Here is a 57,671-nt window from a genome sequence, read left to right on the forward strand (position 1 = left end):
CCTTATTTTGATTTTTTCTGCAAGATAATCATAAAGGAGATATCGGATGCTTTTCAATTTTTTTGCCAGTACATTGGTAATGCAATTAATGGTATTTTTAATTATTCACAAAAGTAGTGGTTGAACCTAAATTAATCCACGCTGTAGCAATAGAAATTATAGAAAAATACAAAATTGTATTAAACTTAGATGAAGTATGCTTGGAAAGGCTCAATAAACTTCGCTCAAAAGTTGGAAATTGTATAATATAAATATATAAATAAATATTGATGGAACGCCGTATGAGTTGGAAACTCTCATGTACGGTGTGGAGGAGGGGAAAAGGCAAAGATTACTTCAAAGCCTTACCTATTCTATTATCATATAATTAATATAGAATAGTAAATTTATGATTATCTGTTTGAGATACAAAAAGGAGTGAATATTATGCCGAAAGAAGAAAAAGAGTTTTTTAATCCTAATACTTTAAGCTGGCATCGGCCAGAAGGTTATCCAGAGGGAGTATTGGAATTAATAATTGCTGAGGATAAAAAAACAAATGAATTTACTAGACTTTTAAAATTTGCCCCAGGAACAGAGACAACCAATATTCTAACTCATGAGTGTTGGGAAGAAGTTTATATTATTGAAGGTGGTTTAATTTGCCATGACCAAGTATTTACTAAAGGAATGGTTGCAGTTAGACCACCAGGAATGAAACATGGACCGTTTAAGGCTCCTGTAGGTGCGTTGACTTACGAAGTTCACTATCATCGTTCTAGAGATTAATTGATTTGTTGTTATCCTTAATTTGTTTACAAGTAAAAGTAAACATAGGAAAGAGATAATATCCACCTTAGCTATCTTCATATTCATGAAAATTAGTAAATTCTATCTACTGTCCACTCTCCCCTATTCCCTGTCTTGATATAAATTAACTTTATCTTTAATAAATTCATTAAATGCCAAAATAACTGTTTTGCCATCGTAATATGCTCCATATTATTATTTCTTTATTTATTAAAGGGTTTTTATTTTTTTTAGAGAATATATCTTTTAGAGAAAAATGGAATAGGAATTATTTAAAATCAAAGTCGACTTATTGTGACTTATAATCAACATATTTATTTAAAGCATTAAAAATCAAGAATTTATTTTAATATAAATATAGTGTTCATACAACAGCTTGTATATAGATTTATAAAACAAATCTATATACTACAATGCTTTATTTCTAAATTTTGTGGTTTTGTCACATATTTATGGATATAATATAATTATACATAGTATTATATAAAGGACATACCAAACAGGTGAAAGAAAATATTGGAGGATAATAATATGTTAATAGAATTTAGTGCTCAGAATTTCCTCTCTATAAAGGATAGAGTAACTCTCAGTATGGTGGCTTCAAAAGATAACTCTCATGAAGACAATATTATAAAAAATGCAAATAAAGATTTAAATGTTTTGAAAACAGCAGTACTATATGGAGCTAATGCATCTGGAAAAACAAATGTGTTAAAGGCTATAAGTTTTTTAACTGATTTTTTAGGAAAATCACATGAAATGCAGCAAGGTAAAAAAATTGAAGTTGAACCATTTAAACTTGATAGACCGTGCCTTGACAGTCCAAGTAAGTTTGATATTATATTTAAGACAGAAGGTATAAAGTATGCCTATGGTTTTTCAGCTACATCTGAAAAAGTTATTGATGAGTATCTTTACTATTATCCAAATGGAAGACAGACAATAATTTTTGAAAGAGAAAATACTAATAATTATAAGTTTACTAATGATATAGAAAAACAAACTGCAATAAAAGATAAATTTAATTCACCAAATAAACTTTTTATTGCAGTTGCAAGCTTATGGGAATATGATAAAACTCAAATACCATTTAAGTGGCTTAATGACAATTTAATTGTTCTTATTCATCACAGTGATCTACAAGAATTAACAATGGATTTAATGAAATCAAATGAATCTATTAATAAGAGGGTTAAATCCTTATTAAAAACCGTAGTTAGTGATATTGAAGATATAAAATTTACAGAAATTGAAGTGGATGTAAAGGATGATCCAATATTAAAATATTTAAATAAAGATGCAAAATCCAAACTTTTGGGTAGTTCAAATAAACTTTCTAACATTAGTACGCTTCATAAAATGAATAACTCAGAAGAACTAGTAGAATTTGATTTGGATGAGGAATCAGATGGAACTAAGAAACTTTTTGGACTCCTTGGTGCGTGGTTTGAAGTATTAGATACCGGAGCAACGCTTGTTGTAGATGAACTTGATATAAGATTACACTCTAAACTAACAAGATTTTTAGTAGAGCTATTTCACGATAAAGAAATAAACAAAAAAAATGCTCAACTTATTTTTTCAACTCATGATACTAACCTTTTAGATCAGGAAATTTTCAGAAGAGATCAAATATGGTTTACTGAAAAGAAAGAAGACAATAGTACAGATTTATATTCACTAGATGATTTTCCAGTTAGAAAAGATGCTGCAATTGAAAAAGGATACTTACAAGGAAAATATGGAGCTATTCCATATCTGAAAGGTGGCTTACAATGGCAGTAAAAAGAAAAATTGTAGAATTATCAAGGGACAAGAGGAAAAAGCGTAAAATTAGACCTACAATTCTAATAATATGTGAAGGTAAAGATACTGAAGTAAATTATTTTAAAGAATTTAATCTCAAGTATGTTAATGTAGATGTAAAAGTTGCAGATAGTAAATCTGTGGGGAAAAATAAAAGTAGAAAAACTGATCCATCCCATCTTGTTGATAAGGCCATAGAATTTATAGAAAACAAGTATGATATTAGCGAAGATGATGGTGATAGAGTATGGTGTTTAATTGATGTAGATATAGATTATAATACTGCAGATCCAACAAGCAAAAGAGCAGAAGAATTAGAAAAAGCCTATATAAAAGTTAAAAGGTATGCAAAAGGAAAAAAAGTATTTATACATTTAGGACTATCAAATCCATGTTTTGAACTTTGGTATCTGCTTCATTATACTTATACTATTGCCAATTTAAAAAGTTATGATGCTTTGAAGATAAAACTTGAGAAAGAAACTCCACTTAAAGATTACGAAAAAAATAAAAGTGTGTACAATATTATTGTAGATCATACAAATCAAGCAATTGAAAATTCTTTTAGGTTGAACAAGCACCATAAAGATTTAGGAAAAACTTTAATTGATTATTCTAAAGCTCCACCTGAATTAAATATAAAAAATATAGTTGAAAGTAATCCAAATACAAGAATAGGTGAACTTGTTAAATATATTGAAGATATTAATAAGGAATAGAACCTATAGATTAGTGATTTTATTAGAGAACCAGTACTTACCATAGGGGTACTGGTTTCTAACTATTTATATATAACATTATTCAACTTATCCGCTGCCTCTTTATTCATATCCTTAAGTGCATGAGAATACAAATCCATGGTTATGGAGAATATAGACAGATTTGTGTAAAATAGATTTGATTTAGTTTTATATAACTGGAAATTTTGATTTTCAGTTATATTTTTTTATATTTGAGTAATACTAATACTGATTAATATTACATTCTTATTGTTTGTATAATATACTTAATTATGCAATAAAATAAGAAAAAATATAAAAATTTTAACTAAATCTTAGATTATCTCTTCACCTAGTTTATCATTAAACACAATCGTCAATTGTGCTAATGTCATCCCCCAATTTTGAGATGGAGAAGTCCATTTTTCCATGACTTTCTCAGTAGCTAGGTAAAGAGATTTTCTAAGTGCTTCATCATTTGAAAACACTGTTCTTGTCTTCGTAAACTTTCTAAGCTGTCTGTTGAAACCATCTGAAACTCCTCCTAATTTATTTAAGAATATTGTCCCAAATCTTCCATTCCATTATACAAAAATAATGGGTATAGATTTGGTTTTTATACAAATCTATACCCATTCCCTATACAGTTTCTAATTTAAAACTAGAAACCGTACAACATAAACTTTTTATTTTTTAATTGGTTATATAATTATATTTCTACTGCTATATCAAATGCATTCTTGTTTGCCTTACGTACTGTTCCTACTCTATCAGCATCTCCGACAATATATGTGTCTACTGGTAAAATGGGCATGATTTCTTCTGCTAATTTATTCTGTGATTTCAAACCTAAGGCAATAACAATTGAATCCGCTTCGATAATTTTTCTATTGCCTTCTTGGTCTTCTATAACAACACCATTATCTAAGAATTCAATTATTTTACTGCTTCCAACTAATTTAACTTTACTTTCTTCTACTTCATCAAATAATGCTTTTCTTGTAATTCCAAACATACTTTCACAGAATTTTTCTGCTGGAATCATATCAATTACTGTAACTTCCTTTCCTTCTCTAGCAAGTCCTACAGCGCCTTCAATTCCAGAAAGGCCTCCACCACATATAATAACATTTTTTCCAATATTCACATTACCATTTTCCACATCTCTTAGCATTTTGACATTTTCTTTATCGATTCCCTTAATATTAGGACGAATATATGTCGAACCTGTTGCAATAATGACTGCATCTGGCTTCTCTTGCTCTACTAATTCCTTAGTCACTTCAGTGTTAAGCTTAATTTTTGCTCCAGATTTCATAGTCGTATCTACATTCCATTTAGTATAATCTCTCATTAAATTTTTAAAGGACACTGCACCTGCATCTAATAGTAAACCACCCAATTGATTTGATTTCTCATATAAAGTAACATCATGTCCTCTCTTAATTAATGTTTGAGTTGCCTGCATACCTGCTGGTCCTCCACCAATTATCATTACTTTTTTCCTAATTTTTGTTGGTTGAATGTCCTTGTACTTAAACTCACGACCTACAACTGGATTTACTGCACAACGTACTGGAAAACCATTGAATATTTTGCCACAGCCATCCATACATCGTAAGCAAGGACGAATATCTTCGTTTTCACCACGTACGGATTTTTTAATCAAATCTGGATCTGCCATAAGTGAACGACACATACCAACAACGTCGGCCTTACCTGATGCAATAATTTCTTCTGCCTCTTCTAAAGTAAAGATATTTCCAACTACAGATACTGGAATATCAATTGCTTTTTTAACAGCTTCTGCATATTTTACATTTTGCATACGTTCTTGCAGATATAAAGGTACAGAATATTTAACACCTGGTTCAACAAACACATTTCCACAAGAAATATGTGCCATATTGATATATTTTTGTGCCTCTTTTAAATAAGCAATTGTTTCTTCAATATGAATACCATCATGTCCTGTCATCTCATCTCCACTAACACGCATTTCTAATGGAAAATCAGGTCCCACTACTTCTCTAATACCTTTTATAATCTCTAATGGAAAACGCATACGATTTTCCATGCTGCCACCATATTCATCTGTACGCAAATTACTAGAACGTGATAAAAATTGTCCTAATAAATTGTTATGACCACTATGAATAAAAATAGCATCAAAACCAGCACGTTTAACCCTGCTTGCACAATCTTTAAATTGATTAATAACATGATCCATATCAGCACGATCCATAACTTTTAAATCTTGCATACGACCTGGCGTTGGTATATATGAAGGTGCAAATCCTGGTTTTACATTCATAGAAGGAACGCCACCTCGTCCAGCATGAGCTAACTCAATAGAAAGTTTCGCTCCATATCTGTGTGCCTCTTCCACCAACAATGAAAGTCCTGTCATATATTTATCATGATGTACATTTAATTCACCATAAAAACATACAGCTCTCTCCCAGTCTACTTGTGTATCTCCAATTATTACCTGCGATACACCTGAACGTGCTTGCATTCCAATAAATTCAACAGCCTCTTCTGTTACTTCCCCTTCAGCATTAGATAAGCAACTAACCATTGGTGTAAATTCTAATCGATTCTTTAATGTTGTATTTCCAAATTTTAATGTTTGAAATACATGTGGATATTTAGTGATGTTCATATCAATTGCCTCCTGTTAATTTTATAACAATTCTAACTCTAAAATATCACCATGCATATCAAAATTATATTGTATATCAACAAAAAATATCTGTGCTTATAGTAAATTGACTAATTATATTTCAATGTAATATAATTGTAATCGTATAGAGTCGTTATTTCACAAGGGGATGAGATAATTGAAAATTCAATATTTTAAATATTTCTTAGAAATCTGTAATTGTAAATCTATCTCCAAATCAGCAAAAAATCTCTATATCTCTCAACAAGCCTTAAGCTCAGCTATAAAAAATTTAGAAAACGATTTAGGTGCTTCTCTATTTATTCGTAATCAATCCGGGGTAGTTCTAACACCTTATGGAGAAAGCTTTAAAAAACATGCCACTCAAATTATATTACAGATGGAATCAATCGCTAAAGATTTTAAACAAATTCGAAAAGAAGAAAAACATGTCTTAAATATAGCAATATCTTTTGGTGTTATTAGTGCACTTCCAGACAAATATATTGAAAACTTTAAATTACTACATCCAAATATTATTTTAAATATCACTGAATACCAAGACATTCCCTGCGAAGAAGCTATACTTAATGGACATGAAGATATTGGCTTCAGCATTGCACCAATTGATGAAACATCTTTTGATTCTCAAACTATTTTAAAGAATAAGATGTGTATTCTTGTAAGTACAGATAATCCATTATCACAAAATGATGAACTAGATTTTCATCAATTAAAAAATGAACAGTTCTTACTATTAAATAGTAATTTTAAATTAAGGCATAATTTCATTAAAAAATGTAGAGAAGCTGGTTTTGAGCCAAAAATCTACTTAGAAACTATGGAATTAATTCTAATACATAATTTTAGTAGATTGAACAAAGGTATTGGTGTGGGTGTTCACTTTATAGGCATGGATGTAGCAGATGTAAAAGCCATTCCATTTAGCACTCCGGATTGTACATGGGAAGTATGTCTAATAACCAAAAAGAACCGTCCACTTACACCTGCTATGAAATGCTTTTTGAACTATGTGAATAACCAAAAATATCATATTATATAACATCTTTTAATAAAAGGCTCGTTTTATAAAAGAAATTACAGATGAAATTTGGAAATAAATAAACATAAAAACTAATATAAAGATTTACGCTGAAATTAATAAAGATAAGAATATGAGTGAATACTCTAGGATTAATGATATGTTTGAATAATTATCATAGAGCTTTTAACAAGGCTCTTTTTACTACATCTAAATTTAATTCTAGTTGTTGCAAATATTGTTGCAAACTAACAAAAATGGCTGTATTAAATAGTCTTTAAACTAAGTAATACAGCCATTCGTTGATATTCATGGTGCCGGAGGCGGGAGTCGAACCCGCATGTTGTCACCAACGACGGATTTTGAATCCGTTGCGTCTGCCAATTCCACCACTTCGGCATATCTGTATCCGCTGTTAATTTCTATACTTTAGCGGTTAACATATAATATGATAACAGGTGCTAACACATTTGTCAAGTTAGAATTTTTAAAAAAAATAATAATTATTGTAAACAAAGTTCCTTACAAATTGAGTAAGCCATTTCACGTACTTTATAATTTTCATTATTGCAGGCATCTATAATAAGTGGTCTATAAGTTTCCTTATAGTTATTACGCATATAGCACAATACATCTACTTTCCATTTCCAAAGTTCTTCTGATGATAAATAGAAAAATTTTGGTTGGACTTTCTTACGATAAAAGTCTTCTTCCATATTTAAAATATTCTCTGGAGTTAATGCAGAAGATAATTCTGCAAGGCCAGGAAATTCTTCTTCTTCCTTCCACTTTCCTTTGTTCATAGGACATACGTCCTGACAAATATCACAACCATAAATGCAATTTCCAAATGTTCTACTTAATGGTTCCTGTGGCAAATTACGCCCACCAAAGGTTGTCAGAAAAGAAATACATGCAGTTGGTGACATAGTATAGGGATCAGAAAGAGATTTTGTAGGACAGGATGCCATGCAGCGATTGCAGTTCTTTGGACACTGTAAAACATCATTTGTTTCCTTTAACTCCATTTCTCTGTCAGTTACCCAAGCTTCAAGATGAACCCATGAACCAGACTCTGTGTATAAGAAGTTATTTCTGCGAACAATACCAATTCCAGCTTGCAAAGCTGTCCAGCGCATTCCAACCACTCCAAATTTTTGATTTGTCTCTACCTTTAAACCAAGTTCCTGCATATATTTTTCCAATGCTCGATTATTCTGATATTCTTTTGTATTTTTATCAACACGTATATCAAATAAATATGACTTACCTATGTGTCCCTTTACTACCTCTGGAATCTTGTATTTTCCATATTGTACCGCAAGTACTACTACAGACTTCGCCCATGGATATGTTGCCAATGTATTTACTAAACGCTGCTGATTTTGATAAAACATCTTTGATTTTGGAACTTTTTCAATACGTTCTTCAAACTTTTTAGCATATCCATCCATCAAACCAATCGGAATAATACCACATTTTTCGTAGCCCAGTTCGTAAGCCTTTTTTTGAATCATTTGTTCAATTGTATTCATATTGACTACCACCTTTTATAAATTTGACTTAATAAATTTATTTTTTAACTTCATATTGTTAAATTATTTAAGCATTTTTATACTACTATAGTTTAATTATTATGATATTTGTTTAGCAATTTCAATCACTTCATCAATTAGCAAAGAGGATAACAAAGCCACATCTTCTGGATGTAGCTCTTTCACCACTGAAGGATCATACAACATATTAGAATTAGCCTCCAATTCATCATCTGCTAGCCATAAAACTAGAATTATTGGAATGTTCGGGAATACATCAATTCTTAAACCTATATCTCCATATGATACCTTTTTTGCACTAAGAATATGTCCAGCTTTTAAGAAAAGATCCCCCTTATGCCCGAAGAATTGTGATAATTTATTTGTAGTAAAACCACCTGAAACATTATATAAACCAGCTCCATCTAATTCTCTGTATGGTACCCATTTATTTTGGTGAGTGGCTTTAGTACATCTGTGGAAATAACTAATTATCAATATTTTTTTCATTACATTATCTCTAAATAAATTTCTTTGTGTATCATTTTTTAATACAATTCTTCCCTGTGGATAAGAAATTATATATTCTCTGTTCAAATAAGTTAAAGTAAATTCCTTTTTTTCAAAATTATATTTAGCACCGCTTTTATTAGCCATTTCTTCTGGATCATGTTTAGCAAATTCTATACAAAGATTTTCATAGCATAGATCATAATTGTTTTTATTATAATTTTGCATAATAACCTCCCGTTTTCATAATAACCTAGCTTTCATATAAAGAAAATTTTAGTAATGTTGAAAAAATAAATAATGGGCAACATTTACTATTATTAAAGTAACTGTAAAGAAAAAGCTACTTTCACTTGGTTAATTGCAGTTATGCAGTTTGGTTTAAAAATTAACTTTTTTATCCCATTTAAAAACTTTAAACTTAAGTATATACCAGTTAACGTGTATATACACGTTAACTGGTAAAAAATTCAAGGCACTAAAGCCTCAATTTTAGAAAGTAATGTCGTAAAAGTGGATATATTACCTTTGCCAAGATACTCTTCTAAAAAACTTTGTGCCTTTTCCCAAAGTTCTTCTGAATGTTTATAAGTTTCAATTCCTTTATCTGTTAATCTAAGTTGTCTACTTCTAGCTCTTTCTGTTGATATATCTTCTACAAAGCCACTTTTTTCTAAAGGTTTAAGATTTCTCACAAGGGTAGTTCTATCTAATCTTATGACTACAGCTAAGTCACTTACACTTACTGGTCCTAATTGGTTTATATGTCTAAGTAATGCGAACTGACTTGTCTTCAAGTTACTTGGTGCAAGAAATTCATCGTAAACTTTAGTCATTGCTTGTGAAGCCCTTCTAATATTAAGACAATTACAAGGTGATGGTTTCTTCTCATAAATGTTTCTCTCCATAGTTGCCACCTTTTTTTATTTTAGTGTATTTACACTATTAAATATACTTCTTAAATGATGTTTTGTCAATTAGACAGGTGTTTATATAGCTGCTGTTATCATTGGTATTATTGTGTTTTATAGCACTTATTGTAGGTATGATTAAGCCACGAATAGTAATTAGGTGGGGAAATGTAGAAAAAAGAAATAGAAAAAATGTACTTAAGTACTAGTGTTTTTTATTTTATTGGGTATAACTTCTAGAAACACAGGGACAGTGCAAAAAACACTTCGAGCACTTTAAGTACATCAACAACAGCTTCGAAAGTATTAGAAAATGGCAATGTTACTATTAGAGATATATCTCAAGAACTTTACACTTATAATTCTACCATTGGTGGTAAAATTACTCTTCCATTAGTATTGGTAGACAATATAACAATAAATCAATAACTAATTACATTCGGCTTCATTGCTATCTTATGTGCCTAGTGAAAAAGTATCCTAAAATAATTTATGGAGCAGGAGATTAATTACCTTGCTGCTCCGTTTCCTTCTTATTTATATATAGTTGTCTAGTAATTTTGCTTTATCTGAACTGCTTTACAAATCTTATGCTGAACATTGAACATATAGTATCGTTGTTCTAAAAGAAAACCGTACCAAAGAGGTTTATGTAAAGTAAATACCCCTAGAAAGATCATGCTAATTTACCGGCCAGGAAGGCTCTCTGCCGCTTAATACTTCATCTATACCAATGGCTGGATGAACAGACATTCTTATACCTGCTTCCTCTGTATGTGCTGCAGTATGAGGCGTTACAATTACATTTTCAAGCTTAAAAAGAGCATTATCTTTTGATGGTTCTTCTCCTTTAAATACATCAATGGCAGCTCCAGCAATTTTATTTTTCAAAAGTGCTTCAAGCAAGGCATCTTCATCAACCACTTCTCCCCGTGCCGTATTTATAAGAAAAGCTCTAGATTTCATAAGAGACAGCTCCCTTTTTCCTATCATACCCTTTGTTTTCTCCGTAAGTGGAACATGCAAGCTTATAAAATCAGAATTTTTAAGTACATAATCTAAATCCTCAGTAACTTCTATATTATCTATTTGATTTGAAGTTATATTTCGCTTGAATCCTATAACTTTCATGCCAAATCCTTTTGAAGCCTTTGAAGCAACAAGTTTTCCTATACTTCCAACTCCTATAATTCCAAGTACTTTTCCTTCAAGATCCATTCCAAAACTTTTTCTTATTTCAAAATTTCCATCTCTAAGTTCCCTATCATAAATAAATAACTTTTTAGCAAGTGCCAATATAAGTCCCATAGTATACTCAGCCACACTGTTTTTATTGGATTCAGGAGAATTCGTGACTCTTATTCCAAGACTTGATGCAGCTTTAACATCTATATTATCCACTCCAACACCAAATTTAGATATGACTTTCAACTTTGTTCCGGATTTCATAATTTTTTCAGTAATGTTTGCCATCCTAACTAATATTGCATCACAGTCTTTTACTTCCTCTGCTAAAACATCCTCGGAAACATCAGAAGCCATTTTTAACTCATACCCTCGACTTCTAAGGTAATCCTTACCTTCTTCGTATATATTTTCTGTAATCAAAACTCTATAACTCATACTAAATCACCCTTTCATATATAATCCCCTTAATTTTCTACTATAGTAAAACCTTAATGCAGTTATCAAAACTCCAAATAAGCACATAATACCAGCGCTTATATATACTGATCTCATGCCATAAATGAAAACATCATCTCTGCCTTTTATGTAATCCACCACTCTGTACCCGATTTTATGACTCATTCTGTTGTAAAGTAATAAAGTGGAAAGAGATGTGCCTAGAACAAATCCTAAGTTTCTAATAAGAGCATTTACACTTCCTGCTATTCCAAGCTTATCTCTGCTAACAGTAGACATAACCAGCGAATTATTAGGAGATTGAAACATTCCATTTCCTAGAGTCATAATTACTATATAAGCTATAATCAAAAGTACAGAAGACCTTTCATTTAAACTAGATATGAAAAACAACCCCAAACTTGTAAAACTAAGTCCAAATAAGGTAAGTATTTCGGATCCAATTTTATCTGACATATATCCACTAAAAGGAGCCACTACAGACAAAACAATAGGAGATACCATCATGAGCATTCCAGATGCTGCCGGTGAAAATTTCAATGTATCCTGAAAGTAAAAGGGAAGTATTATATTTGATGCACTAATTGCAATAAATGAAATAAAAGCACATATTATACTTATTGAAAATAAACTGTTTTTAAAAATGCTCAATTGTAAAACCGGCATGCTTATTTTATGTTCTACTATGATAAACAATACAAAAGTTATAAATGAAATTACAAAAGCTGAAATTATAAATATATTGTCATAGCCCTTTACCTGACCTTGTCCCAATGCCCCAAACAGTGAGACTGTAGCTACTATAAATAGTAAAGCTCCTTTTATATCTAGTTTTTCATCAGAGGTGGTATGTAATTTAGGAAATATCTTTAATGTAAGTATAAATACAATTATTCCTATAGGTATGTTTATTAAAAATATATATTCCCAGCTTACAGCCGAAACAATAATCCCACCAATTGGGGGACCTGCCATAGAACCCAATGCCACAAATGTTCCTAAAACTCCAAGTGCCCTCCCCCTCTCATTAGCTGGGAAAACTTGAGTTATAATTCCCTGATTAGTAGCCATCGTAGCTGATGCTCCTACTGCTTGTACAACTCTTGCTGTTACAAGTAATGGCAGTGAGCTTGTAAGTCCACATAGGAGTGAACCCATTGTAAAAAGAACAACTCCAAATTTAAAAACTTTTGTCTTTCCTATCATGTCCCCAAGTCTTCCAAATATTAAAATAGTTGCTGCAACAGTTATTAAAAAACTGGTGACAACCCATGTAATACCTGACATTCCTACATTTAATTTAGATGCCATATCTGGCAGTGCTACATTTACAATGCTCCCATCAAGTGTTGACATAAATGTAGCAGAAACAACTGTAACCAAGATCAGCCACTTTTTTTTATTCATTTCATTTTCAATTTTCTTCAATCTTCACTCATCCTCTCGCAAATGCTTTTCCATTTTTTAAATTTTTCAAGTTTTTTATCAAGATAAGACTATCTACATCTATATATGTTATTAGTTAGTTTGATCAAAGTTACTGCCTTATTATTCATATCACTTGCGCTCTCTCCATTAATAAATAAAATAGCATTTCATAGCTGATTGGTCAACTATATTGTACATCATAAATATTTTTTATTTGAATGAAATTTGATATAATTATTATATGATATATTAATCCCTACATATTATGAAATCTCTTTATGTAGTTACTTAAAATGAAGGAGAATATAAATGATAGACAACTATTCTATTCCTAAATACGTACAATTACAAAACATAATTAAACAAGATATTATTTCAGGCAAATATAAAAATGGTGATATGATACCTTCTGAATCTAACCTTATGAAAAAGTATTGTGTAACTAGAACAACAATAAGGAAAGCTATTTCAAACCTATCTAATGCAGGCTTAGTAAAGCAAGTTCAAGGTAAAGGAACATTTGTAAATCTTTGTGATATAAAGCATAATATGTGGAATTTCGGAGGATTTACAGATTATGCAATTAATAAATATGAAATTCCTGTATCAAAAGTACTTGAAAAAAATATTATTGTAAAAGATAACGAAAAATTTTTTAAACTGGTAAGAGCAAGAGGAATAAAAAAGGAACTTGGCATATCATGGCTTACAATAGATTCTTCCTTAATACCTTTATCAATTTTTAGAAATATAGATAAACATGACTTTTCGAAAGAGTCATTATATCATGTTATGAAAAAGGAATATAAAGTATTTCCAAAGACAGCTTCCCTCGAATTAAATTCCGTAATAGGAGATAAGAAAACTAAGGAAATACTAAAATATACGCAGGATATACCTCTTATAAAAGTTACAGGATTTGTTTATACTGAGGATAACTTAAAGATTGAAAAATTAGAAATTGTATACAGTCCTAATATGAAAATGAAAATTGTTACAAATATAAACGAATAAATCAGTATTGACTTTTATAAGTTGGTATAATAATTTTAGCATTGACATATACGTACAAGTTGATTATAATTAACTTGTACGTATAACCGTATGTGCATATATATTATTATTATTGTTGTTGGTTATCAATGTTTATGATAACGTTCTCAAGACTATAGGAGTGATAATTATGAAAAACAAAATTCTTGGTACCTTATATGGTATGGCAATAGGTGATTCAATGGGTATGCCCTCTGAACTCTGGAGCAGACGAAAAATAAAGAGTTTCTTTGACAAAATAGACTATTTTCTAGATAGCCCATCTGAAAATGAAACTGCAATAGGATTAAGTAAAGGCGAATTTACAGACGATACAGCCCAAGCACTAGTAATATTAGATTCATTAATGGAAAATAACTTCATCCCGGATAAAAAAATAATTGCTTCAAATTTAATAAATTGGGCAATAAAGACCAATGCCTTTGACAAAAATATTCTTGGGCCAAGCTCTAAAGCTGCTTTAAATGCAATTCAAAATGGAGAAGATGCTGAAATTTATACTTCTAAAGCACTTACTAATGGAGCTGCCATGAGAATTGCACCTGTGGGGTGTTTATTTAAAAGTGATAATAAAGAAGCTCTTGTAGATTATGTATATAAAATAAGTGAAGTCACCCATAAAACTGATGTTGCTATAAGTGGTGCTTCCATGATAGCAGCTGCTGTAAGTTCAGCTATGGAAGATAATGATTGGAATACAATTATAGAAGATTCATTAGATGTTTTTGAAATTGCTAAGCATTATGGGTATGAAACATTTTCTGCTTCTCTATCGGAAAGACTAAAACTTGCCCTTGATATAGCGATGAAATATAAAGATGATGAAGAAAAATTTGGGCAAAAAATATATGATATTATAGGCTGCGGGACATTGACAAGTGAAGCAGTTCCTTCAGCACTGGCAATAGCTTATTTTACAAAAAATCCTGAAAAATGTAGTTTAATGTGTGCAAATTTAGGTGGTGATACAGATACTATAGGTGCTATGGCTACTGCTATTTGTGGAGCTAAAGTTGGAGTTGAAGCTATAAGTACAAAGTGGATCAACTTAATAAACACTAGTAACAAAGTTGATTTTAACTACTATTCAGAAAAAATATTTGAACAAAGGTTAAAATAATAAAAATTTTAAAGGAGTGTTAAAAAATGAATGAATCAAAAGAAACTTCAGTTTTTTTACCCCATGAAGAAAGGAACGGTAAACCCTTAGATTTATTTTTTCTATGGTGTGCAGCAAACATAGGTATACTAGGTCTTGTCTATGGTGCTATAATCATAGGGTTTAAGTTAAGTTTTTTTCAATCAATTCTAGTAACTATACTAGGTTCTCTGTCGTTTATTTTAGTTGGTATTATGAGTCTAGCCGGAAAAGAAACTGGAGCAATAACTTTTATCCTATCAAGAGCACCTTTTGGATTTAAGGGAAATTATATTCCATCAATAATTGCATTAGTTGGCCATATGGGTTGGTTATCAATAAATGTATGCACAGGAACTTTAACTACAGTATCTTTATTTGTAACTCTTGGATTTAAATCAACCAATATATTAACTGCTATTAGCCTTGGTATTTTCATAATATTAGTACTTATTTCTGTACTTTTCAGCCATGAAACTCTGATTAAAATACAAACAATTTTCACTTATTTATTTGGTTCGTTAACTCTTATTATACTTGCAATACTTATTCCAAAAACAAATTGGAATTTATTGTTCAATATGAAAAGTGGAAGCTGGATAGGCAACTTTCTACCAGCTGTAGCTTTTGTTATGGCAGGAACGGGAATAAGTTGGTCAAGTGCATCAGCTGATTATAGCTGCCATCAAAATCCTAAAAATTCATCAAGATCAGTAGCTGCTTCTGTAACCTTAGGTGGTGCAGTTCCATTAATAATTATAATGGGTGTAGGTTTATTATTATCTACTGCAGTTCCTGATTTAGCTAATTCATCAAATCCAACACAAGTAATAAGAGGTGCTTTACCTAGATGGATTGCAATTATATATTATTTAACTGCCATAGGTGGATTAACACCTCAATGTTTCTTGGGTTTGAAATCTTCAAAACTTCTTTTGAATGCTATAAATATCCATGCTAAAAATACTTCAGTAGTAATATTTCAGGCTCTTATAATAATTATACTCCCATCATATATTTTATTCATAGCACAAGACTTTCAAGGAACATTAGAAAGTTTTCTAGGAATACTTGGTAAACTTCTAGCTGCATGGTCATCTGTATTTTTCATAGATTATCTATTTATAAGAAAAAAACATGGTTATTCTAGGAAATTGCTTGAAGATAAGAATTTCAATCCTATAAATTATAGAGGAGTTATAAGCTGGCTTATTGGTTTTGTTGTAGGATTATTATTCTCAAATACATTCATATTTAATGGGCCATTTGCTGTAGGTATTTTTAAAGGTAATAGCTTAAATGTACTTTTAACATTTGTAGTAAGCGGATCTGTTTATTATTTCATTGGAGTACTAAGTGGCAAATCAACAGTATATACTGAAAGTACTGGTGGTGAATTAAATGAATAAAAGTGAAGATCTAATTAAAAAATTGAATTCAAATAAAAAAATCATGATATTGGGTTCAGCTATACTTGATATGCTTATAAAAATAGATGCTTTACCCAAAAGCGGTGAAGACATAACAGGCATTCAAAAAGAAACTAATGTAGGCGGCTGTGCATACAACATATCAAAAATATTAAATCATCTTAACATTAATCATGACTTATTTGTACCTATAGGTACTGGAATACATGCTGATATAATAAAGAAACAGCTTCTAAAAGATAATCGCAAGTTGTTTGCAGAAGATGAATGTATGGATAATGGCTGGTGCTTATCTTTTGTTGAAAACGATGGTGAAAGAACTTTTGTCACAATTCAAGGAATTGAAACAAACTGGAAACATGAATGGTTTAATAAAGTCACTATAAAAGATTATGATTATATTTATATTTCAGGATATCAATTTCAAGAAAGCGGCAGCAGTGGGGATGTTATTTTAAAAGCACTTGAAAATAAAAAGGAAAGCTGTTCCATAATATTTGATCCTGGTCCTAGAGTTAAGTATATTAATAAAAAAGTTTTAAAAAAATTGCTTAATATGAATACTATTTTAGAGTTAAATAAAACGGAACTCATTTTATTATCCGGTGAAGAAGATATTTATAAAGCAGCTAAGAAATTATATGATATAACAAATAACCCTGTTATTGCAACTTTAGGTGGAGATGGCACTTTATATTGTGCATCCCAGGGCACTAATATAGTACCTTCTAAAAAAGTAGATGTAGTTGATACAATTGGTGCTGGAGACTCACATACTGCTGCCTTTATGTCTGGTATTGCATCTGGTTTTACAATAGAAGAAGCTTGCATATTTGGAAATCAAGTTGCCTCTAAGGTAGTCCAAAATAGCGGCTGCACAATTACTTTATAAAATTAAATACTGCTAAAAAGCTCTTTATGCTTGCGTTAATTGAATTAATGAGAATAGTTTGTTTTACCAAATCTATTCTCATTTTACATTTCTTAAATAGTCTTTTTACATTTCCTTGTGATACTTAGAAAAACATACCATATAGACTGCAAAAATAACCAAATATGCTGCAATCGCAAGAAAAATTATAAATAAACTAGATCTAAAAAAAACATATGCAATTACAAGAATGCCAAATACTATTTCCATAACATCAAAAGCTTTTGCCTTAGCTCTATTTTCAATGGCAATGTTCCGTTCATCTTTATCTTTTTCTTTCACAAGGAATTTATGATATATACCATTAGTAACTGAAGCTACCACCATTGCCATAAGAATTAAAGGTATGGTTTTAGACGTATACCCACCTACAAAAAACATACCAATTGCTGAACTAATTAACATTACAACTACTGCCACAATAAATACATAATTAAAAGTTTTCATTTTCTGAACTCTCCTCATAAATAAATATTTCTTCAATACTCACATTAAAAAATTTAGAAATCTTAAAAGCTAGCAATATAGATGGATTATAGCGTCCATTTTCAAGTGATCCAATTGTTTGTCTCGATACCTCCAGTTTTTGTGCTAGCTCCTCTTGTGTGATGCCATGTTGTTTTCTAATTTCTTCAAGCCTGTTTTTCAAATTAATGCCTCCAATCACAATGGAAAGTGACTTTGTAATATTAGAATATTACTGTTTTTTTATAATGTCAAGCTTACTTTCCATCACTTTTATAAAAAAAGGGTTTTAAAAAATCAAACCCTTTCGTAGATACTATCTCAGCAAAAATAGCCATAAGATAATTTTAAAAGCCACCCCAAACAAATTAAATTCTGGACAATCCTAGTCAATGTCCCCTGTGCTTCATTAATTTTTTCTGCTGCCTTAATTTGAATCTCTTCTCTTTTTCTTCTTCCTTTTTTTCTCTTGAAACCTTTTTTATTTTTAATTTAAAATCCTCATATTGCTGCTTCATGGCAATTTGTGCCTTTGTACCTATACCATTGTCTTTGGTTTCTTTTTTGATTTTTCTCTGAAGTCTTTTAGGATTTATCTTTTTATCAATGTTTTTATCAGCATCATTGACATTTAGTGGTTTATTAAACTTTAAATTATCAAAATTCTTTAGTACAAAGTCGTATATCTCATAATCTTTTGGTTCAGCACCAAATACAACCCTTGAAAGATATACTGCATCAGAATCCCACCTTTTAAACACACCAACCCAAAATGGCTCTTCAAAAAATACTGTTAGCTTAATATTAGCTGTCATTTTCTATTCCTCCTGTTTAACAAATAAAAAATCTAGAGAATGGACAACCCCAGGAGGGCAGGTTACTGCTAACTTATAAAGTACAAGCCAGGTTTTGGACTACCAACCAAAACTGTGTTTTTATCTCTATTAATAGAATAGCAAAAATCATCTAAAATTCAATGTTTTTTACGAAATTTAAACTTTACCAGGTTTAAAAATTCTATAGTGTACAGAAATTAATACTATGTATATGTAAAACAATATTTGTATTATAAATACATAGGTGATCTTTATACCACCTGCAAAACCTATTATATAGGTTAAAAATGTAGCTCCCAAGTTATTGAAAATCATAGTAACAGCAGATGCAGAAGGTATATTTTTTCCAGTAACATGCTGTACAATATATCCTTGAAGTGCAGGATACATAAGTGATATTGATATTCCTATAATTGCAAATCCTGTTAAAGCTTGAATCTTACTTTTTCCAAATAGTAAAATAATAATTCCAAAAATTGATATCAAAGGTGATATAGAAAGAAATCTAAGTTGTCCCACTCTTTCTAAGAATTTATCTCCTAAACTCCTTCCTATAGTAAACAAGATCCAAAAACTTAAAAGTATATTTGGTACTTCAATTTTATTAATTCCATAATATTTTTCAAGAAAAGTTCCTGTCCAATTTGTAGTTGAGATCTCCGCTCCAACATAGAAGAATATCGCAATACAAAGTAATAAAATCATAGGATTTTTTAATATAGAAAAAGAAGTCTTACATTTAGAATTACTTTTATAAAATGTCCTTCTATCCATTTTTAATATAAGAATAATATAAAAAGATATAAGTATTATGTGAATAATATATGTGTAATTAAATTTTATACCCATCTTTAATATGAATCTGTCTATTGGCAAAATTAAAATTCCACCTAATCCAAAGCATGCATTTGCAAAACTAAATTTTTGATACTTTTGCGGAAGAAGTGAAAGCATCGTACTCAAGTACAAGCATGACATACCCGTTGCCAATCCTGCCGTAAAGTATCCCACTAGAATAACGTAAAATGATTTAGAAAATAAAATTGTGAGACTTGCTAAAATTTCAAATACAATTCCCAGGTACAGTCCATTTTTAATTCCCAGCCGCGGCATAAGTTTTGCTCCTACAATATTTGTTATAAGTGCGGCACAGTATACTACTGATGGTATAAATGCAATGACATATGATGATACATTATATGTACTTTTTATAGTTGTTATAAAAGGTGATAATGTATTAGAAAACAGCGACAATAAAAAATATCCTATAAAAATAGTTACCATAGCTTTAAAATTTTTTTCCATTAAATTTCTCCTACAAAAAGTTTTTAAATTGGTTTTATTTTCCCATCATGTTTTTCAAAACATAAATCCAATTCTTATACAAAGTTCATTATAATATATAAAATTAACTTTTAAAACGAGATTTTTTTATAATTCTATTTGATACTGCCTTTTCATATACATCACTTTCTGGATTATAACATTTTTCTTATAATATAATAAGGGCATGAAAGTTTCCTACTTACTTTCATGCCCTAAAAATAATTATAATATAATCTATATTTTAAATTTCCAAAACACCTACCACATCTTCAACTTGTTCTAAAATATTGCCTTCATGTATTTGATCATTTATATACTCGATATAAGGATATAAATGCTGATCATCTTCTATCTTAGGAACAACTCTTCTAATCAAATCATACACCGATTTTGTTGCCGTAGACATCTTTAATGGTTTTAGAAACTCAACAGCTTGAAGTGCATTTAACAACTCAATGGATAATATGTTCTCCAATAATCCTACACACTTATATAACTTTCTTGAAGCATTGTAGCCCATGCTCACATAATCCTCTTGATTTGCACATGTTGGAGTGTTATCAATAGTTGCTGGTGTTGACAATATACGCATCTCCCCTAAAAGTCCTGCAGCCGTATATTGTGGAATCATAAAACCGTTATTAAGTCCAGTCTTCTCAATTAAAAATGCTGGCAGTTCACTGATATGATGATTTACAAGCCTGTCTATTCTTCTTTCCGACATTTTTGCAATACCTGTCATAGCAATGCATGAGGAATCTGCTTCAATTCCAACATATGATCCATCTGCATTACAACCCATAAGTGCAATACCATCATCTTTAATTGGATATATAACAGGATTATCACAGCAGGAATTCATTTCAATAATTATTGTTTTTTCGGCATCTTTTAGAGTTTTTTTAGCTGCTCCATGCAGCTGAGGTATACATCTCAAAGAAAGTGCATCTTGAAGTCTATAATCTTTATATTTTATAGCAATTTCACTATCTTTAAGTATCCTTAGAATATTTCTAGCTGTCATGTTCTGTTCCTCATGTGGTCTTACAGACTGTAGTCTAGGATCAAATGCCCTTGTAGTTCCCCTTAAAGCCTCAAGACTTATTGCTCCGATAATATCTGCAGTTTTTGCAGCCTTTATTCCGTCGTATATGGCCAATGCAGCTAGGGCAGTAACCGAAGTAGTTCCCGAAACCAAAGCAAGTCCTTCCTTACAACCTAATTCAACTGGTTTTATTCCTTCCAATTGTAATGCCTTATAACCATCTATTAATTTACCATTATAAAAAGCCTTACCTTCACCTATAAGAACTAAGCTGATATGTGCTTCTACTGAAAGATATCCTACTGACCCATGACAGGGCGCAAATGGGACTATATTACTATTTAGAATACTAGCTATAGTTTCAATAGTATCCAGTTTTACTCCTGAATAACCTTGTCCCATATTCAAAATCATCATTAATAGAATTGCCCTAACGCCCTCCGGTTCTAATGTTTCCCCTATTGAGCAAGCGTGGGATCTTAAGATATTTTTCTGAAGAATAATTGCATCTTCAGGCTCAATAATCTTATCACAGTTATCACCAAATCCTGTAGTTAAACCATATATGACTCTTTTCTCCTTTAAAAATTTCTCTACCAGTCCCCTTGATTTAGTGACTCTTTCTCTAAAAGCATCTGATAATATAACTCTTGCCTTATATCTTGATATTGCTATAAACTCTTCAAGAGTAATATCTTTACATCCTATAACTACCTGCTTTAACTTTTTTGCATATTGAATGCAGTCTTTCTCATCTTCATATTCCAATAGTATCACCTCTTCATCTTAGTTACATGCTCCTATGTGATCCACATCCATCAGCTGCAATAGGCATATATCGAACCTTATTGCCTTCTGCCACATCACCATAAAGAGCAATCCAATATGGTCTAAAAACACTTTCTATTTTTAAAACTTTAAATTCCGGTATCCCTCCAACATGCCTGTGCACAACTTTTAATGCAAGCTTTCTTGCTTTTAATATAAGATAATCATCGTCTTTATCAGATAGTTGAATAGAATTACTATCAACTTCCTTTAATTCAATTATGTCAGGCATACTGTCTACCCATGAAACAGATCCTGTTGATCCATTGGCAAGCAAAGTAATGGTTTGTTTTTTTTCATGGGCTTTTTTTGATACCATTCTTTCAAGAACTGTTGGCTTATGGATAATTTCAAGGGTCATAAGTTTAAATTCAACAAAATGTTTCCTAACCTCAGAAAGCTTTTTATTCAAAAATATAATTTTCCATAAAACTCCTCCCATAGCTTGAGCCCTTTTCTCTGCTTCTTGTTTTTCCACTTTAATAGGGAATGCTTTTATATCCATAATATCTACTCCTAATAAAAATTTATTTTTCCTTATTGCCTTTAGACTTTCTAGAAAATTTAAATATTATTCCAAGGTAATTTATAAAAATTAGAGTTACAGCAATCATAATCCCATAGGGAATTAACCTTCCCACTATAAAGTCATTATGAGCTGAAATTGCATAATAAATTACCCCTACTACTATAAAATAAAGCAATACAAGAAACCCATCAATTCCAAACCAGGAAATTTCAAGTTTATCATTTTTCTTTGACATTATACTACCTCCTTAGCTACTTTTTCAGGAATAAATTTACCAAACTTATTGCCTAAAATCCATGCTATTAAAGACAATGGCAGTGCAACAACAAGTGCTTCCACATTGAAGGCCTTAATAGGAAATAATTTAAAATATGCAAATGCAAAGCCCCCTACAAGTATTCCAAGATAACCTCCTAATGCCGTTTTCTTACCCTTCCAAACAAGTCCACCAACTATTGGAACAAATCCTGCTGCCATCCAAATACTACTGACAAATATAAATGCATCTTGTGCTGTAGTAAATTTAAATGCAATTGACAATGCCGCTACAGATTCTATTATTATACCTATCCTTGTAAGTAAAACCAGTTTCTTCTGTGTAACATTTCCTTTAATCCTGCCGTATATATCATTTGCAAGAGTGGCTCCACCTGAAAGGTAATATCCATCTAATGCAGAAATTATTGAACCTGCAAGGCCAATTATGAATAATGCCCTTACTCCTTGAGGTAAACTTCCTAATACAAGTTTTATATAGCCTTCTCCAGGTACCATATTTGGATACCTTACCTTAACAATGAGTCCTGTAAGAGTTAATACAATATCAAAACAAACCCACAAAACAAAGCATGATAGAAGTGCGCGCCTTCCTGATTTTGGTGAATCTGATGCAGAAAATCTTTGGTAAAATGTTGGATCTGCATAAACTCCAAATGAAAGCACACAGAGCATTAAAGCTTTCATAGGCGTAAGCCCACCTAATGGATCCATTAATGCTGGGGTTTTAGATAATGCATGCTGAAGTCCAGCCCATCCACCAATACTATCCCATTGTCCAGGCAGCACCATTGTAAGTCCAAAACACATACACCAAAACATCAACATATCAGTAACTGCAACTCCCATAAGTCCCCCTAAAACTGCAATTACAATAACCATTGCAATACATATTATGCCTGCTGTAAAATTATTAATTCCCCAGGCAACCTTCCCTATAAACCCAAATGACGTTAACTGACCTATTTGAGTGCAGTACGTAAGCATTAATATGGCACCAAGGACTGCAACTCCCTTACCATACGCACTCTCCAGTAAATCAGGAACTGTAATGTCTGTTCTAACGTGTATTTTAGGTCCTACCCAAAGCGCCAATGGCATACGTCCTAAATGGGAGGTAACACACCAAATAACCCAAACAGATAATCCATACATTGCCGAATATTCAACTGTTCCAATTGTTCCAACTCCACCATACCAAGTTGCAACCAATGCTCCAACAGTCAGAGACCATGGAAGACTTCTATTGCCTAAATAAAAACTCTCCATATCTTTTACTGCCCTTGAAAAATACCAACCAATAAAAATTAGTAGAATTGAGCATAGAATGATAACTACATTGTCAAAACCCGATAATAACATAATCCAACACCTGCCTTATTTTATATTTTGTATCTAATTAATAAATAATTTATAGCAAAAGTCATGCCAGCTTCAGCATTGCGTGAATATATTAAAAATGCTGAAAATATCAAGTTTTATTCTAGCTTATTGCATTTTCATATCCTAGAACTTTAAAAAAGATGCATAATGATTTTGCAAAAGTGCAAAATCATTATGCATCTTATAATCCATATTTTTTCATTCTATATTGCAGACTTTGTCTCTTCATTCCCAAGCATTTTGCTGTATTTGTCACATTATTCTTATTTTTTCTAAGAGCAGTTTTTATTACTTCTCTCTCATATTCATTAAGTATCTGTTCCAGTGTTTTATGCTGCAAACCTTTTTTGCAGTCCCTGCTAGCTTTCTTTTTCATATATTGAGGTAAATCACTTATATATATAGTATCTTCAGTTATGGTATTAAATATATATTCAATACAATGCTGCAGCTCCCTTACGTTTCCCGGCCAATCATATTCTTCAAATACTTTGATAACTTCATCCGACATTACATTTATATTTTTTGAATAATTACGACATAACTTTTTCATAAATAATTGTGCCAGTAGTTCAATATCTTTTTTTCTCTCCCGAAGCGGAGGAATGTTAATGGTTATTGTACTTATTCTATAATATAAATCACTTCTCATCTTTCTCTTTTTAATCAATGAAAATGGTTCTTCATTAGTAGATGAAATGATTCTTACATTACTTTCAATATCTTTGCTCCCTCCTACCCTTCTGAAACTTTTCTCCTGTAAAACCCTAAGAAGCTTGGACTGCATTTGAAGACTCATTGAATTAATTTCATCTAAAAATAATGTACCGCCCTCAGCCTGTTCAAATAGTCCCTTCTTATCATAACTTCCAGTAAAGGCTCCCTTTTCCGTACCAAACAATATACCCTCTACCAAATTTTCAGGAATAGCAGCACAATTTACCGCAATGAATTCCTTATATTTTCTTTTACTTGCAGAATGAATACTCTGTGCGAATAATTCCTTGCCAGTACCAGTCTCCCCATATATAAGTACAGAACAATCTCTTTCAGCAACATTACATGCTAAATTAATTGCGCCAAGAAAATTTTCATCTTTTCCAATTATATCATCAAAATTATAATATTTTAATGCATAGTACTTTTTTGGAGACTTTAAATATCGATTACTTTTTTTATTATCTATAAAATTCTTAAAAATTGCAGCTTTCTGTTTGTACTTTTGAAAAACTGACACATCTTGTACCAACCCAACAGCTCCAATTAAATTGCTTCCTAAAAATAAAGGATATCCTGAATTCATTGTTGAAATTATTTCACCTTTATTATTCTTAAAATTATCACATCTATCTACTATAGCTTCTCCCTTTTTCATTGTATTTAAAATTGTACTGTAATCTTCATCTAAACTATAAATATCCAATAAATGCTTTCCAATTATATTTCTTCTATCCATCTTTTCAATTTTCTCATTAAATCTATTACAAAATACAAGACGTGCATTTTTATCATATATTTGCATTCCTTCTGATAAGCAGTCAAAAGCCGCCCTATATAGGTCTTCATCACTTTCTGCCTGAGCTATGTATAAAATGTATCCTTTGCCTGTAAAATTCTCGGTTTTAAAATATCTAAGAAATAACTCCCCCCATTTTATATAACCACTATCTATTTTCAAATCTACATCTAAAAAACTAGTGATTTCATTTCCTATATATTTTTTTAAAATATATATCCTCTTATCTGTTCTCGTTAAATCTCCAAATTTAACATATCTTAGAATATTATCATCATCAATAAATAACATAATATCAATGGAAATCATACCTTTACCCCCTTAAAGTTGATTTCATATTTAGTAATTCTCAAAACCAATAATTATTGCATTTTTAGTTAAATACATATTGTCTTCAATTTTTATATGATTATATCATTTTTACTAATATAAAACCACTTTTGAACATATTACAGATACCTTCTTACTTTAAATTGCATAAAATATTATAGTACTTTATACAAAAGCACTTTTAACAATATTTCCAGCATTAAAAGCAATAAAAAGTGTAAAATTCTAAACTATAATAGATATAAAGTTACAATTAAGAAATCTGATTTAATAAATTATAATTCATAGGAGACCTTAAAAATGAATAAATTAATAGTTGCTAAATTTGGAGGAAGCTCACTAGCTAATGATAAACAGTTTAAAAAAGTAAAGGAAATCGTTTTGCAAGATAAAAGGAGACGATATATCATAGTTTCTGCTCCAGGAAAAACTTTTGAAAAAGATTATAAAGTCACAGATCTTCTATATAAATGCTATTGTTGTGTTGACAATAAAAATCTATTTGAAAATTATTTCAATATAATCGAAGGGAAATACGTTTCTATATGTAATAATTTGAAATTGGATTTAGATATAAAAAAATTCTTATATGGCATAAAAAATGATTTTTTTAACGGTGCCTCTAAGGACTATATTTTAAGCCGTGGAGAATATTTAAATGGTTTAATTTTCTCAAAATTTATGAATTTTACGTTTATAGATCCTTCAGATATAATCTCATTTAAGCAAAATGGTCAGTTAGACAAAGAAACTACTAAAATGTTAATTTTGAACAAACTTTCCCATGTAGAAAAAGCTGTAATACCCGGTTTTTATGGTTCCAATAAGGATGGATCGATTAAAACTTTTCCACGAGGAGGATCAGACATAACTGGCTCCATAATATCAAGTGTTATGAATGCTTCTATATATGAAAACTGGACTGATGTATCCGGTGTGTTAATGGCAAATCCAAGTATTGTAAAAGACCCTAAAAATATAAGAAATATGACATATAAAGAAATAAAAAATCTTTCTCATATGGGAGCAGATGTTCTCAATGAAGATTCTATTATTCCAGCTGAGGAAAATAAAATTCCAATAAATATAAGAAACACTAATAATCCAGATGATATTGGTACTTTTATATCTGATAATTTACCCGATGAAGATTATAAAAATACTATTGCTGGAATATCCGGCAAAGAAAATTTTTCAATAGTAACATTAGAAAAGCTTAATTTAATAAATGGTGGTTTGAATAACCTATTTTCCATTATAACCGCTGATAATATTTCTGTAGAACATTTATCTTTTAATTCAGATTCTGCATCATTAATTGTACCAGATTCCCAATTACGTAAATGTGAAAGTTCTTTTATTAGTAAAATAGAAACTCAGCTTAATCCAGTTTCCATAACTATAAATCATAATATATCTTTAGTTGGAATAATTATAAGAAATATAAATAAATTTAGGCAAATTATCCATAGAATTTTTGAAAATTTATCTAACCGAAATATTAAAATAAAAATAATTATACAGCCATCTTGTGAATCCAATATTGTTTTAGGAGTAGAGGACGCTGATCTTTCTAAGACAATTAAATTAATTTATGAATCAATCAATAATCCTATATTAATTGAAAAATCAAATACAGAAAATGAATCTCTTCCTATTTATTTTAATGTACTAAGTAAATAAACAGAGTTCTTGGCATCAGATGGAGTCTTGGACTCCACCTGATGCTTATTAACAGGCTCCTTAGTGCTTCAGCACTTAGAAGGCGTTATCCTTTAGGAAAAATCGTTATCCAGGGACGTAGCTGCTCTTTACTCCAACTTGGAGAAGTTGGAGTATTAGAGCAGGTAGTCATCGGATAAATGTTTCAAACTTATTCAAAGCATATACTCATTCTAATACTAAAAAGTTACCTGTACTGATGATACACTTAGAGGGGTTAATCAGTTTGCAAAACAATTTTTGTAAACTAATTAACCCCTCATACCTTACCATACAAATGGGAATAAGCAATATGTACGCTTACAGTAAACTTCAGATTCATTTTTACTTTTCATATTCATTACTTGCTTGAAACATCTATATCACCCGATACTGTACTTGCATTTATTGTCTTATATGGTCCGTTTCCTACTTGTGCAGATGCCTTACTTTTCCTATTATTCTCATAGGTTAACGGAAAATCTCCTTTTATATCTCCAGAAGTACACTTTCCTTCAAATTTAAAACTCAAATTTTGAGGAAGTACCATTTTCACATCTCCAGAAGTAGAACTTACTTTTGCGTACTCATCAATGGACTTATAATTCATTTTTATATCACCTGATACAATTTTTGCATTTCCAGAGCCTGAAATAGACTTTACAGATATATCTCCTGATGCAGTTTGTATATTATAATATTTAGAATCTAGGCTAGCTATACCTATATCCCCTGAAGTTGTTTTTATATCAATATTATTTCCAGTAATACTGCCGTTCATCTTGAAGTCTCCGGAACTTTGTATGCAGTTTACATCATTCAATTTCATATCAGAGTTAAATAATATATCTCCTGAAGTTGTACTTATATCTAAATCTTTAGCATAGCTTTTAGGTACATACAATTCTATTTTCTCATTCCTATTGAATCCATCGAATATATTGACAAATTTATTGTGAAAAACTTTATTTTCATCTCTTCTCCTAATTTCAATGTTATTTCCCTGTTTTTCTATTGCAAACTTTTCTCCATCTTTTAACTTTCCCGATGCACTTTGTACAACTTTTAAGTTTGATTCATCTGTTGTCTGTACAATTACATCTCCTCTTGAAAATCCCAAGCTTATCTTACTACAGTTATTTACGGATGTGCTTTCACTTTTCTGTACAAAATACCTAGCACCTGTTATTCTATTTCCATATTCAAATATTGGGAAACCCTCTCCGTGAGAAAATCCATATATTAAGAAAGATAGTCCTGCTGCTGCAATGACAGCCCACATTACAATTAATACTTTTATTAAGCTTCTATTTCTATTCATATTCCTACTCCTTCAACTTAAAGCTCAAAGTTATAATTTTTTCTACGGCAGCACCTATTATAAATATAACCCAGGAATATCCCCAAGCATGAAAAACAAAACTCAATATAAAATATAGGGCAACTATAATTAGCCATGCTATAGATTTAACTGATTTAATAATTTCCATTTGGCTGTCATTTGAAGATTTCCACTGTTTGAATTCTTCCACGATAGTATCATCTCCTTTTACGTATTTAGGCTTTGAAGCATGATTGTAGACTATAAGACATGTTGCAACAGCATCTATTGTAAGCATAATACTTACGGATACAACATCATTTACCATAAAAACTTGATTTAGCAGCATTAAAATCACTACACTCATGATATATAATCCTACAGACACAGACAATACAAGTGCATTTTTTCTTCGATATTTTTGCTCCTCATCATAATCAAACATATTTTTATCTTTTAACCCTTCTAATAGTTCATCCACATCACCTATACTTGAAATAGCTATTTTAAAGGCTTCTTCTTCATCTTTTCCAGAAGACACAAAATCATCATATTTATCTATAAGGTTAGCTAAAAGCTCTTCCTTAAGCTCTGTTGCTCTATGAGTTTTAGGTGCATTTTCAAATAATTCTTCTACACTCTTTCTCAATTTTTCATGCATTTTAATTACCTCCATTAATTAACTTATCTATTAATTCCTTTGATTCATTCCAATCTAGCCTATTTTGATTTAGTACCTCTTTTCCCAATTCTGTTATAGAATAATACCTTCGTCTTGCTCCTGTATTTTGATCTCCCCAATAAGAAGTTATAAGAGCAGCTTTTTCCAGCCTCCTAAAAGCAGAATAAAGAGTTGCTTCTTTAAGTTCATATTTATTATCCGTCTTTTCCTTTATAAATTTATTGATTTCATAACCATAACTGTCCTTTTCAACTAAGTGCGCCAAAATTATGGTTTCCGTATGCCCCCTTATAACATCTGAAGTTATAGACATCTACTCACTCCTTACAACATATCAAATCATGAAATATAATACTTTAATAATTTAGCTACATTATATATAAATATACCTCACCTGTCAATGTATATTTTGTTTGGACATATATAATATGTAAATATATGTCCAAATAAAAAAAGTTCCTACATAATAAATGAAATCTTATTATATAGGAACTTCTTACAAAAAAATTATTTTGAAAGGATTTTATCCACTAATCCATAATCTAAAGCTTCTTTAGCTGACATAAAATAATCTCTCTCAACATCCTTTTCTATCTTTTCAATAGGTTTACCTGTCATTTCACTGTACAATCTATTCATCTTTTTCTTTATTCCTAAAAGCCATTTTGTATGAATTTCTATGTCTGTGGCCTGCCCCTGCATTCCACCGTATACAGACGGTTGATGTATTAAAATTTCGCTGTTTGGCAGAGCAAATCTCTTTCCTTTTGCCCCTGCTGCAAGCAAAAATGAGCCCATGCTGGCAGCCATACCAACACATATTGTGGATACATCAGGTCTTATATACTGCATTGTATCATATATTGCCATTCCAGCTGTAATAGATCCTCCTGGACTGTTTATATAAAAATTGATATCACTGTCAGGATTATCTGATTCCAAAAATAAAAGCTGTGCTACAATTGAACTTGCAGTTTCATCTGTTACCTGGCCATTTAACATTACTATCCTGTCTTTTAAAAGTCTTGAAAATATATCATAAGAACGTTCTCCTGCATTTGTATGATCAATTACTACTGGTACATAACTCATTATTCAAATCACCTCGTATAAATATTAAGCTGCCATAGAAATACTACTTGCAGTTCTATTTCTTCTGAATTCTCTTGGAGGCATTCCATAAAGCTTTTTGAAGGCCTTTGTAAAAGATTCCTGAGAACTAAACTGATACTTTAATGCTATATCTACAATTTTATTATCTGTATTTAAAAGCTCATTTGCAGCCTCTTTAAGTCTTCTCCTTCTTATATATTCAGCTACAGGTTCTCCAACAACAGAATGAAAAATTCTATGAAAATGATATTTTGACAGGAAGACTTTGTGAGCAATATCTTCAAGTTCTATTTTATTGTTTAAATTATGCTCTATATACTCAATAGACTTCCTAATACAAGCATTGTAATTCATTTTAGAATACCTACCTCCTTAAACCTTTTCCTATATTATATATTAACCTTTCATGTAAATCCTGTCTTTTTTTGCTCATTTATCCCATGGGTACCATTGTTAACAGTAAGTTTAGATGAATTATTTTTTAACTTAATATACATTTTAAAAATATTATCATTACCTTCCGCCCAAACTTCTCCACCATGCAAATCCACGATATTTTTAACTATAGCAAGCCCTAAACCAGAGTTGTTTTTATGAGAGTTTCTAGACTTATCCCCCATATAGAATCTATCAAATATTTTATTCATATCTTCAGAAAACAACTTTCTGCTTGATAAGTTTTGGAAACTAATTATAGTGTCATTTACATTATGGACAATATTTATATAAACTTCACTATTTTTTACACTGTACTTTATAGCATTCGATAAAATATTTTGAAATACCCTGCTGATAAGATATGGATCAATATTTAAATTCAACTTTATAATACTGTACTTTTTTACAAAATTTATTTGAGACTTGCTGGCAATTATAGAAAGTTCCCCTATGATTTGTTCTATAATTTCAATTATATTTACATTATGTATTTCAAGATTTATTGCTCCGCTTTCCAGTTTTGAGTATTCAAATAAGTTCTCTATTAAAACTTTTAGCTTTTCCGCTCTCTCCATAGATTTTTTGCTGTATACTTCCTTATCTTTTATAGAAACATTCTTATCATTTATCAAATACAAATATCCCATTAATGATGTAAGAGGTGTCCTCAAATCATGTGATATATTGGTTATAAGCTCATCTTTAAACTTTTGGACAGACTTTTCACGATTTATCATATTATTTAAATTAAGTGACATGTTATTTATCTCATCTGCCAAAGTTCCAAGTTCATCCATACCTTTTTTCTCCAACTTATAATTTAAATCCTCATGGGAGATTTTCACTATTCCATTACAGATGTACTTTATATACCTGGTTTTTCTATATGAAACCAAATATACAATTCCAAGTGAAATAATTATTGGAATTAATATCATTGACGTATATCTAAAAATATTATGATACATACCTGTGCTTTTCCATGTAACAAGTATGTATTTAGTACCTGCTATATTTATATTATACACCTGATATACCACATCTCCATCCCTTGGAGTCGTATTAAGTATAATATTTTTTATATTATTCAGATCAATATACTTGCCTTCTACTTCACTTGATTTAAAAATTATGCGACCTTTAATATCAGTAATAGCTATATTTACATTGTTCTCATCAGCCAAATTATTTATATAACTTTGAACTTCAGTATTTGTAGATTGCACATACCTATTTACCTGAACATAAATGTCATTTGATGCATTTACAATATTTTGAGGGTTATTTGTATCCTGCATTATAACATTAAGAGCACAACTTATGCCAATTATAAGTATGACAAAACTAAGTATATTTATAATCAAAAATTCCTTTGATATGCTCTTAAATGCAAGCTTCTTTATCTTATTTATCAATTTTATAGCCTACTCCCCAAACAACTTTTATGTATTTTGGGTCCTTTGAATTTATTTCTATCTTTTCTCTTATATTTCTTATATGCACTGCAACTGTATTTTTGGCATTGTAAAAGGGTTCTTGCCAAACACTTTCATAAATACTTTCCGTGCTTAAAACCCTTCCCCTATTTCTTGCAAATACTTCCAAGATTGAAAATTCAATTGGTGTAAGTTCTATTAATTTTTCTCCAATAAATACTTCTCTAGATGCTGTATTTATTACCATATCATTTATAACAATTTCTTCTTTACTTTGTGGTCTTCCCATATTGAATTCGGAATACCTTCTAATTTGTGATTTCACTCTGGCAACTAATTCTAGTGGATTGAATGGCTTAGTAACATAATCATCTGCTCCAACATTTAATCCTAATATCTTGCTGCTTGAATCATCTTTAGCTGAAAGCATTATTATAGGTATTTTTTCTTTTTTTCTAATTTCAAGACATGCATGTATACCATCGAGATTGGGCATCATTATATCGAGTATTATTAAATCTATATTATTTTCTTCAAGCTTGTCCATTGCTATCAAGCCATCTTCAGCAGTGATAACATTAAATTCAGCATTTTTCAGATAAATTTCTATTATATCTAAAATATCCTTATCATCATCAACTACTAGTATAGTACTATCCATAAAAAATATCTCCTCTTAATGCTGTATAAACTATTTTTATTATACACCACTTTAGTTGCCTAAACTTTTACTTTTTTTAACAAATGGTATACTTATTTTCTCTCCAAAATATGAGAAAAAATAAACAGCTATAAATATAGATGGAAATGAATAACGCGGCTGTCCTTCTGTTATAAAGTACACACAAGAAAACATGTAAAAGCAAATTAAATTATATAGAGCATATGAATCAATTTCTCTTTTTCTAATCAAATTTTTAATTACCCTTATACTATATAAAAGTATTGAAATTATTGCAGGAATAAATATCACATACCTTACTATATAAGTACAAACTGCAAATAATATTTTAAAAAACAAATTTAAGTTTATTCCATTTAAACTGTAAAATATATCACTTCCATCAAGATAAGTCTTAAATAACCTTATAAAACCCAACTTTATAAATGATATTGGATGACCTAATATCCATTTTTTAGCTGCTTTAGATAGCATTTTATTTTTTTCTGTAGCATTTGCATTTATATATTCTTTAGTATTGACAATAGAATTCTTAACATTTTTAGCATCCATCCAAACACCGGATTTATTTTGAGAATTGTTATTTATATAAAGTACTATTCCAGGATTGTTTGATATAGATGTAAACTCACCAATTAATTTAGTATTTCTATATATCCATGGGGATATGGAGATACAGCTAACTATGAGTACCACAGCTGTGTGTTTCAAAACATCTTTAAATTTTATCCTTAAACATAGTTCCAATATAAATATAGCAAAAAAGAACACCATAAAAAATGGTTTTACCATAGCATCAGCAGCTGTTAAAACGCCAATTATTACATATTTGTATTTAATATCATAAAAATATATTAGTGTTATAAAAAGTAATACAGTAGTAAATAATATTTCCGTTGCCAAAACACTATTATAAAAAATATTGCTTGGAAAAAATACAAACAACCCATAAATAATTTTACGCCTTTTCTCGTTTAAATTTACTTTTTGTAGTATAATATAAAACATTCCATAATTTAAAAATGTCAAAACTAAATTAAAAACTTTTGCTGAAGCTAGGCTGTTCCCAAAGATTTTATATATAAATCCAAGAACAATAGAATACCCGACAGAGGTATAAGTATCTCCCCATTGACCACCACTTGCCACTTGATTTGCAATCTGATTGTAATATGCAAAATCTGAAAATGGCTGGGTATTTATTAAAATAACCCACAATACGCCAATTAACATTGCTACAAGTGTCGTATTTCTGTAATATCTGCTCATATGTATATCTTCCATTATGATCCTCCTGTACTGAATGCATGTAAAACTTTGAATTAAATTCTAGTTTATACACATCAATAAATTATCTGTAATTCTTAACTTTTAATTTAATTTTACAAGATATTTTTTAAGAATTACCTATTAATTTTATGAAGATTTTATGAAGATTAATTTAAAAAGGGAGGTTGTGAAATGAACTATAATTTAAGAACAGTTAGAAGAGGAAGTGACCCCAGGGACAATAGATGGTTTTCAAAAGAATCCGTTTTGAAACTTCAAAAAGCACAGGCAGAAGTATCCTGGTTACTTGATAGAGGTTACAAAATGCATTCAATTATAGAAATGGTAGGTAACCATTACCAATTTTCACTAAGACAGAGAAATGCTCTTCAGCGTTCAACCTCATCTAAAGCAAGCTGCAAAAAAAGGAAATCAAAATGTCTGCCTTTTTCATGTATATCTGAAGACTGCATATACATAGACGGATTTAACCTTATAATAACCTTAGAAGTTGCCCTTTCAAAAGGAATATTAATATTATGCAATGATAGTACTATAAGGGATATAGCAGGACTTAGAGGAACTTATAGTATTGTAGATAAAACCCACTTAGCCCTAAATTTAATTGGTCAGGAATTTACTACTTTGGGTATACCAAAGGTTAAATTTTTTCTTGATTCTGGAGTTTCAAACTCAGGCAGACTTAAAAATTTTATACTTGAACATTCAATTGAATGGAATATTCCAGTTGAGATAGAATTAATACCAAATGCAGACCCTCTTCTCTCCAAAATGGGCAGAATTGTAACAAGTGACTCCATAGTCCTTGACAGCTGTTTAAGCTGGTTTAATATTGCAAGAAAAATAATAGAAGACTATGTACCTGATGCTAATATAATAAATTTAAGTAGAGATATTTCTTCTTTATAACCGTCTGTATTTTTTCAGTGCCAATGAGTTTAATACTATAAACAATAGTGCATAACCAAAAAGTATTAAGATATCCATATAAACTTTTGAAAGTCCATACCCTCTAAGCACAATTCCCTTTAGGGCATCTGCACCATAAGTTAGTGGAAATATTTTAGAAAGTACATTTACCCATATTGGCGTTTCTCTAAGGGGAAATAATCCACAAAATAATATTTGAGGTACTATGACTATGGGAATAAATTGAAATAATTGGAATTCATTTTTAGCAAATGCAGAAAGTAAAGTTCCAAGAGTCAATGATCCTGCTGCTAGCATCACATTTACAAGTAAAACTAAAATTGGACTTCCTTTTATGATAATGCCAAGCCCATATACCATGAACAGCTGAATCACTAGAGTCTGAAACATAACAAATATACCAAACCCTAAAAAATATCCTAACACAATTTCTATTCTCTTAATAGGGGTTGCCATAAGTCTATCCAATGTACCGCTAATTCTTTCCCTTAAAAAAGACACTCCTGCCATGAGAAATACAAAAAAGAATATAAAAAATCCCATCATCAGCGGAGCAACCGTATCAAAAGTTGTCATATTCTCAGAACCGTTTATATACTTATACTCACTATCAATCATTCTAAAACCCAGCTGCTTCAGCATTGGATTTGATGCAAGACTAGTATGCATATATTCATTAAAAGCTTTTGAAACTGATTTTTTCACTGAATTTGAAGCTGCCATATCACTTCCTTCAACAGTCACTATAATTTTATCATCTTCAAATTTAACTAGTCCATCTATAACATTATTTTTTACCATGTCAAGGGCCTTATTTTCATCTTGAACTTCCACTATATTTGTCTCATTTTTAAGTGATTCCATAAGTGTTTGTGGTAAATTTATTCCTTCTAAATTGGGCTTATCTATACCTGAATTCAACATTATACTTAGCAAATACAGAACAAATATTGGTGCTACAAATAATAATGCAAGAGATCGTCTATCTCCTAAAATTTGTTTTGTAACTCTTTTTGCTACAGAAAAAGTATTCATATAACTACACCTCTTCCTTTAAAGAACTAAAGTATAGAAAAGCATCTTCGATAGTTTTTCCACCAGAGCTTTTTATTATTTTATCTGGACTTCCTTCTGCTATTACAATTCCATTTCTGATTAAAAAAAGTCTATCACACTTATATGCTTCATCCATTACATGTGTAGTTATAATTATAGTTCCTTCATCTCGTTTTATTTTATAAAATTCATCCCAGAACTTTTTTCTAAGAACAGGATCTATGCCAACTGTAGGTTCATCTAAAATGAGCAATCTAGGTCTGTGCACTAGCGCTATGGCTAGTGATAGTCTTCTCTTCATTCCACCTGAAAAGTTTTTAACTGCATCCTTATACTGCTCTTCCAAATTAACAAGTTTTAAAACACCCTCAGCTCTTTTTCTTATAATACTTTTTTTAATATTATAGAGTTCTCCAAAAAACAATATATTGTCAATTGCACTCAAATCATCATACAGTGCATCACTTTGTGCCATATATCCTATTTTTGAAGTTACACCAAGGGACGGCATTTTTTCACCAAGTACTTCAATAAATCCTTTAGATAATTCTTTCATTCCAATAATAGATTTTACAAGAGTGGTTTTTCCTGAACCAGAAGGTCCTAAAAGTCCAACTATTTCTCCTCTTTTTATATCCATATTAATATTTCTTAATACAACTTTTTTATCATATCTAACTTCTGCATCCTTTATTTTAACTACATTTTCTAATTCCTGCATGATTAAAATTCTCCTATTTATATAATGTATTTTATATCTTCTTTTGAGAATCTACTTGAAAGTTCTCTTTCAAAAAAAGTTTTAATTTCTTCCATTTGCTCTTCCATGTACAAAAATTTACCATATCCAAATTGACCATACTTGAATTTTCTCTCACTATCCTTCATTGGTAGTGTTGTTTTAGGAAATACCTGTAGTATGATATTTTTAGCCTTAGTTGTATATCTATGAGATATTACTTCAAATCCAATAGGACTCTTTAAATTTTTAGGCATTCTATCATACAACATGTCTAAAACTTTTTCATATTCCTGCTTCCAATTTTCATATATGAATACAGGTGCTATTATAAAGCCTATGGAATACCCTGCTTCAGCAAGTTTAAAAGCAGATTCTATTCTTTTTTCCATTGAAGCTGTATAATGTTCGTATTGTTTCATTATCTTATCTGTATTTAAACTAAATCTTATTTCCGTATGACCATTATGATTTATGTTTAAAAGTCCATCTATATCATTGTACTTTGTTACGAATCTAAATCTTGCAAGCTTTTGATCTCCAAAGTATTCTATACTCTTTTTAAGTGAATTTGTATAAGGCTCCACAGGAACTGGATCGGAGGTTGCAGCACCTTCAAATACAGTTATTTCAGGATTTCTTTCATCTATATATTTTTGAGCCTGTTTTAAGATGTCATCAACATTGACGTGAACTCTCACAAAAGGTTTTTCCCCTAATTGTGTATTTAAATAGCAGTACTCACACTGTCCAATGCACCCACTAACTAAGGGCAGCTGATAATGTGCCGAAGGCTTACAACTTTGAAATTTCAAGCTCTTTTTTACACCCACAACTAAAGTTTTTTTACCTTCCCTGTACTTTTCATATATATCTTTTCCTGGCACAGCTGACATGACCCTATTTGAGGATAATTTTATTATCTGCACCTTGTCATCATTTTTAAATCTATTGTATATCTCATTTCCCAAGGAATATTCTAAGGCACCCTTTTCAAAAATAACTCTATGTGGAATAAACATCAACCACACACCCTTCCAGCTTATTGTTATATTATATAGTTTCCAATTACAAATCATACAGGATGCTCATTAAAGTATGTGAAAAAAGTAATAAAAATATTCTAAATAAACAAAGTTATAGATCTACAAGTCTTAGGTATACATTTTAATATGTAAATAAGAATAGCTATAATGCTTGTACAAAACATTATAACTATTTTTAAACATTTTTATTCTGGAACAATTATAACTAAAATCTGTGAATTTCTTAAAACTTTACTTGTTACGGATCCAATCATCCTAGCCAAACCCTTTTTATTGGATTTGGTCATAATTATCATATCAAATTTGTCACGACTTGACTTTTTAAGTATCTCATCTGCTACATATCCAAAAGCACAATATTTTTCAACTTCATAACCTTGAATTTCTTTTTCAGCTCTATCTAAAATGTTTTTACCTCTTTCTTGTGCCATAACTACTCTGTCATTAGACACCACCATGTCATTTGCTATAATTATTTCAGATACATACATAAGAGTTAACTGTACTTCATCTTTGGGAAACAATTTTTTTAAGCAATCAAGCGAATGCATACTTCTCTCTGTTTCATCTAATGGCACTAAAATTCTTTTCTTTTCCATATCAACACATCCTATCATTTTCATTAATTTATTTTGCAACAAAAATCTTCAATTAATACCATTATATCACATGTACTGTAAAAATTTTTATTTTATCTCTATCATTGCTAACACCTCTATCTTCTATTTATATAAATATAATGAAATTTAGTAAATGAAGTAAATATTAAACTTTCATATTGCAAATTTTTATCACTGTAGTAAACTTAATATATAAAACTTAATACTTTTGTGGGGGTGCTGCAAGGCTGAGAAGAGATCTTTCTCTAACCCTTTGAACCTGATCCAGATAAAACTGGCGTAGGGAAGCAATTTACATATTTTTGATTTTAAAGGTATATGCTTTTCTGCATATACCTTTTATTTTTGCCTGATGCCTGCCTACTGTAATGCTCCCACTAAGTAAAATTCAATTGATATTAATTTTAAAGTTACTAAATTAGGAGGGTAAAATGAAAAAAGTATTAACAATCGCAGGTTCTGACAGCTGTGGTGGAGCTGGTATACAAGCTGATTTAAAAACCATGAGTGCCCTTGGCGTATATGGTATGAGTGTCATAACTGCTGTTACAGCTCAAAATAGTGTAGGAGTACAGGACGTAATGGATGTAACTCCTGAAATTGTAGAAGCACAAATAAGATCTATATTTGATGACATACAAGTAGATGCCGTAAAAATTGGCATGGTTTCAAACAGCAAAACCATATCTATAATAAAGAGGCTTTTAATAGAATACAAAGCTAAAAACATAGTAATTGATCCCGTAATGGTATCAAAAAGTGGTTACTTTCTCTTAAAACCTGAAGCACAAACCGCTATAAAAGATCTGACAAGCATTGCAGACGTTGTAACTCCAAATATCCCAGAAGCTGAAGTTCTAACAGAAATAAAGATAAAAAATAGCTGTGATATGGAAAAAGCTGCTTTTAAGATAAAAGGTCTAGGTGCTAAAAACGTGCTGGTAAAAGGAGGCCACAGATGCAATGATGCCAACGACATTCTTCTTTATGAAGGCAAGATATTAAACATAGCCGGTCATAGAATAGATACCAAAAACACCCATGGAACAGGATGTACCTTATCTTCTGCCATAGCTTCCTTCTTGGCTAAAGGTGAAAGCACTGACAAATCCGTATATCTTGCAAAGCAGTATATAACTAAGGCTATAGAAAATTCCTTCTCTATAGGAAGCGGCGTCGGTCCCGTGGGACATTTCATTGAATTATATAAAAAAGCTGATGTAGATTTCAAATAAATAAAGTTCTAATATAAAGGAGTATGAAAAATGGATAATTTAAATTTAGACAGTGTATCAAAAGTGTTAACACAGGTAAGAAATAAAGTACCTCTTGTGGACTGTATTACAAACAGTGTCACTATAAATGACTGTGCAAATATTCTATTATCTTATGGAGCTTCCCCTGCCATGTGTGAAGCTTATGATGAAGTTTTTGATTTTGTAAAGATATCTTCTGCCCTATATATAAATTTAGGAACTCTCACAAAAGAACAGGAAGTTGCAGTAATTTTAGCAAGTACCTCTGCAAAAATTCACAACATACCTGTAATACTTGACCCTGTAGCTTGTGCCGCTATCCCAAGAAAATCTCAAGTTATAAATAGAATTATGCAAGTTGGTAAAGTAGATGTTATAAAAGGGAATGTAGGTGAAATCAAGTTTCTTGCAGGACAATCTTCTAACGTGAGAGGAGTAGATTCCTTAGATAGCGGAGAAGGAGCTTTGGATTCAGCTGTAGCTTTAGCCAAAAAGTACAACTGTGTAGTTGCTGCAACTGGCAAGGAAGATTTTATAACAGACGGTAAAAATAGTGCTGTAATTCAAAACGGGATGGAAATGTTAACTAAAGTAACTGGTGCAGGCTGCATGCTTGGAGCATTATGTGGTGCTGCCATAGGTGCCTCTGAGGATAAATTTATAGCTACTGTAAGTGCTATACTTTCAATGAATGTAGCTGGTGAAGAAGCCTACAAAGCAGCAAAAGCTCCTGGAACTTTTAGAGTTAAGCTAATAGATTCCATATATGAATTAAGCGAAGAAAAATTAAAGAAAGGTGGTAAAATACTTTGGAAATAGATTATAGTTTATATCTTGTTACAGATAGAAGTTTTTTAAAAGACAAGCCCCTGCAGCAAGCTGTAGAAGAAGCAATTTTAGGTGGAGTAACTCTTGTCCAACTTAGAGAAAAAGATGCATCTACAAGAGAATTTTACGAAATTGCTAAAGAAGTTAAAAAAGTAACTGATCACTATAAAGTTCCTTTTTTAATAAATGATAGACTTGATATAGCCCAAGCTGTAAATGCAGATGGAGTTCACCTTGGTCAAAGCGATATGCCTATAAACATAGCAAGAAAAATATTAGGTAAGGATAAAATAATTGGAATATCTGCAGGCAACGTGGATGAAGCCTTAGAGGCAGAAAAAAGTGGTGCAGATTATATTGGAATAGGTACAATTTTTTTCACAGGAACCAAAAAAGATATAGATACTCCTATAGGTATAGAAGGTCTCCGTAAAATATATAACAGTATAAGTATACCTGCTGTTGCCATAGGTGGCGTTAATGAAACTAACTTTAAAGAGGTATTATCAACTGAAGTTGATGGTATTTCAGTTATATCTGCTATTTTAGGGAAAAGCAATATAACAACTGCTGCTAAAACTCTTTGTAAATAGCTTTATAGAGCTTCTAAGCAAAAATCAACTTATACTAGGGAATTTCCCACATAAGCTAGTGAATAAAATTTAAGGAGCGAATAATATGATATTTGATGCATTTGATGCATTTCTATTTGATTTAGATGGAGTAATTTATATAGGAAATAAGCCTCTTCCAGAAGCAGTAGAATCTCTTGAAATACTTCGTAAAAATCAGAAAACAATTCGATTTTTAACAAATAATCCATGCACAACACGTGAAAAAATAGCAAAACGATTAAATACACTTGGAATAGAAGCAAATAGTTATGAAGTGATTACATCGGGCTGGGTGACCGCTCAGTATTTACAAAATAAGAATATAAAGAATGTATTTGTTCTTGGTGATGAAGATTTGAAATGGGAATGTCACCAGGTAGGCATTAATACTAATGATATAGCTGATGCAGAAGCCGTTGTTATAGGTTGGGACGATGATTTACGCTTCCATGATATAAAAAGAGCAGTGCAATTAATTAATAACGGTGCAAAATTTATAGGCACAAACAGTGATAATAACTTTCCAAGTACAGACGGTCCATCACCTGCAGTTGGGTCAATTGTAAAAGCTGTTCAAGTATCAGTAGAAAAAAAGCCTTTAATTATAGGAAAGCCACATTCATATATGTTTAAAAAAGCTCTAGATAATTTAAAAACATCATCTAAAGTAGTAATGATAGGTGATAATCCATATACAGATATTTTAGGTGCGCATCAGGCAGGAATATCAGCTATTTTAGTATCAAATGAAAAAACAAACAAATTTCCATCTGCTAGGGATTTTCATAATGCTGATGCTACTATTGCAAACCTAAAAGGTTTATTTGACAATAATGTAACCATAAAAAAATGGAGTTCTCCTCATTTCCCATGGCCTAACGATGGTGTTAAGGCAGGAGTTGCCGGTATTATATTTGATAAATCTCAAAGAGTTCTTTTGATGAAGCGTACTGACAATGGATTATGGGGAATCCCTTCAGGTCATGTTGAACCTGGAGAAACTGTAGAAGAAGCAATTATAAGAGAAATTAATGAAGAGACTGGTTTAAAAGTTAAAGTAAATCGATTAATTGGCATATATTCTGATCCTGTTTCACAAGTTTTTTCATATCCAAGTGGCAAAGTTAATCATTTTATTACAACTTGTTTTGAATGTGAAGTTGTAGGCGGTAAATTAATTAAAGAAGGAGAAGAAACATTAGATGTAGATTACTTCGATTTTAATTATCTACCAAAAAATCTTTTACCAATGCATCCAAGATGGCTTAAAGATGCCTTAGAAAAAAGAAAAGTTTCATATATACGTTAATTAATGTTTTATACTCTATGTTAGAAACGTACGTAAGGTAATTTATACTACAGGTGCAATTAGAATCCTAAATAGCATGTCAAAAATATCTTTTTTTTAAGATATCTTTGACATACTCATAATTAGTTATTATTAGTTTTCTATCAGTATCATCTCTACATGAAATTAGCAAATATTGATGCACCAATTAACATTAAATTTTTAACGCAATCATAGCACCAAGTGGTGATTCTATCAATACTTATAGGATAATATACTGACCAATTTTCAATCTCCCCATAAATTTTACTAATAAATTGATATTATCATTTTTTTGATATATAATGAAATTTATATATTTTAGTTAATATATAAATTTTACTTATATAGAGGTGAAGAAATTGTTTCAAATCATGAATTATGTTTATGAAGTCTATAAGTGTGGAAGTTTCTCAAAGGCATCAAAAAACTTACATATGACGCAACCAGCCTTGAGTATTGCAATCCATAAACTGGAACAAGAAATTGGTCAACCTTTATTTCAGCGAAAAACATCCCCACTTAAGTTAACTGATGCAGGACGCATATATATGGACAAAGTGGAAAAAATTATATCAATGGAACAAGAATGCACTGATTACTTTCAAAACTTAAATGAAGTGAAAGTTGGAAAAGTTACAATTGGGGGTGCTATTATATCTATGACCTACTTACTTCCTGAACTTATTGTTGGTTTTTTTTATCAATATCCAGGAATTGAAATTGCTGCAAAAGAAGCATCTCTTCCAGTACTTAAAAATATGCTAGCAGATGGAAGCATTGATTTAATTTTAGACACTAATTGGTTTGAAGAAGACATCTTTCAATCCATTCCTTTATTTACAAACCAAATTTTACTTGGCATACCTCTGAATTTTTCTTTAGATACGAAAATTTTTGCTTGCGGCATGACATCCGAAGAAATCAGAGCAGACAAACATCTTTCTCAGGACCAACCAGCCATTGACCTATACAATATGGAGAATCTTCCTTTTCTTTTGTTAGAACCAACAAATGAAATTTTCGAAAGATCAAAAGCAATTTTTAATTATTATCATGTTGAACCATTAGTAAAAATGTCATTTAATCAACAGATGACTTCCTTTGAATTTGCTTCAAAAGGGCTTGGAGCCGTTTTTATTTCTGATACCCTTGTCAAGTGTTCCCCTAACGCAGAAAACCTTCGCTTTTACAAACTTAACTGCCCTATGCCAAAACGGGAAGTCTCCATTGCCTATAGCAAAAAGATTTATGTTACCAAAGCAACTCAGCGTTTTATTGATTACACTACTGAATTTTATAAAAGGAAAATTAACCATTGAGCTAGTATTACTTTAGTAACTATTTTGTTGAGCCGATGTTACCCGGCTCAACAAAGATTATTCTATAGTACAAAGAGAGTTTTAATTATACTTCTTGTATTGAGATAATACTCAAAACCCCACTATAAATTGAAATTTATAAAAACACTAACGGATGAAATTTGTGCAAGCAGATTTTTCTGTTGTAGGAATGTTAATACCTTGTTCCTTACCAAGTTGAATACACTTAAGAAGCCATGCCATGTTTCTGCCAATGTTACGCATGGTCTGCAATCCTTCTAAATCTTTCTTCACATCTTCAGGAGTAAAGCCATGCACCATATTCCAATAAGTAGACGACACAACTGGCATCTCTGCAATGGTAAAATACTTGTTCAGTACATCTATAGAAGCTGTAGTTCCAGCACGTCTTGCTGATGAAATAGCAGCAGCTGGTTTGTGTCTAAATACAGATGATCCAGCATAAAATAATCGATCTAAAACCGACAGCAATCGTCCACTAGGATGCGAAAAATAGACCGGTGTACCGAATATGAAGCCATCTGCATGTTCTGCCTTCTTCAATAACTCATTGATCCCATCATCATCAAATACACAAGAATTGTGTAATCCCTGGCATTTATTGCATCCAATGCAGTCACGAATTGGTTGATTACCAATATGGACAATCTCGCATTCAATTTGCTCTTCTCTCAAAACTTTTGCAATTTCTGCTAATGCTGTATAAGTACATCCATTAGATCTTGAACTACCATTCAATAATAAAACTTTCATTTTTTTCCTCCTTATTCTATATGCCCATACTGTCAATACAGACAGCATGCTGCTATGTGATTATATTTTTAATCTTCAAATAGTCATATTCTCAACGAATTGACATCTTTTCTTGGTTTAACTATAATTATATCTTAAATGATCAACTTATCAATAATGCACTTTTTTGTTATATAATATATTTTTAGTTCAATACTATACTATTAGATAGTAAGGAGATATAAGATGGATAAATCTAAATTAGAAAGTTATAACTGCGCAGTAGAAGCAGCAATGGATATTGTTGGAGGAAAATATAAAGCCATTATCATCTATGAACTGATTGATAAGACGTTAAGATACAATGAAATTCAAAAGCGTATTCCACAGGCAACACCAAAAATGCTCAGTCACCAGTTAAAAGAACTGAAGAACGACGGCATTATCAATCGTGTTCTCTATCCTGTGGTCCCTCCTAAGACAGAATACTCACTTACTGAACTTGGTAAAACATTTGTTCCTATAGTAAAATCACTTTGTAAGTGGGGCGAGGAATATTTCCGACTAAATGGCGTACCAATACCATGCAATAAATCAAAATAGCTTAACAGAAAATATCTGTATGCCTCCATTTGTAAACTAACGTTTCTTATTAATGACAACACTACTTCCAATTCAATTACAGCATCATTATTAAAAATAATATTTTATAACTATAATTAATTTACTAGTTTACAAATTTAGCACGGTAAACTATAATATTTATTATAATTAATTTAATATAAATTGGGAGGTCTGTGAAATGAAAAAGAAATTAGGAATTTTAACTTTGGTAATATTTTTGCTTGGAATAATACTTACAGGATGTGGACAAGGCCAGAAATCAAGCGATAAATCCTGGGATGATATAAAATCAAAAGGTCAGTTTGTAGTTGGCTTAGATGATAGTTTTCCTCCAATGGGCTTTAGAGATGAAAAAGGTCAAATCGTAGGATTTGATATAGATATGGCCAAAGCAGCTGCACAAAAAATGGGAGTAAAGGTAGTCTTTAAACCAGTAGAATGGGATGGCATTATACTTAGCTTAAATAACAAAGACATAGATGTTATATGGAATGGTTTGACTATAACTGATAAGAGAAAAAAGCAAATAGGATTTTCAAAAGTATATCTTCAAAACAAACAAATAATTGTAGTAAAAAGTGATTCTAACATAAAAAATAAAAAAGACTTGTCAGGTAAAACAGTAGGACTTCAAATGGGAAGCAGCAGTGAAACTGCATTGAATTCAGACGCTGCTACAGCAAAATCTCTAAAAAATATTAGAAAGTATTCTAATAATACAGAAGCATTACTTGATTTAAATCAGGGTCGTATAGATGCAGTTGTTGTAGATGAAGTAGTTGGAAGATACTATTTGCAAAAGAAACCTGGTTTATACAAAATACTTGAAGATAACTTCGGCAAAGAAGACTACGGTGTTGGTATAAGAAAAACAGATGAAAGTTTTAAAAATAAACTTGACGAAGCACTGGATTCAATGAAAAAAGATGGAACAGCAAATAAAATATCTCAAAAATGGTTTGGCAAAGATATAATTGCAAAATAATTGGTTAGGATGTGATTTATATGTCTGATATCATGGACATTACAGGATTTATACTAAGTGGAAGCTTAATAACTATACAACTATTTTTTATAACGGCTATTTTTTCTATACCCTTAGGATGCCTAGTAGCCCTAGGGAAAATATCTAAAATCAAGCCCATAAAGGCTATACTTAGCTTATACACCTGGGCTTTTAGAGGAACACCTTTACTTTTACAGTTGTTTTTTACTTATTTTGGTCTTCCTGTAATTGGCATAAGGTTATCTCCCTTAGCAGCTGCAAGTATTGCTTTTACTATAAATTATGCCGCATACCTGGCAGAAATTTTTAGGTCAGGTATTGAATCAATAGACAAAGGACAATTTGAAGCTTCTAAAGTTCTAGGTATGAATTACTGCCAAACTATGATAAAGATAATAATTCCCCAAGCCATTAGAAATGTAATTCCTCCTGTTTGTAACGAAAGTATCAATTTAATAAAAGATTCTGCTTTAGTTGCAACTATAGGTGTGGGAGATCTTCTAAGGGCAGCAAAAGAAGTAGTTACGCGTGATTTTACAATTACTCCTTTTATAATAGCTGCTATACTATATCTTATTTTAACTTCAGTTTTGGTTATGGCCTTTAGACAATTAGAAAAAAAATATTCTATTAATTAATATCTAAATCAAGTCCTGCTATTTGGTACTAACAGGACTTGATTTTTCATTTTCTTTATTTTCTTCACTATTTTCCAAGCATTCCTGTAAACATTCTTCTATTACTTCCATAGTAATCTCAAACTTATTATTATTCTCCAATTTGGCCCTCCACATAAATTTAATATCATATTACTATAGTATTAACAATATCCAAAAGTGTTAATACTTATATTTAATCATTTTCAAATGAAAATTTGACATATACGGAGGGATACACTGACAAGTCTCACTACATTAAAAACTTTTAATAAGTCCAAATCTCATTTAGAATTATGTATTGTTTTCTAACTTTACATTTCAACTAAGCTGTTGTTAAAAAATAAGTAGAGATATTTATTTTTTACTTGCTTACCAGTTAACTTTTCAAGTGCCCTTGCATAATAATAAATTTGGATTTTGTATTTATCTTTTATATTATCTATATCATCTACATAATCTGTTTTATAGTCTATAAGCACTAATTCTCCATCTTCTTCAAAATAGCAATCTATTATTCCTTGAATAATTATTTTTTCATCCTTATATATTTTATCTGGAAGCTCTTTATATAATTCATTACTTTCTATTTCCATATAAAATGGAGTTTCCCTATAGATATTCTCTGCCTCTTTCATTCTATTTCCTATTTCAGAATTAAAAAATTTTAATATTTTACCTAGGTGTATTGACTTAACTTCCTCTTCCCTTATAAATTCCATCTGAACCAATCTATCTACCTGTTCTTTTATTTCGTCGTAAGAATTAATTTTTTTTATATCAATATGCTGCAAGATTAAATGCAAAAGAGTTCCCTTTTCAGCAGCTGTCATACCTTTTTTCTCTCTTAAAAAAAGTGGTTTTTTTAATTGTATTGGTTCTACCAAATTCACACTATCTTCTATATCATTCAAGTCAAACCTTCTCTTTAACTCTGACACAGAAAATTTAGCAGGTATCTTACAAGCTTCCTCATATTTATAATTCCAGTTAAGCCTTCTATCCACTTTATCCATATATTGTCCATCATATTCAGTTAAGTTAAGCTCTTCAATCTTACCCAGTATATCTACATTCTCCTTTTCTTGAGATACAGTTTTAAAATCATCTTTTTTATAAATACTTACCTTCCATGTAGAATTATCCCCTATAACTAAATTCAAATTATCTTCACTTTTAGAAATTTCTCTTATAGGCTTTCCACATGGGTGCTTAGCCAGTGCAGCCCCTATCCAATCCAAAAAATTTCTAGCACTTATAAGTGAATACTCAGGAAGTTTATCTCCTTTATAAGAAGCACATTCACACCATCTTTGAGTTGTTTTTTCAATATTATTTACCATTCCAGTTATTATAAGTTTTTCTTTTGCTCTGGTAAAGGCAACATATAATATTCTCATTTCCTCTGAAAGAGTTTCTACTTTTAGCCTTTTTCTAAGTACCTGTTTCATAACAGTAGGATAACATATATGCCTTTTTGCATTTACATAATCCGGTCCGAGACCTAACTTTTCATGAAAAAGTACCCCTTTGTTCATATCCATTAAATTAAACTTTTTTCCTGTACCAGAAAGTATTACTACAGGAAATTCAAGCCCTTTGCTTTTGTGAACACTCATTATCCTGACTACATTTTCATTTTCTCCTAGTATTTTTGCACTTCCTAAATCCCCACTGCTATTCTTAAGTTTGTTCATAAAATTTATAAAATTGAAAAGTCCTTTGTAACTGCTCTTTTCATACTGTTTTGCTCTTTCAAATAACATTCTTAAGTTTGCCTGCCTCTGAATTCCCCCAGGCATAGCCCCTATAAAACCGTAATAGCCCGTTTCAGTATAAAGGTGCCATATAAATTCGTCTATTGGCATATACTTTACTTTTTTTCTCCAATTGTTAAGCCTTTTCAAGAATTCACTTACCTTATATTTCAAGCTATTTCCTACATGCTTTAATGATATATCTGATTCAGAGTCATTTTCTGAAATTATCTTTAATATATCATAAAAATGCATTTTTTTATCTACCATTCTCAAATCTATAAGTTCCTCTGGAGAGAAGGATTCTATAGGAGACCTAAGCACAGCTACAAGTGGAATATCCTGAAGTGGATTATCTATTATTTCAAGCACTGATATTATTGTCTTTACTTCTATATTCTCAAAATATCCGGCAGAAATATCTGCAAATACAGGTATTTCTAAACTATTAAGTTCTTCTACAAAAGTAGGAGCCCAATTTTGCGTGGCACGCATTAATATTACTATGTCTTTATACATTACATTCCTATAGGACTTCGTACTTTTATCATATACTTTTAGTGGCTCTACTTCTGTTTTACCATTTATGAGCTCACTTATTTTTTTTGCTACAAGCCGCGCTTCTACCTGAACATTATCTAAAATTTCTTCATTTTCTTGAATTTCTTCACTTTCTTCTTTTTTATCTATTATATTAACCTCTATATCTCCACTATAGTTTCCAGATGAGTTTTCATAATCTGCTGAACTTTTTAAGCATTCCTCATCCGTATAATCTAATTCTCCTACTTCTCTACACATTATTTGTTTAAATAAATAATTAGTGCCTTCTATTATTTCTTCTCTACTTCTAAAATTTTCAGATAATTTTATTTTTCTGTTTTCAGCCGTCTTTTTTTCAGAATAACTATTATATTTCTGCAGAAAAAGTTCAGGTTTAGATTGCCTAAATCTGTATATGCTCTGCTTTACATCTCCTACCATAAACAAATTTGAGTCTTTTGATTTTCTACTTATCATATTCATTATAACTTCTTGAACTTCATTACTATCCTGATATTCATCTATAAATATTTCCTCAAAATATCTCCTATATTCTAAAGCTGCCTCCGAAGGAACTATATTTCCATCTTCATCTCTATCTGTTAATATTTCAAGGCAAAAGTGCTCTATATCACTAAAGTCCAGTATCCCTCTTTCCCTTTTTTTTAAGCTGTAATTTTTATCAAACTCTATTACAAGAGAAGCCAGGCACTTCATCATAGGATATACTTCCTGCATATTTTTATACATATTATCAGAACCTGAAAATATATCTTCTTTTATACTATTTAACTTCTTTTTAACTTCATCTCTTACATTCTTAGCCTTTTCCTTCACTTCTTTAACTTCATCTTTTACTCTTTTAGTGGAAAGCTTGTCAAAATTCAATTGTAAAAACTTTTCTTTTAGTTCTTCCCAAGAATTTAAAAGCAATAATTCCTTTATATTTTCATAATCTTTTTTAAAAATATCTACATAGTGCTCAAGTCCTTCTACGCTTTGGATTATGGTAAGTTCTCTTTCTATTCTATCCTTGCATCCATTAACATCTACCTCTAGGCTGTGCATAATCATTTTTGCCCAGTGGGTACGTCCAAAATCAAAATTTTCTTTTACATTAAAATTTTCTACTGCTTCTCTTAACCACTTTTCAGGCCAGGGATTACTTTTTGAAAATTCATAGAGAGAAAGTACCATATCTTTAAGTTTAATATCATTTTTACTTTTAAAACCGTCTACAAGTTTTAAAAATTCTGTATTTTCTATATCATATTTCTCATCGAAAAGTTCCTCAAGTACATCCTGTTTTAAAAGAACTGCTTCTGTACTGTCACATATTCTAAAATTAGGATCTAAATCTATTAAATGAAAATTACTTTTTATAACCTTAAGACAAAAAGCATGTATAGTGATTATATTAGCCTGATTTAAGAGTGCCAGTTGTTTTTGGAGATTTTTTGATCCATAATTTGATTCTAACAATTTAGAAATTGCCTCTGCTATTCTCTCTTTCATTTCAGAAGCTGCTGCATTTGTAAAGGTAACAACTAACAATTTATCTATATCCACCTCTTCATCAATACTTGTTATTTCCTGTATTATTCTCTCCACTAGCACTGCTGTCTTACCAGTTCCCGCACCCGCTGATACTAGTAAATTACACTTAGGGGTAAAAATAGCTTCTCTTTGAGATTCTGTCCAATTTGTATCCATATGTACCACCTTACTAAAATTCATTGGCGATCTCCCCCTAAAGGATAACGCCTTCTAAGTGCTAAAACACTAAGTATCTTGTTAATAAGCATCAGTATGGAGTTAGAACTCCATTCTGATGCCAATAACTCTACTTATTTAATAAACTACTTTATTCTTTCCAGAATTTTTTGCTCTGTACAAGTTCATATCAGCCCTTCTTATTGTACCTTCAACATCTTTATCCTTATTTGCACATACTGCTATCCCCATTGAAACTGTTACATAAGACGAGGCTTCATTGTACTCTACAGCTTTCTTTTTTATAAGCTCTCCTATATTTATCATTCTCTCATATACAGACATGGAATCTGTAACATTATACATATATATTATTATTTCTTCTCCTCCATATCTAGCTACCATATCTTCATCCCTTATACTATCCTTTATTATATCACTTACTTTTCTCAGCACCCTATCTCCATATTGATGCCCAAATCTATCATTAAAACTTTTAAAATCGTCAATGTCAATCATTACAATAGCAAAGCCTTCACCGCAATTTTTTACTTTTTCTTTTATCACTGAGAAAAAATAACTTCTGTTAAATAGCCCTGTTAAAAAATCCTTTTGGGAATTTTGTTTTATTTTGTTATAGAGTTTATTATTTTCTATGCATATAGCTATTTGATTGGTAAGTGCAGTTAATAACTTCACATGTTCGTTATTCAAATAGTTATATATATGGTGCTCAACTACAATAACACCTAAGAGATTATCCTTTAAATATATAGGCATGAGTATAGAAGAGTGAATTTGAATATTGTCATATATATATATATTATCAAGACAATTTACTATACTAGCATTTAAATTCCTTATATCTCCTTTATTGTAATCGTTAATACTAAAATGATGTTTTGTATTAGGCAAATTTGTAGATTTTAATTGAAGTTTCCTATTTTCTAAAAGATATACGCTTGAATAAGTTACCCCTAGAATGCCTATCATTATATCATTTATTATAGAAACTATTTCTCCTCTACCTATTCGCTTGTTTATATACTTACTTATCTCAACTATCAAAGACAACATATCCAGTTTTTTATCTAACTCTATAATCTTTGTACTTTGTTTTTGTATAATCCCTTCAGCCATCTTTTGATAAGCTTCATACTCATTTTTAAGTTGATTATATTCATCTGATAATGATGTCAACATAAAACTCTCCCCTATTAAAAATACATATCTAAGCCAAAATACTTTCTATAATTGTGTCTATAAAAGTATATATTCACAAGAAAATTTTTCCTTATGAATATATACAACAATTCCTCATACTATACTATTATAAATTGCTATAAACTGCTCATGCTATTTTGTTAATTTCTCTACGAAAAATAATTTTACACTAATTTTCAACTACCTTCTAATTTTATATTATACTACTGTTTATAAATACATCCTAGCATTTTCATACATTATATATCGAATATTTATATCCCTAATTTTCAATATTCGACTTACTATTGTGCTCATATTAATGTATATTTTATGCTATTATATGTAAATTATTTTTTCGTAAAGAAGGGAGAAATTACATTCAATTATAATAAGAATTTTCTAATCTCATCTTTCATCTGTTGTTTTTCACATACAGTATTGTGAACAACCTCACTTTTCATTAGCTTCTCTATAGGCTTAGGAACTTCGAGAGAAGCAGTTTTGCTCATTACTTCTATAAGGTCAAAGTCTTTTTGATTCTTATATTTATCGTCTAAAGCGCTCATTACGGATTTTGTAAATTTGAAAGGACTTGCAGTAGAAACAATAATGGTTTTTGTGTCATCTCCTGTATCCTGCAAATACTTTCTATACACCGAATAAGCCACTGAAGTATGTGTGTCCATTAGGTAATTATAATCTTTGAAGACATCACTTATGGAGTGAAGTGTTTCCACTTCGGTTGCAAATCCACCATAAAATGGTTTTAATTCTTCTTTCATATTTTCACTTACACTATACTTCCTACTTTTATTTAAATCTTTCATTAATCCCTGTACAACTGAAGCATCCTTACCACTTATATCATATATGAATCTTTCAAGGTTACTGGATACAAGTATATCCATAGAAGGAGATATAGTTACTATAAATTCTCTCTCAGCATCATAAATTCCACTTTTTAAAAAGTCGTATAATACTTTATTATCATTTGAAGCACATAAAAGCTTATTTATAGGCAGGCCCATCTTTTTTGCATAATAGGCTGCAAGTATATTTCCAAAATTACCTGTAGGAACTACAAAATTTATCTTTTCTCCTAATTTTATTTGCCCCTTCCTTAAAAGTTCCATATATCCATGAAAATAATATACTACTTGAGGTATAAGTCTTCCTATATTTATGGAATTGGCAGAAGAAAACATATAGGATTTTTCATCCAATTCTTTTTTTAATTCTTCATCATTAAAAATTTTCTTGACTTCAGTCTGGGCATCGTCAAAATTTCCCTTTATTCCTATAACTTTAGTATTTTTGCCTACCTGAGTAACCATCTGTCTTTTTTGTATATCGCTTACCCCTTTTTCAGGGAAAAACACTACTATTCTTGTATCCTCTACATCTGCAAAGCCCTCTAGTGCTGCCTTTCCTGTATCTCCAGAAGTTGCTGTAAGTATAACTATCTTTTTATGTAAATTTTGTTTTTTTGCAGCAGCCTGCATTAGATGTGGTAGAAGACACAATGCCATGTCTTTAAACGCTAAAGTTGGTCCATGAAACAACTCTAAATAAAATACATCCCCAACCTTCTTTACAGGTACTATTTCATCTGATTCAAATTTATTGTCATAAGCTAGGTCTATGCACTTCTTCAACTCATCTTCAGTAAAATCTGTGAAAAATTCTCCAATTATGCATAAAGCTAGTTCCTTGTAAGTCATATTTTTAAATTTTTGTAATTCTTCTTCATTTACAGAAGGTATGCTGTCTGGAACAAACAATCCACCATCTTCTGATATTCCTTTTAGTATAGCTTGAGATGCAGTATAATTTTCATTTAATCCTCTAGTACTGTTATAATGAATTTCTTTCAAGTGTATCTCTCCCTTTTCTATAATTTTTACTAAAATATTTATACCTATATAATAACATATGAAATATAACTTGAAAATTACAGTTATATTAATTTATAAATCTATAATAATTCTACATATCCTTTACATATCAATTTTCCCCCTTTTAACTCCGTATAATAAAGTTATAATATATTTATAGGAGTTAAATGCAAAGTCAAAATTTCGTATGTGCGAAATTTGAATTAATTATATTTTATAAATCTAGGGAACATAAAGAAAGGAGATAATCGTATTGGGAATTTATTTAGACAATGCTGCTACATCTTATCCAAAACCACCTGCAGTTGTAGATGCAATTTCAAATTTTATGAAGAATATAGGAGCTACTGCAGGAAGAGGGGCTTACAAATCAGCTATTGAAGCTGATAGACTCGTATTTAACTGCAGAGATAATATATGTAAGCTATTTAACGGTAAAGACCCATCTAACACAATCTTTACTTACAACATAACAGATTCACTGAATCTAATAATAAACGGAGTTTTAAATCAAGGAGATCATGTTATCACAAGTAGCTTGGAGCATAATTCTGTATGGAGGCCTTTAAAAACTCTTGAACGGGACAGAAGTATAGAAATATCTACTCTTCCATGTACAAATGAAGGAATATCAAAAGCCTGTGACATAGAAAAATTGATAAAGAAAAATACTAAGCTAATTGTATTCACTCATGCTTCTAACGTGCTTGGAACCATTCAACCTATAAGGGAAATAGGAGCTATAGCTAGAAAATATAAAATTCTATTTTTGGTAGACAGTGCACAGACAGCTGGAGCTTATCCTATAGATGTGCAAAGAGATAACATAGATATTCTTGCCTTCACAGGTCATAAGAGCCTTTTGGGACCTACTGGCACAGGTGGACTTTTAATAAATTGTGACACTAATTGTATAAGGCCATTAAAATCTGGAGGAACTGGTGAAGATTCGAAAAATCCATACCAACCTGACTATTATCCTAATAAATTAGAAGCAGGCACCTTAAATGTAGCTGGAATAGTTGGTTTAGGAGAGGGAATTAAATACATATATGATCTAGGAGTACAAAAGATAAGAGATAAAGAAAATGAAATAATTGAGTATGCCCTCAAAAGATTAGATGAAATTCCAGGAATTCACATATATGGTCCAAAAGATGCAAAAAAAATAGTAGGTGTCATTTCATTTAATATAGAGAATATGTCTGGTGAAGATATTGCTTTTAGGCTGGATAAGGAATATGACATAATGATAAGAGTTGGATTTCATTGTGCTCCAACAGCCCACAGGATAATGGGGACTTATGAAATTGGTGCTATGAGAATAGGTATTGGATATTTTAATGAAAAGCAAGATATAGATGCATTAGTAAATGCTTTAAAAAATATAGTTTCCGAAAAATAAAAAAGCCCCCCTTTTAATTTGTTTATATGTAAAAAGGGGGCTTTCCATTCATTTATTTACTTTAACATTTTTATTATCTATATCCACCGCGTTTTTTCTTAAAGAAGATATTATTTTAAACACAATCATTATAAGTGCCACTCCCGCCACTGCTGAAATAATATAACCTACAGCATCATTCATTCCTTTTACAGAATAGTCCGCTGCAATAGCATTAAAGTGTATGCCATTTTGAAATCCTTTAGGTATGTACCCTATAAGTGACTTCATACCTTCTGAATCCCATTCACCCCATGCATCTCCAGCAGCCAAAAGTCCTAGAGGACATAAAACTATTAAAATTGCTAAAAGTCCATAAAGCGGCTTTTTATTTCCAACTTTGTCTTCATATACAACATCTGGTGACATTTTCTTAACATAAGCGTATACTGCTGCAGTTATTGCTCCCTCAAGTATACCTACTAAAAGATGAGTTCCTACCATTGCAGGCACAGCTACATTTAAACCATAAGGACAATAAAGTGCCTTTCCAGCTGCATCTGTAAATAATAAAGGCTGTAGGCCAAATTCAATGGATGCCATAAAAGATGCCGCCACAATTCCTACATATCCACCTATAAAAGCTGCAATATATTCTCCTTTAGGGCTCTTTACTCTATTTTTTATAATACTATATATGGTATACCCTACAAAAGGCATTATAAAAGCCATGTTAAAAGTATTAGCTCCAAAGGCAAGTATTCCTCCATCTCCGAAGAAAAGTGCCTGTATAAGTAGTGCTATAGTAACTGCAATGGTGGCTGCATAAGGTCCAAGTAAAATTGCTATCAAAGTTGCCCCTACTGCATGAGCTGTTGTTCCTCCCGGTATAGGTACATTAAACATCATTATAAGAAAAGAAAATGCTCCGCAAACACCCAGCATAGGCATTTTTTTGGGACTTATTTCACTTTTTACCTTTTTTACGGCCTTTGCCCAAACTGGCAGCATTACCACTGCCATAACAGCACAGGTTGATGGACTTAAATAATTATCTGGAATATGCATAATGAAGACCTCCTAGAATTTTTAAAAAAAATATACGAATTTATCTTTCTCTTATATATCTAGCAATTTACATGCCAATTTTCTATATATTTTTAATAATTTTTTCAGAACATTCTTAGTAGCTGTTAATAGTGGGGTAAGCTTTAATATTTAGTTTTAAAATTTTGTGCTAAGAAATTTTTCTAAGTCCATTAGCCTCAAAATGATACAAAACTTATATCATTTTGAGATTATATTTCATTTTTATCTCATTTCGATATTATTTTTCAAGCATTTCATCTGCATGATAGGAACTTCTTACTAAAGGGGAAGATGATACAAATTTGAATCCCAATTCTAAGGCTATTTCTTTATATTTTTTAAATTGATCAGGATGAACATACTCTATAACAGGATGATGTTTTGAAGAAGGTGGTAAGTACTGACCTATTGTAACAATATCACAATCCACCCTCCTTAAATCCTTTAATACTTCTATAATATCTTCTTCTTTTTCTCCAAGCCCCAACATAAATCCCGATTTTGTTAAA

53 protein-coding genes, 1 tRNA gene, 1 pseudogene and 1 riboswitch (1 of these 56 running past the window's edge) are annotated in these 57,671 nt (G+C 30.8%); of the genes and pseudogenes, 19 read left to right on the top strand and 36 right to left on the bottom strand.

Going from position 1 to position 57,671, the window contains the following annotated elements:
- The first annotated feature begins 426 nt into the window (after positions 1 to 426).
- From WY13_RS01910 to WY13_RS01920, 3 genes are all read left to right on the top strand, one after another.
- Positions 427 to 768, top strand: coding sequence for a cupin domain-containing protein (locus WY13_RS01910; RefSeq protein WP_063554031.1), 342 nt, complete (start codon positions 427 to 429; stop codon positions 766 to 768).
- A 552-nt stretch (positions 769 to 1,320) separates the two neighbouring features.
- A complete protein-coding gene (locus WY13_RS01915; protein ID WP_063554032.1) occupies positions 1,321 to 2,574 on the top strand; it encodes an AAA family ATPase in 1,254 nt (417 codons plus the stop codon).
- Complete coding sequence (locus tag WY13_RS01920; protein WP_063554033.1) at positions 2,565 to 3,314, top strand: RloB family protein; 750 nt, start codon at positions 2,565 to 2,567, stop codon at positions 3,312 to 3,314. The genes WY13_RS01915 and WY13_RS01920 overlap by 10 nt, the downstream gene beginning before the upstream one ends.
- A gap of 335 nt (positions 3,315 to 3,649) precedes the next feature.
- Here WY13_RS01920 and WY13_RS20285 read toward each other — a convergent pair.
- Together WY13_RS20285 and WY13_RS01925 are read right to left on the bottom strand one after the other, a co-directional pair.
- A pseudogene (locus WY13_RS20285) lies at positions 3,650 to 3,847 on the bottom strand (IS256 family transposase); the annotation flags it as partial.
- A 176-nt stretch (positions 3,848 to 4,023) separates the two neighbouring features.
- Positions 4,024 to 5,979: an FAD-dependent oxidoreductase gene (locus tag WY13_RS01925; protein ID WP_063554034.1), complete on the bottom strand. Its 1,956-nt coding sequence runs from the start codon at positions 5,977 to 5,979 to the stop codon at positions 4,024 to 4,026.
- A 178-nt stretch (positions 5,980 to 6,157) separates the two neighbouring features.
- Here WY13_RS01925 and WY13_RS01930 point away from each other — a divergent pair, with 178 nt between their 5' ends.
- Positions 6,158 to 7,042 carry a LysR family transcriptional regulator gene (locus tag WY13_RS01930; protein ID WP_063554035.1) on the top strand — a complete coding sequence of 295 codons (885 nt, stop codon included), beginning with the start codon at positions 6,158 to 6,160 and terminating at the stop codon, positions 7,040 to 7,042.
- Positions 7,043 to 7,333: 291 nt separating this feature from the next.
- Here the strand turns inward: WY13_RS01930 and WY13_RS01935 are convergent.
- From WY13_RS01935 to WY13_RS01960, 6 genes are all read right to left on the bottom strand, one after another.
- Positions 7,334 to 7,420 (bottom strand) — tRNA-Leu (locus WY13_RS01935).
- Positions 7,421 to 7,524: 104 nt separating this feature from the next.
- Positions 7,525 to 8,556, bottom strand: a complete 1,032-nt coding sequence (locus WY13_RS01940; protein ID WP_063554036.1) for an epoxyqueuosine reductase — start codon at positions 8,554 to 8,556, stop codon at positions 7,525 to 7,527.
- Between the two features lie 99 nt (positions 8,557 to 8,655).
- The gene (locus WY13_RS01945; RefSeq protein ID WP_063554037.1) at positions 8,656 to 9,294 is read right to left on the bottom strand and encodes a DUF3786 domain-containing protein; all 639 of its coding nucleotides are present in this window, start codon (positions 9,292 to 9,294) and stop codon (positions 8,656 to 8,658) included.
- Positions 9,295 to 9,536: 242 nt separating this feature from the next.
- Entirely contained in the window at positions 9,537 to 9,974 is a 438-nt protein-coding gene (locus WY13_RS01950; protein WP_063554038.1) for a MarR family winged helix-turn-helix transcriptional regulator, read from the bottom strand.
- Positions 9,975 to 10,658: 684 nt separating this feature from the next.
- Entirely contained in the window at positions 10,659 to 11,600 is a 942-nt protein-coding gene (locus tag WY13_RS01955) for a hydroxyacid dehydrogenase (protein WP_063554039.1), read from the bottom strand.
- A gap of 6 nt (positions 11,601 to 11,606) precedes the next feature.
- Positions 11,607 to 13,049 carry an MFS transporter gene (locus WY13_RS01960; protein ID WP_063554040.1) on the bottom strand — a complete coding sequence of 481 codons (1,443 nt, stop codon included), beginning with the start codon at positions 13,047 to 13,049 and terminating at the stop codon, positions 11,607 to 11,609.
- Positions 13,050 to 13,358: 309 nt separating this feature from the next.
- Between WY13_RS01960 and WY13_RS01965 the strand changes: the two genes are divergently transcribed.
- The 4 genes from WY13_RS01965 to WY13_RS01980 all read left to right on the top strand — a co-directional run bounded on the left by WY13_RS01965 (position 13,359) and on the right by WY13_RS01980 (position 17,562).
- Positions 13,359 to 14,063, top strand: coding sequence for a GntR family transcriptional regulator (locus WY13_RS01965; RefSeq protein ID WP_063554041.1), 705 nt, complete (start codon positions 13,359 to 13,361; stop codon positions 14,061 to 14,063).
- A 169-nt stretch (positions 14,064 to 14,232) separates the two neighbouring features.
- Complete coding sequence (locus tag WY13_RS01970; protein WP_063554042.1) at positions 14,233 to 15,222, top strand: ADP-ribosylglycohydrolase family protein; 990 nt, start codon at positions 14,233 to 14,235, stop codon at positions 15,220 to 15,222.
- Positions 15,223 to 15,248: 26 nt separating this feature from the next.
- A complete protein-coding gene (locus WY13_RS01975) occupies positions 15,249 to 16,649 on the top strand; it encodes a purine-cytosine permease family protein (RefSeq protein ID WP_063554043.1) in 1,401 nt (466 codons plus the stop codon).
- On the top strand, positions 16,642 to 17,562 hold the full coding sequence (locus WY13_RS01980; protein WP_063554044.1) for a PfkB family carbohydrate kinase: 921 nt from the start codon (positions 16,642 to 16,644) through the stop codon (positions 17,560 to 17,562). Before WY13_RS01975 ends, WY13_RS01980 begins: the two co-directional genes overlap by 8 nt.
- Before the next feature lie 105 nt (positions 17,563 to 17,667).
- Here WY13_RS01980 and WY13_RS01985 read toward each other — a convergent pair whose 3' ends face one another.
- The 9 genes from WY13_RS01985 to WY13_RS02025 form a co-directional block, all read right to left on the bottom strand.
- The gene (locus WY13_RS01985; RefSeq protein WP_242866303.1) at positions 17,668 to 18,048 is read right to left on the bottom strand and encodes a hypothetical protein; all 381 of its coding nucleotides are present in this window, start codon (positions 18,046 to 18,048) and stop codon (positions 17,668 to 17,670) included.
- Positions 18,035 to 18,250, bottom strand: a complete 216-nt coding sequence (locus WY13_RS01990) for a helix-turn-helix transcriptional regulator (RefSeq protein WP_063554045.1) — start codon at positions 18,248 to 18,250, stop codon at positions 18,035 to 18,037. Before WY13_RS01990 ends, WY13_RS01985 begins: the two co-directional genes overlap by 14 nt.
- Before the next feature lie 205 nt (positions 18,251 to 18,455).
- Positions 18,456 to 18,881, bottom strand: a complete 426-nt coding sequence (locus WY13_RS01995) for a YjdF family protein (protein WP_063554046.1) — start codon at positions 18,879 to 18,881, stop codon at positions 18,456 to 18,458.
- A 177-nt stretch (positions 18,882 to 19,058) separates the two neighbouring features.
- Positions 19,059 to 20,207 (bottom strand): MFS transporter, encoded by a 1,149-nt coding sequence (locus tag WY13_RS02000; protein ID WP_063554047.1) that lies wholly within the window; start codon positions 20,205 to 20,207, stop codon positions 19,059 to 19,061.
- A 262-nt stretch (positions 20,208 to 20,469) separates the two neighbouring features.
- Positions 20,470 to 22,041 (bottom strand): HAL/PAL/TAL family ammonia-lyase, encoded by a 1,572-nt coding sequence (locus tag WY13_RS02005; protein WP_192844973.1) that lies wholly within the window; start codon positions 22,039 to 22,041, stop codon positions 20,470 to 20,472.
- 22 nt (positions 22,042 to 22,063) lie between these two features.
- Positions 22,064 to 22,606, bottom strand: a complete 543-nt coding sequence (locus tag WY13_RS02010; RefSeq protein WP_063554048.1) for a hypothetical protein — start codon at positions 22,604 to 22,606, stop codon at positions 22,064 to 22,066.
- 22 nt (positions 22,607 to 22,628) lie between these two features.
- Positions 22,629 to 22,865 (bottom strand): hypothetical protein, encoded by a 237-nt coding sequence (locus WY13_RS02015; protein WP_013239915.1) that lies wholly within the window; start codon positions 22,863 to 22,865, stop codon positions 22,629 to 22,631.
- The gene (locus WY13_RS02020; RefSeq protein ID WP_063554049.1) at positions 22,865 to 24,268 is read right to left on the bottom strand and encodes a sodium:solute symporter family protein; all 1,404 of its coding nucleotides are present in this window, start codon (positions 24,266 to 24,268) and stop codon (positions 22,865 to 22,867) included. Before WY13_RS02020 ends, WY13_RS02015 begins: the two co-directional genes overlap by 1 nt.
- A gap of 202 nt (positions 24,269 to 24,470) precedes the next feature.
- Positions 24,471 to 26,114 carry a sigma-54 interaction domain-containing protein gene (locus WY13_RS02025; RefSeq protein WP_063554050.1) on the bottom strand — a complete coding sequence of 548 codons (1,644 nt, stop codon included), beginning with the start codon at positions 26,112 to 26,114 and terminating at the stop codon, positions 24,471 to 24,473.
- A gap of 321 nt (positions 26,115 to 26,435) precedes the next feature.
- Here WY13_RS02025 and WY13_RS02030 point away from each other — a divergent pair, with 321 nt between their 5' ends.
- Positions 26,436 to 27,818 carry an aspartate kinase gene (locus tag WY13_RS02030; RefSeq protein ID WP_063554051.1) on the top strand — a complete coding sequence of 461 codons (1,383 nt, stop codon included), beginning with the start codon at positions 26,436 to 26,438 and terminating at the stop codon, positions 27,816 to 27,818.
- A gap of 379 nt (positions 27,819 to 28,197) precedes the next feature.
- Here the strand turns inward: WY13_RS02030 and WY13_RS02035 are convergent, their stop codons facing one another.
- The 8 genes from WY13_RS02035 to WY13_RS02070 form a co-directional block, all read right to left on the bottom strand.
- Entirely contained in the window at positions 28,198 to 29,157 is a 960-nt protein-coding gene (locus WY13_RS02035; RefSeq protein ID WP_063554052.1) for a DUF4097 domain-containing protein, read from the bottom strand.
- Positions 29,158 to 29,161: 4 nt separating this feature from the next.
- Positions 29,162 to 29,818, bottom strand: a complete 657-nt coding sequence (locus WY13_RS02040; protein ID WP_063554053.1) for a permease prefix domain 1-containing protein — start codon at positions 29,816 to 29,818, stop codon at positions 29,162 to 29,164.
- Between the two features lies 1 nt (position 29,819).
- The gene (locus WY13_RS02045) at positions 29,820 to 30,152 is read right to left on the bottom strand and encodes a PadR family transcriptional regulator (RefSeq protein ID WP_063554054.1); all 333 of its coding nucleotides are present in this window, start codon (positions 30,150 to 30,152) and stop codon (positions 29,820 to 29,822) included.
- 194 nt (positions 30,153 to 30,346) lie between these two features.
- On the bottom strand, positions 30,347 to 30,931 hold the full coding sequence (gene clpP / locus WY13_RS02050; protein ID WP_063554055.1) for an ATP-dependent Clp endopeptidase proteolytic subunit ClpP: 585 nt from the start codon (positions 30,929 to 30,931) through the stop codon (positions 30,347 to 30,349).
- Positions 30,932 to 30,955: 24 nt separating this feature from the next.
- Positions 30,956 to 31,306 (bottom strand): helix-turn-helix transcriptional regulator, encoded by a 351-nt coding sequence (locus tag WY13_RS02055; protein WP_063554056.1) that lies wholly within the window; start codon positions 31,304 to 31,306, stop codon positions 30,956 to 30,958.
- A gap of 50 nt (positions 31,307 to 31,356) precedes the next feature.
- A complete protein-coding gene (locus WY13_RS02060) occupies positions 31,357 to 32,805 on the bottom strand; it encodes a sensor histidine kinase (protein WP_063554057.1) in 1,449 nt (482 codons plus the stop codon).
- Entirely contained in the window at positions 32,795 to 33,487 is a 693-nt protein-coding gene (locus tag WY13_RS02065) for a response regulator transcription factor (RefSeq protein ID WP_063554058.1), read from the bottom strand. Before WY13_RS02065 ends, WY13_RS02060 begins: the two co-directional genes overlap by 11 nt.
- A 51-nt stretch (positions 33,488 to 33,538) precedes the next feature.
- On the bottom strand, positions 33,539 to 34,792 hold the full coding sequence (locus WY13_RS02070; protein WP_063554059.1) for a hypothetical protein: 1,254 nt from the start codon (positions 34,790 to 34,792) through the stop codon (positions 33,539 to 33,541).
- 177 nt (positions 34,793 to 34,969) lie between these two features.
- Between WY13_RS02070 and WY13_RS02075 the strand changes: the two genes are divergently transcribed.
- Entirely contained in the window at positions 34,970 to 35,707 is a 738-nt protein-coding gene (locus WY13_RS02075) for a DUF434 domain-containing protein (RefSeq protein ID WP_063554060.1), read from the top strand.
- On the opposite strand, the gene WY13_RS02080 is transcribed toward WY13_RS02075, so the two are convergent.
- From WY13_RS02080 to WY13_RS02095, 4 genes are all read right to left on the bottom strand, one after another.
- Positions 35,702 to 36,763: an ABC transporter permease gene (locus WY13_RS02080; RefSeq protein ID WP_063554061.1), complete on the bottom strand. Its 1,062-nt coding sequence runs from the start codon at positions 36,761 to 36,763 to the stop codon at positions 35,702 to 35,704. The genes WY13_RS02075 and WY13_RS02080 overlap by 6 nt on opposite strands.
- Before the next feature lie 4 nt (positions 36,764 to 36,767).
- Positions 36,768 to 37,505 carry an ABC transporter ATP-binding protein gene (locus WY13_RS02085; RefSeq protein ID WP_063554062.1) on the bottom strand — a complete coding sequence of 246 codons (738 nt, stop codon included), beginning with the start codon at positions 37,503 to 37,505 and terminating at the stop codon, positions 36,768 to 36,770.
- A gap of 17 nt (positions 37,506 to 37,522) precedes the next feature.
- On the bottom strand, positions 37,523 to 38,545 hold the full coding sequence (splB, locus tag WY13_RS02090) for a spore photoproduct lyase (protein ID WP_063554063.1): 1,023 nt from the start codon (positions 38,543 to 38,545) through the stop codon (positions 37,523 to 37,525).
- Positions 38,546 to 38,754: 209 nt separating this feature from the next.
- Positions 38,755 to 39,168 carry a universal stress protein gene (locus tag WY13_RS02095; RefSeq protein WP_063554064.1) on the bottom strand — a complete coding sequence of 138 codons (414 nt, stop codon included), beginning with the start codon at positions 39,166 to 39,168 and terminating at the stop codon, positions 38,755 to 38,757.
- A gap of 223 nt (positions 39,169 to 39,391) precedes the next feature.
- A riboswitch (TPP riboswitch) is annotated at positions 39,392 to 39,493 on the top strand.
- 127 nt (positions 39,494 to 39,620) lie between these two features.
- Here WY13_RS02095 and thiD point away from each other — a divergent pair.
- The 5 genes from thiD to WY13_RS02120 all read left to right on the top strand — a co-directional run bounded on the left by thiD (position 39,621) and on the right by WY13_RS02120 (position 44,536).
- A complete protein-coding gene (gene thiD, locus WY13_RS02100) occupies positions 39,621 to 40,424 on the top strand; it encodes a bifunctional hydroxymethylpyrimidine kinase/phosphomethylpyrimidine kinase (protein WP_063554065.1) in 804 nt (267 codons plus the stop codon).
- Between the two features lie 30 nt (positions 40,425 to 40,454).
- Complete coding sequence (gene thiM, locus WY13_RS02105) at positions 40,455 to 41,264, top strand: hydroxyethylthiazole kinase (RefSeq protein WP_063554066.1); 810 nt, start codon at positions 40,455 to 40,457, stop codon at positions 41,262 to 41,264.
- Entirely contained in the window at positions 41,255 to 41,866 is a 612-nt protein-coding gene (gene thiE, locus WY13_RS02110) for a thiamine phosphate synthase (protein ID WP_063554067.1), read from the top strand. The genes thiM and thiE overlap by 10 nt, the downstream gene beginning before the upstream one ends.
- 85 nt (positions 41,867 to 41,951) lie before the next feature.
- Positions 41,952 to 43,196 carry an HAD-IIA family hydrolase gene (locus WY13_RS02115; RefSeq protein ID WP_063554068.1) on the top strand — a complete coding sequence of 415 codons (1,245 nt, stop codon included), beginning with the start codon at positions 41,952 to 41,954 and terminating at the stop codon, positions 43,194 to 43,196.
- 392 nt (positions 43,197 to 43,588) lie between these two features.
- Positions 43,589 to 44,536 carry a LysR family transcriptional regulator gene (locus WY13_RS02120; protein ID WP_242866304.1) on the top strand — a complete coding sequence of 316 codons (948 nt, stop codon included), beginning with the start codon at positions 43,589 to 43,591 and terminating at the stop codon, positions 44,534 to 44,536.
- A 147-nt stretch (positions 44,537 to 44,683) separates the two neighbouring features.
- Here the strand turns inward: WY13_RS02120 and WY13_RS02125 are convergent, their stop codons facing one another.
- Positions 44,684 to 45,310, bottom strand: coding sequence for a flavodoxin family protein (locus WY13_RS02125; RefSeq protein ID WP_063554070.1), 627 nt, complete (start codon positions 45,308 to 45,310; stop codon positions 44,684 to 44,686).
- Between the two features lie 225 nt (positions 45,311 to 45,535).
- Between WY13_RS02125 and WY13_RS02130 the strand changes: the two genes are divergently transcribed.
- The 3 genes from WY13_RS02130 (at position 45,536) to WY13_RS02140 (ending at position 47,557) form a co-directional block, all read left to right on the top strand.
- On the top strand, positions 45,536 to 45,892 hold the full coding sequence (locus WY13_RS02130) for a winged helix-turn-helix transcriptional regulator (RefSeq protein WP_063554071.1): 357 nt from the start codon (positions 45,536 to 45,538) through the stop codon (positions 45,890 to 45,892).
- A 199-nt stretch (positions 45,893 to 46,091) separates the two neighbouring features.
- Positions 46,092 to 46,898, top strand: a complete 807-nt coding sequence (locus WY13_RS02135; protein ID WP_063554072.1) for an amino acid ABC transporter substrate-binding protein — start codon at positions 46,092 to 46,094, stop codon at positions 46,896 to 46,898.
- A gap of 20 nt (positions 46,899 to 46,918) precedes the next feature.
- A complete protein-coding gene (locus WY13_RS02140) occupies positions 46,919 to 47,557 on the top strand; it encodes an amino acid ABC transporter permease (RefSeq protein ID WP_063554073.1) in 639 nt (212 codons plus the stop codon).
- Between the two features lie 18 nt (positions 47,558 to 47,575).
- Here the strand turns inward: WY13_RS02140 and WY13_RS22020 are convergent, their stop codons facing one another.
- The 4 genes from WY13_RS22020 to thrC form a co-directional block, all read right to left on the bottom strand.
- On the bottom strand, positions 47,576 to 47,698 hold the full coding sequence (locus WY13_RS22020; protein ID WP_278321762.1) for a hypothetical protein: 123 nt from the start codon (positions 47,696 to 47,698) through the stop codon (positions 47,576 to 47,578).
- A 191-nt stretch (positions 47,699 to 47,889) separates the two neighbouring features.
- Positions 47,890 to 51,612, bottom strand: coding sequence for a helicase-exonuclease AddAB subunit AddA (gene addA, locus WY13_RS02145; RefSeq protein ID WP_242866305.1), 3,723 nt, complete (start codon positions 51,610 to 51,612; stop codon positions 47,890 to 47,892).
- A gap of 114 nt (positions 51,613 to 51,726) precedes the next feature.
- Positions 51,727 to 52,791 (bottom strand): sensor domain-containing diguanylate cyclase, encoded by a 1,065-nt coding sequence (locus WY13_RS02150; protein ID WP_063554074.1) that lies wholly within the window; start codon positions 52,789 to 52,791, stop codon positions 51,727 to 51,729.
- Between the two features lie 386 nt (positions 52,792 to 53,177).
- Complete coding sequence (thrC, locus tag WY13_RS02155) at positions 53,178 to 54,668, bottom strand: threonine synthase (protein ID WP_063554075.1); 1,491 nt, start codon at positions 54,666 to 54,668, stop codon at positions 53,178 to 53,180.
- A gap of 274 nt (positions 54,669 to 54,942) precedes the next feature.
- Between thrC and WY13_RS02160 the strand changes: the two genes are divergently transcribed.
- Positions 54,943 to 56,094 carry an aminotransferase class V-fold PLP-dependent enzyme gene (locus WY13_RS02160; RefSeq protein WP_063554076.1) on the top strand — a complete coding sequence of 384 codons (1,152 nt, stop codon included), beginning with the start codon at positions 54,943 to 54,945 and terminating at the stop codon, positions 56,092 to 56,094.
- 48 nt (positions 56,095 to 56,142) lie between these two features.
- On the opposite strand, the gene cbiM is transcribed toward WY13_RS02160, so the two are convergent.
- Entirely contained in the window at positions 56,143 to 57,141 is a 999-nt protein-coding gene (cbiM, locus tag WY13_RS02165) for a cobalt transporter CbiM (RefSeq protein WP_063554077.1), read from the bottom strand.
- Positions 57,142 to 57,400: 259 nt separating this feature from the next.
- Positions 57,401 to 57,671 carry the final stretch of a lipoyl synthase gene (lipA, locus tag WY13_RS02170; RefSeq protein WP_063554137.1) on the bottom strand. Its footprint extends 581 nt past the window's final position, so only the last 271 of its 852 coding nucleotides appear in the window; its start codon lies beyond the right edge, outside the window; it ends in the stop codon at positions 57,401 to 57,403.

The organism is Clostridium ljungdahlii, from assembly GCF_001636845.1.
GTDB lineage: Bacteria > Bacillota > Clostridia > Clostridiales > Clostridiaceae > Clostridium_B > Clostridium_B ljungdahlii_A.

Bases quoted from the DNA above. Each gene is read 5' to 3' on its own strand.
- WY13_RS01950 (WP_063554038.1), bottom strand. From the start codon at position 9,974: ATGGAGAGAAACATTTATGAGAAGAAACCATCACCTTGTAATTGTCTT.
- WY13_RS02040 (WP_063554053.1), bottom strand. From the start codon at position 29,818: ATGCATGAAAAATTGAGAAAGAGTGTAGAAGAATTATTTGAAAATGCA.
- WY13_RS02135 (WP_063554072.1), top strand. From the start codon at position 46,092: ATGAAAAAGAAATTAGGAATTTTAACTTTGGTAATATTTTTGCTTGGA.
- WY13_RS01995 (WP_063554046.1), bottom strand. From the start codon at position 18,881: ATGACAGCTAATATTAAGCTAACAGTATTTTTTGAAGAGCCATTTTGG.
- clpP (WP_063554055.1), bottom strand. From the start codon at position 30,931: ATGAGTTATGTACCAGTAGTAATTGATCATACAAATGCAGGAGAACGT.
- WY13_RS02095 (WP_063554064.1), bottom strand. From the start codon at position 39,168: ATGGAAAAGAAAAGAATTTTAGTGCCATTAGATGAAACAGAGAGAAGT.
- WY13_RS02085 (WP_063554062.1), bottom strand. From the start codon at position 37,505: ATGCAGGAATTAGAAAATGTAGTTAAAATAAAGGATGCAGAAGTTAGA.
- WY13_RS02035 (WP_063554052.1), bottom strand. From the start codon at position 29,157: ATGAATAGAAATAGAAGCTTAATAAAAGTATTAATTGTAATGTGGGCT.
- WY13_RS02015 (WP_013239915.1), bottom strand. From the start codon at position 22,865: ATGTCAAAGAAAAATGATAAACTTGAAATTTCCTGGTTTGGAATTGAT.
- WY13_RS02125 (WP_063554070.1), bottom strand. From the start codon at position 45,310: ATGAAAGTTTTATTATTGAATGGTAGTTCAAGATCTAATGGATGTACT.
- WY13_RS02045 (WP_063554054.1), bottom strand. From the start codon at position 30,152: ATGTCTATAACTTCAGATGTTATAAGGGGGCATACGGAAACCATAATT.
- WY13_RS01985 (WP_242866303.1), bottom strand. From the start codon at position 18,048: ATGAAAACTTTTAATTATGTATTTATTGTGGCAGTAGTTGTAATGTTA.
- WY13_RS01940 (WP_063554036.1), bottom strand. From the start codon at position 8,556: ATGAATACAATTGAACAAATGATTCAAAAAAAGGCTTACGAACTGGGC.
- WY13_RS02150 (WP_063554074.1), bottom strand. From the start codon at position 52,791: ATGTTGACATCATTATCAGATGAATATAATCAACTTAAAAATGAGTAT.
- WY13_RS01945 (WP_063554037.1), bottom strand. From the start codon at position 9,294: ATGCAAAATTATAATAAAAACAATTATGATCTATGCTATGAAAATCTT.
- WY13_RS02065 (WP_063554058.1), bottom strand. From the start codon at position 33,487: ATGGATAGTACTATACTAGTAGTTGATGATGATAAGGATATTTTAGAT.
- WY13_RS02070 (WP_063554059.1), bottom strand. From the start codon at position 34,792: ATGGAAGATATACATATGAGCAGATATTACAGAAATACGACACTTGTA.
- splB (WP_063554063.1), bottom strand. From the start codon at position 38,545: ATGTTTATTCCACATAGAGTTATTTTTGAAAAGGGTGCCTTAGAATAT.
- WY13_RS02020 (WP_063554049.1), bottom strand. From the start codon at position 24,268: ATGTTATTATCGGGTTTTGACAATGTAGTTATCATTCTATGCTCAATT.
- WY13_RS02030 (WP_063554051.1), top strand. From the start codon at position 26,436: ATGAATAAATTAATAGTTGCTAAATTTGGAGGAAGCTCACTAGCTAAT.
- WY13_RS01925 (WP_063554034.1), bottom strand. From the start codon at position 5,979: ATGAACATCACTAAATATCCACATGTATTTCAAACATTAAAATTTGGA.
- WY13_RS02080 (WP_063554061.1), bottom strand. From the start codon at position 36,763: ATGAATACTTTTTCTGTAGCAAAAAGAGTTACAAAACAAATTTTAGGA.
- WY13_RS02010 (WP_063554048.1), bottom strand. From the start codon at position 22,606: ATGGATATAAAAGCATTCCCTATTAAAGTGGAAAAACAAGAAGCAGAG.
- WY13_RS02025 (WP_063554050.1), bottom strand. From the start codon at position 26,114: ATGATTTCCATTGATATTATGTTATTTATTGATGATGATAATATTCTA.
- WY13_RS01980 (WP_063554044.1), top strand. From the start codon at position 16,642: ATGAATAAAAGTGAAGATCTAATTAAAAAATTGAATTCAAATAAAAAA.
- WY13_RS02000 (WP_063554047.1), bottom strand. From the start codon at position 20,207: ATGGAAAAAAATTTTAAAGCTATGGTAACTATTTTTATAGGATATTTT.
- WY13_RS02115 (WP_063554068.1), top strand. From the start codon at position 41,952: ATGATATTTGATGCATTTGATGCATTTCTATTTGATTTAGATGGAGTA.
- cbiM (WP_063554077.1), bottom strand. From the start codon at position 57,141: ATGCATATTCCAGATAATTATTTAAGTCCATCAACCTGTGCTGTTATG.
- WY13_RS01970 (WP_063554042.1), top strand. From the start codon at position 14,233: ATGAAAAACAAAATTCTTGGTACCTTATATGGTATGGCAATAGGTGAT.
- WY13_RS02120 (WP_242866304.1), top strand. From the start codon at position 43,589: ATGAATTATGTTTATGAAGTCTATAAGTGTGGAAGTTTCTCAAAGGCA.
- WY13_RS02130 (WP_063554071.1), top strand. From the start codon at position 45,536: ATGGATAAATCTAAATTAGAAAGTTATAACTGCGCAGTAGAAGCAGCA.
- addA (WP_242866305.1), bottom strand. From the start codon at position 51,612: ATGAATTTTAGTAAGGTGGTACATATGGATACAAATTGGACAGAATCT.
- WY13_RS01920 (WP_063554033.1), top strand. From the start codon at position 2,565: ATGGCAGTAAAAAGAAAAATTGTAGAATTATCAAGGGACAAGAGGAAA.
- WY13_RS02075 (WP_063554060.1), top strand. From the start codon at position 34,970: ATGAACTATAATTTAAGAACAGTTAGAAGAGGAAGTGACCCCAGGGAC.
- thiM (WP_063554066.1), top strand. From the start codon at position 40,455: ATGGATAATTTAAATTTAGACAGTGTATCAAAAGTGTTAACACAGGTA.
- WY13_RS01955 (WP_063554039.1), bottom strand. From the start codon at position 11,600: ATGAGTTATAGAGTTTTGATTACAGAAAATATATACGAAGAAGGTAAG.
- WY13_RS01965 (WP_063554041.1), top strand. From the start codon at position 13,359: ATGATAGACAACTATTCTATTCCTAAATACGTACAATTACAAAACATA.
- thiD (WP_063554065.1), top strand. From the start codon at position 39,621: ATGAAAAAAGTATTAACAATCGCAGGTTCTGACAGCTGTGGTGGAGCT.
- WY13_RS02055 (WP_063554056.1), bottom strand. From the start codon at position 31,306: ATGAATTACAATGCTTGTATTAGGAAGTCTATTGAGTATATAGAGCAT.
- WY13_RS01910 (WP_063554031.1), top strand. From the start codon at position 427: ATGCCGAAAGAAGAAAAAGAGTTTTTTAATCCTAATACTTTAAGCTGG.
- WY13_RS01975 (WP_063554043.1), top strand. From the start codon at position 15,249: ATGAATGAATCAAAAGAAACTTCAGTTTTTTTACCCCATGAAGAAAGG.
- WY13_RS01915 (WP_063554032.1), top strand. From the start codon at position 1,321: ATGTTAATAGAATTTAGTGCTCAGAATTTCCTCTCTATAAAGGATAGA.
- WY13_RS02140 (WP_063554073.1), top strand. From the start codon at position 46,919: ATGTCTGATATCATGGACATTACAGGATTTATACTAAGTGGAAGCTTA.